The sequence below is a fragment of the Streptosporangium sp. NPDC001681 genome (assembly GCF_040298085.1).
Lineage (GTDB): Bacteria > Actinomycetota > Actinomycetes > Streptosporangiales > Streptosporangiaceae > Streptosporangium.
The window spans coordinates 1-55,676 of sequence record NZ_JBEOZN010000002.1 but is presented as its reverse complement, the minus strand read 5'-3'; the positions used below and the strand labels follow the sequence as shown (position 1 = coordinate 55,676).

The window sequence follows — 55,676 nt, the reverse complement described above, 5'->3', positions numbered from 1 at the left end:
CGGTGAGCTCGGCGGCACGTTCCAGAACCTCGACCTGCCGGACCACCTCTTTGGGAAGGTGGTCGATCTGGTAGAGGACGATGAGGTCGGCGGCCGCCTCCATGTAGTCCATCACGTCGTCGAGGTTCGAGGCGAGACGGTAGATGTCCTCGCGGTCGAAGGGGGTGATGAAGCTCTCGTTGAGCCGGTTCATGATCGCGTGAGTACGCTCGTCACCGGCGTGCTCACATGCGCGCATCTTCTCGGCCAGAGCTTCCCTGTCCGATCCGTCACTGATGATCTCTACCAGCAGACGGGACGCTGTGACGAGGTTGTTCGCCGAGTCTGCGAACAAGTCGTAGTAGCTGTCCTCACTTGGTGTGAGACGGAGGCGCACGTCGTTCTCCAGATGTGCGGGGATGGTCCGCAGAGAAGGGTACGGGTTACCAGCGGAAATGCGAACTTCACCCGCTAGACACGCACTCTTCCCGATGTCGCTACCCGGCGCATACCCGGCGACACACAGCTTGAGGCAGCCTTGAGGGCATCTTTCCGCTGACCGTTTTGCTGGTTTTCGGCCACAGTATGACGAAGACAGGCCAAGTATGGGACTTCTCTACCCCTGAACGCCATCCGGCACCTTCCTCGTACTTCCCTCGGAAACCCCCGCGTCCGGTGCCCTTCCCGCCCGGTTCACCAAGGTCGCCAGGGCTCGTCGGCCTCCCGCGAAAAGTCAGGGTGATTTCCATCACGATCGCCCGTCAACCCGTATTTTGCCTGCTCACGGCAGCCCTGCTCGCGGACCCGTTCCCGCGGCCTCTCGCCCCTCGGAGTCCCCGGGCGCCCCCCTTCTTCGGAGGGTTCACTCCGCCACGACAACCCGCCCCGGCGTGAAAGTTCACTTTGAATTCACCGTCAGTTCATCTTTGGCGGAGAATCCTCCTCCGGGACCTGATCCCGGACCTCAGATCGGCGTCCGGTGGAAGTTGAGGTACGAACGGCTCGGCGTCGGTCCCCGCTGCCCCTGGTAGCGGGATCCGTACTTCTCCGAACCGTAGGGATACTCGGCCGGCGAGCTGAGCCTGAACATGCAGAGCTGGCCGATCTTCATTCCGGGCCAGAGCTTGATCGGCAACGTCGCGACGTTGGAGAGCTCAAGCGTGACGTGCCCGCTGAAGCCCGGGTCGATGAACCCGGCCGTGGAGTGGGTCAGCAGACCGAGCCTGCCCAGCGAGCTCTTCCCCTCCAGCCGCGAGGCGATGTCGTCCGGCAGTGTGACGACCTCGTACGTGCTCGCCAGCACGAACTCCCCCGGGTGCAGGATGAACGGCTCGTCCTTGTCGGGCTCGACCATCCGCGTCAGGTCCGGCTGCTCGACAGCCGGATCGATGTGCGGGTACCGGTGGTTCTCGAAGACCCTGAAGTAGCGGTCCAGGCATACGTCGACACTGGACGGCTGGATCATCTCCGGCTGAAAGGGATCGATCCTCACCCTCCCCGCCTCGATCTCGGCAACGATGTCACGATCGGAAAGCAGCACGTGAGGCAACCTACCAACGCCACGCCTTCCCGGGAGCGTCGGCATAGACCCCGATCCCGCTTCCCACAGTGGACGAGAGCCACCCAACTTCCGCTACAGTGGTGGGGCGGCACACCGCTGCGGGTGTAGTTCAATGGCAGAACATCAGCTTCCCAAGCTGACAGCGCGGGTTCGATTCCCGTCACCCGCTCCACACACAAAGGCCCAGGTCAGGATGCGAATCCGAATCGGGGCCTTAGTTGTTTCCGGAGCGCTTTCGATCTTCCGTGCCCGTTACGTGCCCGATGCCGGTGGATCTTCTTTCCTGAGAGCGGCTTCGGCGAGCTTTCCCATGCCGTCGGCGATCATCTGATCCCGCCCGTTCTCGGTGTGCAGATAGATCAGCGCGGCCCGCGTGGTCGAGTGCCCCATCCGGTTCATCAACTCCCGCAGCGTCGCCCCCGACCGCGAGGCGAACGTGTTGCCCGTATGGCGAAGGTCGTGGAAGTGGACGCCGGAGAGGTTCGCCCCCTTCAGAGCCTTGGCCCAGATCCGGCTGAAGGCCGGCCGCCGCAGCATCGCGCCCTTCGCGCCGAGGAAGACGAACGCCTCGTCATGCTCGTCGGTGTACGTGTCGAGGTGCACGCGAAGCTCCGAGACCACCACCTCGGGAAGAGCGACCGTCCGCGTACCGGCCACGCACTTGGGCAGGCCGACGGTTACCGATCCGTCCTTGAGTTCGGTGGTGGAGGCCATGACCCGGACCGTCCGGGCATCCAGGTTAGAGACCTCACTTGATAGGTCAAGTGCCTAAGTAGACCTGGAGGGTGAGACGAAGGAGCCGATGTGGAAGATCCCGATTTGGCGTAGGCCTAGCTGCCGCTGGCCTTACGGTTCGACCTTGTGAGACGAAGTATGCGGATCCTCCTGGCGGCTGTGCTCGTGTTCACGCCGATTGCCCTGGTGTTCGTCTTGGTCATGAAGCCTGTCTGGCGGGACAACGCCCGTCTCGAAGCCTTCTACGAGCGTGTCCTCGACTACCCTCTTCCGCCACGTACTAGAGATGTCTTCCTGATGGATCGCGATGTGACCTTCGGGAAGAATCTGAGCGGGGGGAGCGGGTCTTACTGTGACTATCGCGTCAGGATCACGCTCCAAACAGCACTGACGCCACAGGAGATCCATCACCACTACGACAACGCATCAATCGCGGGAGCCGAGGCAAAGGCGAGGGTCTCCCTGTACTTCGAAGATGAGGGGTCCCTTGGCGGCCGTCGAGTCATCGTCGAGGCGTACGACTCCCATAACTGGGACGGGGATTGGCGCTGCTACTAGCGCGCAACAAATCGCTGCCCCGTGTACAGAGGCTGCTGGCTTCCCACACGATCGGGTAGGCGTCCTCCAACTCATGCCGGTCAGCCGGGAGCAGGACCTCTACTACGGCCAGAGCCGCGCCTGTGGCGTCCCGGACCGCGCCGTAGACGGCCAGCATCGGCGTGTTCTTCGGCATGCCGAGCCGCTTGGCCTCATCCGTCGTGGGCATGCGCGCGGTGATCTGCTCCACTACGTGGTCGAACCGCACGCCCTTGCGGGACTGGAAGTGCTCGCGAAGTCCCTGCGAGAGTGGTTCGGCGCTGGTCAAATCGGTGCCCTCGGACAGTTCCACTGGCACCCACAGCGAGACCATCTCGGTCGGCTCTCCATCCCGGCTGACCAGTCGCCGGCGCAGGAACGCCTTGCTTTTTGGTGTGAGGCCGAGAAGGGAGACAACACGGTTGGGGGCGGGAAGTGCCGCCGCCTCAATCACCTCGCCCTGCGATGCACTCTCCGGAGCGATCAGGTACGCCTGCCCGGGGCGAGGCTGTTCCATCGAGGTCATCGCCGGACGACCACGCACGAAGCGTCCCTTGCCCTGCTGAGAATCGATCCAGCCCTGTTCGCGCAGCACACGCAGTGCCGCGGCCACTGTGGGTCGGGAGACGCCGAACTCGTTGATGAGCTGGTTCTCACTGGGCAGGAGTGCGCCCGGAGGGTAGTCCCCCGACTCGATACGCCGTTGAAGTGCCTGCACAAGCTGGGCGTACTTCGGAGGCACGGACTCTAGTGACATTACGACCGTCCATCACCCGACAGGTTGTTTTACCAAGTCGGAGCGCAACCTGGCTTTCCCTCGCCTGCCACGTCACCGGCAGGCAAAGGGAACAAGGGCAAAGAAGATCCTGGCAGGCGGAGAGAGGGAAGAAGGACGCCGCGGTTGCATGGGGTGGGCCGCGCGCCGCTCTACTGCCTGCCGGGATGTTGAAGAGCGCGACGGAGCAGCGGTAACGCTCTCCAGCACCCTCCGCGCTGGAGGACACCGCCCCGCCGCGCCGCCTATCGACCGGCGTAGTCGGCCAGTACCTGGGCCGCGCCCATCACGTCGTTGATCGGGTGGCGCTTCTCGGCCGACTGCCAGGAGTAGAAGGCGCCGCCGTAGCCGACGAACACCCACACCGGCAGTCCCACCTGTGGACGGGGGATCATCAGCGCACTGTCGTTGTCGCGCAGTTCGGCCCGTACACCGAGCCGCAGCAACGCGTTCCGCAGCCGAGTGAGGGCAAGCGCCTCGTTCTGCTGGCGTTCCTGCTGTAAGCAGGCCGCAGCGGTCTGCATGATCGGATTCATCTCACGTTCCTTTCGACCCGGCCGGTTGCGAGGCAGTCGAGACATTCCTGTTCTCCCTGCGTCTGGAGATCACCACTGCTCTCGCCGACGAGAAGGGCACGGCGCGAGCTGCGCAGCTTGGTTCCACGTCCCCGGCACGCGGGGCAGGGGCGTGTCTCGCTGGTCTCGTCTGGCCGGGTCACCGTCGCCATCTCCTCGGATTGATCCGCGCTCCCTGCGGCGGAAGGCGGGCTGACGTACCGTGTTGCTTGATGGCAAGTCCACCGGCAATCCAAGATCGTCAGGACCCCCAAACACTCCCCTGAATTCCCCCCTCTTGAGCCCCCAGCCGGGAGGAAGGCCCCAGATGCCCGACAACATCCCAAACGTCCAGCTCCGCGCGTGGCGTAATGAGCACCGTCTGACGCGCGTCGAATTGGCCAACCGGATCAACGCGACCCCGATCGGCATCAAGGAGTCCCTGGCGTGCGATGAGGAGCGCATTCGGCGCTGGGAGGCCGGAGAGGTCAGATGGCCCCACCCTCCGTACCGGATCGCCATCACCCAGTTGACCGGACTTCAACCCGAAGACCTGGGATTCCGGCCGAACAGACGCGGGGCCGGCCAGCTCATCGAGGCCACCAGCATCATTCCCATGGACGCGTTGCGAGCCGAGGCCGACCTGTACGGCACCATGGAACTCGCCCAGCAGCTCCAAGCGTCCGACGTCGGAACCGGCACCCTCGAAGCCCTCGCCGAGGCCGTCGACCTCCTCTGCCGCGCCTACCCCGTCGTCTCAGCCGCCACCTTGCGCGATCGGACCCAGAAGCGCCTTGCCCAGGTGAATGGTCTACTCGGTGGACGGATCACCCTCGCCCAGCACCGCGAACTCCTCGTCATCACAGGATGGCTAACGGCCTTGCTCGGATGCGTTCACTACGACCTGGGAGAGCGCGAGGAGGCCGAAACCGCCCGCCGCGCCGCCTACGAGATGGGCCGCCAGGTCGGCCACGGCGAACTCATGGGCTGGGCCTACGAGATGTCGGCATGGTTCGCCCTGGTCGAAGGCCGCTACGAAGACGTGGTCACCGCCGCCCGCACGGGCCAGGCCGTCGCCGGCCAATCCAGCGCCCAGGTTCAACTCACCCTGCAAGAGGCCCGCGGACTGGCCCGAATCGGCGACCGCCGCGAAGCCGACAAGGCTCTCACTCGCGGAGCCGACGCTCTTGCCAAACTCCCACTTCCCGGAAATCCGGATCACCACTTCGTGTTCGACCACGCCAAATGGGTCTTCTACGCCGCCACCGCTTACACCTGGCTCGGCGACGACGACCGCGCCGAAGAGCACGCCCTGGAGACGATCCAGATACACACCCGCCCGGACGGCACGTCCAATGCCCCCATGCGCGTCGCCGACTCCCACATCGACCTCGGCATCGTTCATGCCCGGCGTGGCAACCTCGACGCCGCCGTAGAGCAGGGAATGACAGCGTTCGACATCGACCGCAAATCTCTCACCGACCTCGTCAACCGCGCCGCAGATTTGGACCGCGTCATCCGACAGCGCTACCGTCGTGAAGCTCTGGCCGAGGAGTTCCACGAACGTTATGTCATCGCTCGCCGCGCCCTAACCACTCGCCGCCCCGAACTTCTTGATTGACTGCTTTAGAGCGATCACCAGCGGCACCTGTCAAACATGTCTCAGGACTGATGTGTCAAGCATGTCCCGGAGCAGGACATATAGCGACACATCCCATTGATGAGAACCTTCTCCACGTTGTCAAGGGTGATCCGCTTACGGCGGCCTGCCGCGCGCCGGACGGTCGCCGGCCGCACTGCGGTTCTTCGGCCGGTCGCGGCCAGCACTGCCCACGCTACGAGGCATCTCCGTGGGCGGGATTTGCGACCCTCGACAGCAACCGTGTCCGCTAGCGGAGCGAACTTCGGTTTCGGATGACCCTGCCGCGCATCGAGACCATCCCGTAACTCCACTTTTGTCATCCAAACATAGGTCTCATGCGCCCAATAGGTCTAGAAACTTCAGCTTACAGATGTGGGTACGGAATTGGGCTGGCCAAATCCGATGAAATAGAGAGTCCGAAATTATTGGTTGATAGGGCTGTTTTGCAGGAAAATCAAGTCGTGTCTATCGCGTCGCAGTATGCGATCCTGCAGGCAGAAGCTGGGTAAAAGAGTAGATGTTCTCAGACAGGGGTGACCATCCAAACGATGCAAGTAAGCCTACAGGGTTCTGGACTCATTGACTTCAATTTCCTCGTGACTCGAGCCGGCTCAAAAGACGGGGCGCGAGCCACATTCGAGGAACTGATTCAGGATTTGGTCGGAGCCAAACACCCTGAAGTATCAACAGTTGAGGCTAACCCGGGAGACTGGGGAATCGATGCCTATGTCGGCAGTCTTGCCGAGGGGGAAGTCTCCGTATGGCAATCTAAGTTCTTTATCGATGGATTCGATAAGTCTCAGCAGAGCCAGGTTCGCGAGGCATATGATGGTGCCGTCTCTGCAGCTAAAGATGAGAACTACACCCTAACAAGTTGGACATTGTGTATGCCATGCAACTTTGATGGCCCCAATGAAAAATGGTGGGATGGCTGGAAAAAGCGAACAGAAAAGCGCGACAACATAGTTATTGATCTGTGGAATAAGGTGAGACTTCGACGCCTCCTGATGTCTGAGGATGCGAAATATATAGCAGATAATTACTTCAATCCCATTTTTTCAGTGAGTGTTGCTGCGACTAAACCTACCGTGCGGCTTGATGATCCATTTAAATATGAAGGGGCTCTCTTCGTTAAGCAAATGCATATAGCCAGAATGCTAGCTTGCGATGACGCGAAGGAGGAGTTCTTTAATGCGGAGATTTTGAGTCGCGAAATTCATGATAAAGCCTTAGAGGAAGAGGTGGCAGCGCTAAATGATACGCGCGCAGTCCTAGGTTCACTCTGGTCTCAGCGTTTTAATACAGCAGTTCAATTGAGCAACGACCAGCTGCTTCCTGGCCTATATGAAAAAGTGATGGATGCAGTTCGAGATCATCACCCATCCGTGCCGAAGGTTCTTCGATGTGGGCTCATACACGCGTTTGGACTGATGCACCAGCGAGTGAATGAAGGACGGGCGGGCTGGGTTCGCGATTATCGCAAACTGGTAGAAGAATATATGTCATCAGCTCAGCCTATAGAAGACAAACGAGATCACCGCCAACCCGGCGACAAAGCCGCCCAAGCGGAAGTCCTCAAAGATGCCTAGTCATCATTTGCATTCATCGCCCATGGAGGCATCCGACCGTACGGATTTCCGGCCGGAGGATGACATCACGTTTCGCCTGGCTCAACTCCTGCTCCTATTGGACGCGCTGGATGAGCAGGATTGGCTTCCAAGCCTTGAGCGTCTCGGTGTAATGGACTTCTTCGCTGCGCACCCTTTCCTCGTGATCAGCAAAGAAGATAATGACTATAAGCGGCTCATGCTGGCTGGATTTTCGGTTCGTTCTCTTACATATGCGTCACCCGGCCAGAGGTTTGTAACGCGACGTTCTCGGCTGCAGCATGACTTAAGTCTTCTAGTGGCTTATGGACTGACGGGAGTTGGTATTGATCAAGGTAGTATCGTTTATTCGATAACTTCGAAGGGGAAAGATCTAGCCGATCAGCTCGGCAGTATTTATGCGCAATCTTATAAAACTAGCGTTGAGATAGTCGGTGCGCGAATTAAACCGCTCACTGACGTGAAGTTGCAAGATCGCTGCAGGGAATGGCTTCGGGCAGATCCCTCCCTTTTGGACCTTCTTAATATTTAACGAGGAAAAATGGCTCCCCCACGCGACTTCGGTTTTCGGCTGGTAGCTCTGCGGCTAGTTGGTTACCGTAAGAACTATGAAATCCGATTTGTCGATGAGGGCGGGCGCATTAATCCGCTTTCGATCATCTCCGGAGAGATTAGTACTGGCAAGACGACAATACTAGAATTCGTTGACTATTGCCTTGGGGCGAGTCGGCATCCGGAGCATCCAGAGATTCTTACAAGCGTACGTTCTGCACAACTAGAAATTGTGGCCTATGAGCCCGTGCCGACAGATGCCATCACTAGCGAGACGCCAGATGACATCGATCTAAGTGATGATGCCGCCCGGTGGGCGGTCGAGGAGAACCACTACGTGATTCAGCGTAGTGTTGAGACGTCCAACCGGTCAGCGCTTGCTTATAAAGGGACCCTAGAATCTGTAAATGGGATGCCTCGCAAGCTATCTCCTGATCCTGGCGCGGAAGATAGCATATCAAAATTCTTTCTCCAGTTGTGTGGGCTAGATAGGATACGCCTACGGCAAGCGCCAACCCAACCGGATTCCGTCACGCATGCTTTGAGTTTCAGGGATCTGTCTTCGCTCTGGTTCCTCTCTAACACGCGCCTCGACAATAAGAATCTACTCCACGAGCATCAGCCACCTATCGCAATAAAGCTTCGACAAGTCATCGATATCTTGTTCGATGTCCATGATCAATCAGGTGCCGCTCTCGCTGCGCAGATAAGCGAACTCCGTTCTGAGCTTGCGGCAGAACGTACAGGAATGCACGCACTACGGCGCTTCCTAGAAGATCAAGGCGTGGCCGGCCACAATGAGCTCGATATTCGAGAAGAGGAGATATTACGACAGCACCGAAGTGTGCGCGTCGAGTTGCAGAGGCTAGATGAGCGGATGACGGAGAACACTGGCTTCGCCTCCCAACTGCGAAACGAATACCTCGAGCATGCACGTATGGCACGTGAAGCCGGAGGACGGGCGCGCGACAGAGAAACTCTTCATAGGCGCCTAATTCCCCTAAAAGCGCAATACGCCGAGGATATTAAGAAGCTGGCGCTTCTGGTAGAAGCTAAGCGTCTCTTCGACCCGTTGACTGTAACCGTCTGTCCTGCGTGTTTGGAAAATCTTAAGTCAACTGCGAAAGTCGTCAATGGAAGATGTGGCTTGTGTCACGTAACCCTGCCTCTCCAGCCACTTGAGGGAACTCCGGACTCTAATGGTGAGCTGGATGATAGCGAGCACAGCCCTGTACTCGAATCGGTCGATGTCTCAAAAGAGCTCCGCAGTGTACGGCGACGTTTGAGCGAGCTTAAAGGCTACATAGAAGTTGTTGAGGGTGAGATGAAGGAAGCCCGGAGAGTCTCAGATGCTGCTGATGCTACCGCCTCGACTCTTCAGCAGCAGCTCGATGCCATGACTCGCGATGTAGTTTCGCCCTTCATCGCGCAGCGCGACCATATCTATCAATCAATATCCGAAAGCGAAAGACTGCTGGCTGAAATCGGTCAACAACGTCGCATGCTAACATCAATGGATGTCAAGGCAGATTTGATTGAAAGGCTAGCTGGCAGACTCTCCGAGTCGGCGAAAAGGCTGCGTGAGATGCAAAGTAGTCAGAGGCAGCGTGATGCCGTTTTGGCTAATATATCGAATAGGTTCAGCTCCATACTCCGCGATTTTGGTTACCCCAAGCTTGCTGAAGCAGAGGTTAATCGGCAGCTCATTCCTCATGTAAGAGGAATGAGATATGATCGAGTAGGCTCTGCTGGTGCGATGACGCTTCTCGCGCTGGCTTGGGAGCTATCAATCTTCGAACTTGCCTTTGAGCATGACGGGAGGCATCCCGGGTTCCTGATGATAGATAGTCCTCAAAAGAACCTTGCTCCAGAGCAACGAAGCGGATCTGACGAGGAGTTCTCAGGAAACGCCGCAGGAGCTATCGTACGAAATGTATATAGTCACATCACCTCATGGCTTTCCGGCGGAGGACAGGGTGCGCAGATAGTTGTTGTAGACAATGCGCCGCCGACGCAGGCTACTGATGACGTTATTGTTCGGTATACGGGAGATCCTTCAATCGCGCCATATGGGCTTATTGATGATGCAATCTATGTCTAGGCGCTTGCAGCGGGGCATCCACTGTCTGCCGCTCAACCATTCAGCCAGGCCGACATGTCGAACGGGCAGTTCGGATACTTATGCGCGACTGCCTGCCATGCATCGTCACCGATCCGCAGGTCGCCACCAAGAAGGCACTGGTCCGCCTCGAACCAGCCGAATTGGTCCGGCGTCGACCTCTCGCAGGAAGGTCTGGGTCAGCTCGTGTGCGATCGCGGCGAGTGCGCGGTCATCCAGGGTGACTAGTTCATCGGCGGGAAATACGGAATCCATCATAATCCGGTCAATCAAGGGACTCATAGATCCGCATCCTTACGCTGAACAGTAGTCCGCGGCGACAAGCTGGGCGATAGGCGACACCGGCGTCCCAGACGCCGACCGGCATGTCACCAGACCCGGTGAACGTATGTGGACACCGCACTAGACAGTTGCCGAATTGTTCTTGTGAGTATCAAGGCGGCGGCGCAGCGCGCCGCCGCACGGCCCGCCGCCCGAACGCCGCCCGAGCGTGCGGCGTGGGCGCCGGTCTCGGCCGGCGGCGGGACCACGGGCCGCCCGCCGCACCACTCACACGCCGTACATGGCCATCGGCCGCCGCACCAGGGCCGCGCCGCCGCCCACAGGTCACTCCCAGGCAACACACCTCAGCGGACGACCGTCGTTGTCCACCCCGCGTCCGCCGTAGCGTTCACCTGACACCCACCCGGAAAGAAACTCCGTCATCGTCTCGGACACCGACTCCATCGCCACATCGTGGCGGTGCAGCACGATCACCGGCCAGTCCACGGGATCGCCCACGGTCAACCAGCCCATGTCCTCACCATCGATCGTGCTTCCCCACGGCAGGAACCCACCTGCCTCGGGCCACATCGCAAGTGGGTACGCCTCGGGATCGTCATCTCGCATATCCCGGTAGTCGTCTCCCCACTCGGCCGCCTGCCTCCGGTAGTCCTTGGGAAGACGTCTCGGATCGTAGATCGACAGCCAGCGCGCGAACTGGCACGCGCCGTACCGTTCAATGAAGGCCACATAATCCGCAGGCAGCTGTACCCCCATGTCAGAGAAGACTTCTTCCCAAGTCACAGCGCCGACGGACGGAACAGCCGGAGGAGGAACCAGCGCTACAAGGCGGTCCAGGGCAGTCAAATCACCGCTCATAGAGCGGACTGTAGCCGCATACCCGTTAAGAAGCCGTGACGCTCCCCGGTCCAGTCCTCAGTTGCCCACGAGTTGTCTCCGGAGACGGGTTCTCCCTCACGATCGCCTGATGACGGCTGATCTCCGTCCGGGGTCGGGGGCGATCGAAGGTTCGGGGTTTCGTGCCTCAACCCCGACCCACCGAGCACCAAAGCGACGAAGGTGCAGCCGTTCCTATGCCCCGCGCGTGCCCGTTGCGTGCCCGTCAGGAGAGGGATCAAGGGGGACTCACGGGGAGTCACGGTCACTCACCCCGCCCCCCCGCAGGTCAGTGTCTTCCCAGCTCAGCGCCCAGGCGCGATAGAGACTTCCCAAGCTGACAGCGCGGGTTCGATTCCCGTCACCCGCTCCAATCACCAAGGCCCAGGTCAGGAAGAGATTCCCGACCATGGGTCTTCATCAGCTTCTAAAGTAATCCTCTGGGCCAAGAGGCCTTCGGGCGCTTGCTCATTCGGGCCGGCGCCGCCTGGTGCGATAGTGATCGGCACGCTCTGCCGCCATACGTTCCCGTCGCTCCTGAGTCAGGATCTCTTGGGGACTCGGCACCCGCCGCTTCTCATGTCTGATCGCCAGGCGGATCGTCCAGTAAAGAAAGAAGAACACCAGCACGGCCGGAACGGCCCATATCACCAGCAAGAGCAGAATCTCGGTGAAACCGATCGCCATCTGATCCTCCGTATGGGGGAACCAGCATGCCTGATCTTGCAGACTGCGTCCATCGATGACTTCGCCCGGCCGTCGGCCTAAGGTCAGCTTTCACGTGCCATCGACGCTCACCGTCTATGAAGCGCCCTCCCGGTCCGATCGGGCGCGACAAAGGCCCCGGATCTGGGGAGGGGGCAGGGGCCTGTCGCGTGGTCGCCGTCCGCTGGTTCTGGTCAGTGCTGAGCGTTGGTCGCGGCGTCACGTTCGTCGGCGAAGTTGGGGAAGTGCTGGAGCATGCCGCCGTCGATGGGGATCGAGATGCCGGTGATGTAGCCGGCGGCGTCGGAGGCGAGGAAGGCGACGGTGTCGGCGATGTTCTCCGGCGCGCCGAGCCGCGGCAGCAGGTTGTGTCGGGTCAGGCGGTCGATGAAGTCTTGGGGCACTGAGTGCATGCCTTCGGTGAGGATGAGGCCGGGGGAGACGCTCACGGCACGGATGCCGGCTGCGCCGTACTGGGTCGCCGTGTCGCGCATGATCGACTCGATGGCGGCCTTGGAGGCCGAGTACATCGATCGGACGATCTCGCCGAGGACGGACTCCTGGGACGTGGTGAAGATGATGACGCCTCCGCCGTGGCCGGCCATGTGTGCCGCGGCGTACTTGGCTGTCAGGGCGCTGCCGATGACGTTGACGCCCAGCACCTTCGCGAACAGGGCGGCATCGATGTCGGCGATCCCGCCGTCTCGGGAGATCACGGCGGGGGAGGTGAGTGCCGCGTTGGCGTGGACGATGTCGAGACGGCCGAGTTCCCGGACGGTGGTGTCGACCATGGCCTTGATCTGGTCCTCCACGGCGATGTCGACGCCGACGGCGATGGCGCGGCCGCCATCGGCCATGATCGAGTCGGCGACCTGCTGGGCGCCGGTCAGGTTGAGGTCGGCGATGGCGACGGCGGCGCCGGCCCGGGCGAGGGTTGCCGCGGTGGTCCGGCCGATTCCGGAAGCGGCTCCGGTGACGATGGCGACCTTGCCGGAGAGGTTGGGTGACATCTGCGCTCCTGTTCCTGGGTGGATCAACATCGGCGGCGATCCACGTGATGACACAGTACGCCACAGTGGCAGGAACTGTCAGTTTGGCGTACTGTGTAAAATACGCGGTGTGGCTACAGGTGGTGATCGTGAGCCGGACCGTGGGCTGTCGCTGAACCAGCGACGGATCCGCGCGTCTCGGCTCGAGGCAGCCCAGAGCGCTCTGGTCCTGCTCGAGCGGGACGGGTGGGAGGCGATCGGCGTCGCCGAGCTCGCGGCGGCTGCCGGGTTGTCCACCCGTACCTTCCACCGCTACTTTCCGAGCAAGCGTGATGTCTTCCGCCCGCTGCTCGAGGCGGCGCGCATCGCGTCGTGCGCCCAGTTCGAGGCGGCGGAGGGGCTGCCGCTGCCGCGGCGGTGCGGCGAGGCCGTGATCACGGGTGTCGACGTCTTCCGCGGTGGACTCCTGGGAGGTCACCGCGCGTACCGGCTCCTGCTCACGACCACGGAGCTCTCACCCGTGTGGCTCGACGAGGCACTCCACTTCGAGCGTGCGCTCGTCGACCTCGTGCCCACCGATGTGTTCGCGCGGCGTCAGGGGTCGTTGAAGGGCGAGCGCGTCAACGAGGCCAGGCTCGCGGCGGCCGTCCTGTTCGCAGCGATGCGCGTCGCGATGCAGACCTGGGCCGAGGGAGAGGACCCCCGCGCCCTCCGATCACTCATCGAGCGTGCCGTCGAGCGCGTCGCCGGGACGCAGACCTGATCCGATCTGCCCGGAGAAGTTCCGCCGAGGCTCACGAGGGGACCAAGATCCCGGCTGAGCCCTCGTCGCTGCCGCTGATGTGCCGATCGATCGCATCCGTGATCGACTTATCGACGCCCCTCGACAACTGGCCCTCCGAGAGCACGACCCTGGAGAGACCCCCAACCACGTGCGCAAGTCCAGCCGCCGTACGCTTGTCCCCAACGACCCGGGCACCAGACCGTACGAATGGGCGGACAACGAGCCGGACCACCGGGTCGGAGTCGGCTCGTAGCCCACCGGCCGCATGAGTTTCCTCCGCGAGCGCCGGGGACACCACGATCGCCTCCCCTTCCGGGTCTTTCATCGCGGGACCCATGCTGGAAGTGCGGAGGGAAGGGCGCGGCCGAGTGCTGTGGTGATCCCTCCCCCACCTCCGCCGTCGCGCTCCTTGCATCGCCCGGTCCAGCGGCTGAGCCGGATCAACCGCGTTCCAGGTGATCGACACATCGTGAAACCTCTGATGAACGATCTCGACCTGCCGGGGAGGTGCGCCCAGATTCCTACATCGACCTCGACAGGTTCTCCGACCTGGACTCGCTGTTCGAGCTGCACGGCCATCTCCGGGCCGCCAACCCGGACAGCCCGGTGACGTTACGGTCGGACTGCGACCACGAACGAGCCCTGCACGTCCTGGCCGAGGGCTTCGGCGCGTTCGTACGTGGACTCACGCCTCTACGGAGTCGTCGGACCGGGTGAAGCGGACCCAGCCGTAAGCGGCTGCCGATCAATGATGGGTGTCAGAAAACATTGGACGGTTATCAGTGTGAGTCATAGCGGCGCCATCAGCATCGGTGGAACTACGCACCAGCGGCCTACGCCGCGTCGTGCACACACCGATGAGTCGTCCGTTGTCGACCGCAGCCCATAGCCACGCGCGGCAACCCCTGTGACGTAAGGTCCCAGGTGTGGACACAACAGCCCCGGTACCCCGCGTCCTCGTGATCGGCCTCGACCCGTATCGGGTTCCCGGGCCCTGGAACCCGAAGCCGGTAGCCGACGCAATCGAGGTCGGCATGGCTCGATTCGCCGAGCACGGCGTCGGCGTCGAGACCTGCCTGTTCGGCCTCGACGGCAGCGACGACGTGGAAACGATCGTCAGCCGTACCCTGCGCGCGCGGCCCTGGGAATGCGTCGTCATCGGCGGCGGCGTACGGAAACCCGAAGATCAGCTTGAGTTGTTCGAGCAGGTCGTCAACCTGGTACGACGACACGCTCCCAACGCGGCGATCGCGTTCAACAGCACCCCGACGGATACCTTCGACGCAGCCGCCCGCTGGATCGACACTCCCAGACCGACCGGTTCCGGCTGACCAGCGCGGCACCTGGCCAAAGCACACCCCGGCCGCCGGGCTTCGGGGCGAAGCACCACCGAACCGCCGGCTCTCACCGCGTCTGGATCACTTCTCGGGGTCCCGCCACGACAAGCACGACGTAGTACAAGCGGTAGTAGTACACCGCCGGCTGGATCAGGGCCGGATGTTGGGACAGGCATCCGGCACGGTCATCGCAGCCGGACCTCAGTGACCGGCCGCGGCGGCCAGCAGGTCGCCGGCACCGGCGGCAATGCCCAGGGCCCGGCCGCCGGGTAGCGCCGGCACCTCTGGTTGGACGGGGTTGACGCGCAGCAGGCGGCCGTGCGCGCGGCTGCGGGCGATGCGCTCCATGGGCAGGCGGACGACGGTGGGGGTGTTGTAGCCGCTGCCGATGTCCAGGACGAGCAGGCGTTCGTCGGCCGGGCCGTCGTCCAGCCATGCCTGCAGCCGCCGACCGGCGGGCAGGTAGGGATCGGGGATGTACTCCGGCCCTTTGTGCACGTTGAGGAACACCTCCCCGCCGCAGTTGGGGCAGGCCGGGATGGCAGCGGGGTCGGTGACGCGGCCGGTGGCCGGATCGTAGGCGGCCAGTGCGGCATCGATGATCGGTTTGCTGGGCCAGGTGTCGCGGGCGCAGGGCCGTTCGCACTGATAGCGGCCGTAGTCGCCCTGCGGGGTGAAGATCCGACCGGCGTCGAAGCCGTTACGGGAGAACAGCGCGTCGACGTTGGAGGTCATCACGAAGTGGTGCCGGTCGCCGACCAGGTCGCGCAGCCCCCGGTAGACGGGGTGCGGGCCGGGGCCGAAGCGGATGTCGGTCACGTGCACCGACCAGTATCCCCACAGCAGGTCGGGGGGCAGCCGCAGGCCGATGAGCTGGTAACGGGCCCGCAACCCGAGGCGGTGCAGGGCGGGGAACAGTTCGGCGAACCGCCGGGTGTCGGCGTAGTCGTAGCCTGCGGCGACGGACAGCCCGGCGCCGGCGCCGATGAGGACCCGGTCGGCCTCTCCGATCCAGGAACGCAGCGTGTCCGCGGCGGCGCGCAGGTCCGTCAGGGTGGGACCACCGTGCGTCATGATCGCCGGGTCCAGTCGGTGAGTGCCCGCAGGTAGGCGGTGTGGTCATCGGCGCCGTAGACGTTGAAGACCACTCGGTCCAGGCGGCCTGGATGCGCTTCCGTCCAATCGGCGACGGCGTCCAGGGCCACCCGTGCGGCCGCCGGCTTGGGATAGCCGAACACACCGGTGCTGATCCCGCAGAACGCCACCGTGCGGACACCGTCGACGGCGGCGGCCACCTCCAGGCAGGAACGGTAGGAACCGGCCAGATCGGCCGCGTGCCCGGCGCCCAGCGGGCCGTCAACGACGGGGCCGACGGTGTGCAGCACGTAGCGGGCGGGCAAGTGGTAGCCCCGAGTGATCTTCGCGGTGCCGATCGGCTCGGGACTGCCCTGCAGGGTCATGATGACCGCGCAGTCGTCGCGCATCCGAGGCCCGGCGGCGTTGTGGATGGCATTGTCGACGCACGGGTGCATGGGGCGGTAGCAGCCCAGCAGGGCGCTGTTGGCGGCGTTGGCGATGGCGTCGGCGGCCAGGGTGGTGATGTCGCCTCGCCATAGTTCGGTACACCTGGCCGCCGGATAGGCCGTCCGCGGTACCTGCTCGGCGATGACCGGCAGCGTCGAGGCGTCGACCGATCCCCGCATCGTGCGCTCACCGCCCAGCAGCGCGTCGAGTGGCGCCACGGCCGCTTCCGGCAGCGGGCCGGGGGCGCGGACGGTCAGCACCGCCCGCAGCAACCGGCGGCTGGTGCCATCATCCAGGTGCTCGGCCCGGCCGGGTGGCAGCCCGAGCCGCCCGGCTGCCGGATCGGTTTCCAGCAGCCCCAGCACGGTGCGGGCGAGCGCGCCGAGCCCTGCGGCCGGCGCGGGGACGGCGGCCGGGCGGAACGGCCGGTCGAGATCGATCGGCTGCCGGTAGCCGGCCAGGTCGAGCGGGCGACTGGTGGCCATGGGCGACTCCTGTGGAAGATGACGGGGCGGACGTACGCTGCCGTCCGCCCACGCACACCGCGGGGAAGGGACGGCAGGTTCGGGTCAGAACAGGCCGTTGCCGTGTGGCAGCTCGGCCGGAATGGGGGCGATGACGTCCCAGTGCTCGACGATCTTCCCGTTCTCGACCCGGAACAGGTCGTAGTAGGCGACCGGCACCCCGAACTCGCCCTCGGAGAGCACCAGCACGAACTCGCCCTCGGCGATGACCTTGTGGATCTTCTTGTAGACCAGGTTCTTGCCCTGCTCGGCCCAACCGGCCGCGGCCGCGCCGAACCCGTCCAGACCGTCCCCCGCCTCGGGGTTGTGCTGGTTGTAGGTGTCGGTGGAGATGTAGGCGGTCAGCACCGTGTAGTCGGCACCGACGAGAACCTTTTCGGCGAACTCGCAGACCAGAGCGCGGCTGGCCTCGGTCGTGCCCGGCGCGGTGACCTCTGCCGGGCCGTCGGTCTGGGACCGGCCGGAGACCGTGGCAGGCGCGACCGGGGCCAGGGCGTCCCAGTGCTCGGCGAGCCTGCCGTTCTCCACCCGGAAGATGTCGAAGGCGACCAGCGGCTGAGGTCCGAACCCATGGTAGATACCGTGAAGGGCGACCAGGTCACCGTCTGCGATGACACGAGCGCCCTCGTAGCGGAACTCCCGAGGCAGGTCCGCCACCAGCTGTCGCAGCGCCTCGGGGCCGTCGGCGATCAGAGCGCTGTGCTGGACATAGCCGGGGGCGACCCAGCGGTCTACGGCCGACGGGTCCTTGTCACCGAACAGCCGGCCGGCGGCCGCCAGCACGATGGCCTTGGCGTCGTTCGAGGTGGTCATGACATGTGCTCCCTGTCGATGGGGGATTGACGATCGTCGGTGGAGGCTCTTATCGGGGCTGCCGGATGCCCGAACAGCCGGGGACGGGAGCGGGTGCCGAGGCGGACGCCAACCGCGCGTGCCCCACCCGCTTGTCCTACGGTCTTGCCTATAACCGTCACCGGTTCATTTCCGATACGCGGCGACACCTTCAAAACTAGGGATTGATCTGAGGTGATAGTGAGTACGCTGGTGACTGATGATGGTGAAAAATGGACACGTCGCCAGGCGGAGGATCCCCGAGGTCGCCTTCGCCGCACCGGTCGGCACCCCTGCCACCATCGAGGTGATGTCGCTGGCCGATCTACGGACCCGTATCGACGGGCGACATCCGGGTCAGCCGCAGCGGCCCGCGTTCCACCACCTGCTGGCGCTCACCGGCGGCTCCTTGCGGCACATCGTCGACTTCACCGACTACGCCCTCACACCCGGGATGTGGCTCTGGCTCCGGCCCGGGCAGGTCCACCAGTGGGGTGACCTGACCCAGGCCGAGGGCACCTTGATCTTGTTCGAGCCGGACTTCCCCGATCCGGCCACCGCCGACATCGCTCGCCTGGACGACGTCCACACCTCGCCGGTGTGGACCGCGACCGGCGAGGACCTGCGGGCACTGACCGCCGCCACGGATCACCTGCGGCACGAGTTCAACGCCCTGGGACGGCTGCCCCTGGAGGCGCACATCGCCGTGCTCCGTCACCTGCTGGCCGTACTGCTGCTGCGTCTGACTCACCTGACCTCACCCGCCGGCGCCCTCGCCCCGGAGACGGAGGAGACCTACCTGCGCTTCCGCGACGCGGTGGAGCGCGGTTTCCCGCACAGCCACAAGGTGGAGGACTACGCCCGGGCACTGGGCTACTCACCGCGGACCCTCTCCCGCGCCACCTTGGCCACCGCCGGCATCGGCGCCAAGGAGTTCATCGACCGCCGCATCATCCTGGAGGCGAAACGTCTGCTGGCCCACGGCGACCAACCGGCCGCCCACATCGCTGCCCAACTCGGCTTTTCCAGCCCCACCAACTTCAGCAAGTACTTCCACCACCGCACCGGCACGACCCCGGTCACCTTCCGCACCGCCATACGCCGCCCGGCGCCCGAGCGCTGACTCGTCAGCGATGCCTGCGCTGGCGCCTCCCACGAAAAGTAGTCAAATCACCACAAATGACCTACTCGCGAGCCTCCCACATCGCCTCCAAACGGGCGGATACTCCTCCGCCGGAGGCCAGGCAGTGGCGCGGCACGCGGCCGGCCCGGGTCCAGCCGGCCGCGTGGTGGGGAGACCGTCAGAAGGGATAGCGCGCGGGCTCGCCGCGCATGGTGATCCAGCGGGTCTCGGTGAACGCCTCGATGTTCGCCGCGGCGCCCCCGAAGCGGGCCCCGGTGCCGGACGCCCGCACGCCGCCGAATGGCGCGTTGGCCTCGTCGTTCACGGTCTGGTCGTTGATGTGCACGATGCCGGTGGGGATGCGTTCCGCGACGGCAAGCCCGTGCATCACGTCACGTGTCACGATGCCCAGCGAGAGCCCGTACTCGCCCGCCGCGGCAAGCTCGGCGGCCTCCTCGGCCGAGGACACACGGGTGACCGGCGCGACGGGACCGAACACCTCCTCGGCGAAGGCGGGCGCGGTGAGGGGGACGTCGGCCAGCACGGTCGGCCGGTAGAAGAGGTCGTCGTACGTTCCGCCGGACGCCGGTTTCGCGCCCTGCTCCACGCTCGCCGTGACCATGCGGTGGATCTTGTCTCGCTGTCCCGCGTCGATGACCGGCCCCAGCGCGACCGCGCCGGACTTCGGGTCGCCCACCAGAAGCCTGCCGGCCTTCTCCGCGAGCCGTTCCACGAAGTCGTCGTACAGCCGCGCGGAGACCAGGTGACGCCCGGTCGTCATGCAGATCTGCCCCTGGTGGAAGAACGACCCCCAGGCGGCCAGGTTCACCGCCGCGTCCACGTCGGCGTCGTCGAGCACCAGCAGCGCGGAGTTCCCGCCGAGCTCCAGATGTGCCCGTTTCAGATGCCGCCCCGCCAGCTCGCCGATACGGCGGCCCACGGGGGTCGAGCCGGTGAACGAGATGACCCGGACGTTCGGGTCGGTGACCAGGGCCTCGCCGACATCGGCGCGGCCGGGCAGCATCTGCAGGACACCGGGCGGCAGGCCGGCCTCCTCGAAGACGCGCGCCATGAGCGTGCCGCCGGTGACTGCGGTGCGTGGGTCCGGCTTGAGGATGACGGCGTTGCCGAGGGCGAGCGCCGGGGCGACCGACCGGATGCCGAGAATGATCGGCACGTTGAACGGTGAGATCACCGCGACCACGCCCGCCGGCATCCGCCGCGCCATGGACAGCCGCGGCTGCTCCGACGGCAGGACCTCGCCGATCGCCCGGCTCGGCAGCGAGGCCGCCTCGTAGCACTCCTCCGCCGCCACGTGTAGCGCGAACCCGGCCATCCCCGGGACCGCGCCGACCTCACGGATGTTCCAGTCGCTGATCTCCTCGGCGTGGCGCTGCCACAGGTCTCCGGCTCTGCGCAGGACGGCCGCGCGCGCGGTGTGCGGCATCGCCGCCCACTCCCGCTGGGCCCTGGTGGCCGTCTCCCCCGCCTCGGCGACGTCCTCGGGGGTCGCCAGCCCCATCCGGCTGAGTTCCTCACCGGTGGCCGGTTCGACGACCGCGTAGTCGCCTCCCCGCCCGGTGGTCCACACGCCGTTCTTGAAGATGTTCCCCTGCCAGTCGACGTCGTCGAGAAGTCCCACAGCGGGTGTCCTTTCCTGTTGTCCTCAGTGGCTCATGCGCAGGACGGGCTTGAGCACGTCGCCCTGGCGGCTGTCTTGCAGTGCTGTGTCGATGTCGGCCAGGTCGTAGAACCGCACCAGCCGGTCGAACGGGAAGCGTCCCTGGCGATGCAGTTCGACGAGGGTGCCGATGAGCGTCTCGCTGCGGCCGCTGCCGCCCAGGGTGCCGACGACCCGCTTGCCCCACAGCGTCGACAGGTGGTCGAGACCGAACTCCGCGCCCGCCGGCGCGCCGCCGATGAGGACGCAGGTCCCGAGCATTCCCACGCTGTCGGCCGCTTGGCGTACAACGGGGATGACGCCGGTGCACTCCATGGCGTAGTCGGCCGGCCCGCCGCAGATCCGGTGCACCTCCGCCACCGGGTCGGCCTCGGAGACGTGAACGGTGTGGGTGGCGCCGAACTCCTCGGCCAGGGTGAGGCGGGCCGGGTGCCGGTCCACCGCGATGATCGTCGTGGCCGGGGAGAGCCGGGCGGCCATCACTGCGGCCAGCCCGACCGCGCCCACGCCGTACACCACGAGGCTCGACCCCGGACCGGGCTTCAGCGTGTTGAACACCGCCCCCGCGCCCGTCGAGATGCCGCAGGCGAGCGGGCCGAGCAGGTCCAGCGGCGCGTCCCGGGGGACCACGACCAGGGCGTCGGCCCAGGTGAGCGAGTAGGTCGAGAACGACGATTGGCCGAAGAAGTGGCTGTGCACCGGTGAGCCGTCGGGGCGGCGCAGGGCGGTCTGCCCGGCGCGCGGGCCGAGCAGCCGCCCGCCTCCGCACAGGGCCTCCCCGAGGCGGGCGCAGTAGCGCGGCTCGCCGTCGCGGCAGTTGCGGCAGGCGCCGCACGACGGCCAGCCGATTACCACGTGGTCGCCCGGCCGCACCCGGGTGACGCCGTCGCCCACGGCCACGACCTCCCCGGCTCCCTCATGGCCGAGCACGCCGGGGAACGGCATCGGCAGGTCCCCGTGCCGGGTGATCTCGTCGGTGTGGCAGATTCCCGAGGCGACGATCTTCACCAGCGCCTCGCCCGGCCCGGGCTCGTCGAGATCGAGTTCTTCGATGCGGAACGGTCCGTGGAGCTCGTCGACGACGGCGGCGGTCACCTTCATGGCGTTCTTTCCTCAAGACTCGGGGGGACGTTGGGAGAAGACAGCGGCGGGATCAGCCGCTCTACCGTGCGGACCGTCGGCGGCGAGCGCCGACACCCACGCCCGGGCCTCGCCGGCCGTCACCGTCGCGTACGCGTTGAGCCACGACTCGGCGGGCGACAGCTCACCGCGGGCGATGGCGGCCGAGGCGGCGATCGCCGTACGGGCGACCGTCTCAACCGGAGACGACATCGGTGTCCCGCTTCCGGACGAAGTAGCCGACGGGGAACAGGCTCAGACCGGTCCTGTCACGCACCAGCCCCCACAACCCCCGCGGGAGCCGGAGCGCCGCCGCGATGCCGATGGCGCCCAGGAGCACCAGGTACCAGGAGCCGTAGTCGGACAGCAGCTGCTGCAGCCCGAAGAAGACGATCGCCCCGATCAGGGGACCTTCGATGGAGCCGATGCCGCCGATGACGACAATGAAGATCATGTACGCCGACCACTGCACGCTGAAGACGGCGTCGGGATTGACGCTGAGCGAGCTCACCGTGATGACCCCGCCGGCCGCGCCGCAACCGATCGCCGAGACGAGGTAGACCACCTGCTTGGCCCGCCGTACGTCGATCCCGACGGAGCTCGCGGCGGTCTCCTCGTCGCGTACGGCCATGAGCGACAGGCCGAGCCTGCCCCGCAGCAACAGATAACATCCGGCGATCGTGGCCAGTGCCAGGACGAGCGCGGTCCAGTAGGTCAGCGCCCCGCGCAGGACCTGGTCGATGCCGGAGAGCCCGGTCAGGCCCTTGCCGCTACCGCCACCGAGGCTGTCCACCCGTACGACCAGGAGCCGGTAGACCTCGGCGATCACCCAGGTCCCGACGGCGAAGTAGTCGCCGCGCAGCCGGAAGGCCAGCCACGAGGTCGGCAGCGCGAAGACGGCGCAGGTGAGCGCGGCCAGCGGCACCGCGAGGTAGGGCTGCACGCCCAGGTCGGCGAGCGCGATGACGCTGTAGGCGCCGATGCCGATGTAGGCCTGCTGCCCCACCGAGACCAGCCCGCCGAACCCGGCGAGCAGGTTCCACATGCCGGCCAGCGCGACCAGCACGAACAGGTTGACGAGGGTGTCGGTGACCGTGCTGAACACCAGGAACGGGAGCGCCGCGAGCACCGCGACGGCGATCAGCATCGCGACGGCCGACAGGTGGGAGGAACGGGCGGCGCGGCTCACGTCCACCGCCACCGCCGCGCGTGCGGTCAGCATCTGGGAGATGGTCATGCGGTCCGTCCTGCGAGCAGGCCCTGCGGCCGGAAAGCCAGCACGGCGAGGAAGACGAGGTGGCCGGCGAGCAGGGTCAGCGCGGGGTCGATCTGCGCCCCCAGGGACTGGGTGACGCCGAGGACGATGCCGCCGAGCAGTGTCCCCCACAGCGACCCGAGACCGCCGATGACGACCGCCTCGAAGGCGAAGATCAGCCGCGAGGGGCCGATCGCGGGGTCGAACGAGGAGCGGATCGCGAACATCAGGCCGGCCAGTGCGACGGTGGCGAACGCGATGGCGGTCGCGATGCCGTAGACGTGCCGGCTGTCGGCGCCCACCAGGTTCGCGGTCTCCCGGTCGTCGGACGAGGCGCGCAGCATCCGGCCAAGACCGGTGCGCGACAGGAACAGCTGGATGCCGGCCAGGGCGAGGCAGGCCAGCAGGAAGGTCGTCAGCGAGAGGTAGCCGACGGAGATCGAGCCGCTGAGCTCGAACGAGCCCGTGGCGAAGGAGCCTCCGTCGAGGGTGCGGGTGTCCGCGGAGAAGATCTCCAGCAGGACGTTCTGGAGCACGATGGACAGGCCGAAGGTGACCAGCAGAGTCGCCAGCGGCCCCGCGGACAGGCTGCGTTGCAGCAGCACCCGCTGGGTGAGGTAGCCGAGCACGGCGAACAGCGGCACGGTCACGACCAGCACGAACCACAGGGGGAGCCCGGTTCCGCCGATCAGGGCCAGCGCCAGGAACGAGGCGACCACCGCGAGGTCGCCGTGTGCGAGGTTCACGATCCGCATGACGCCGAACATCACCGACAACCCGGTCGCGAACAGCGCGTAGAGCCCGCCGAGCAGCAGCCCTTGGATAACGGCGTTGAGCCAACCCATGTCAGTTTCGTCCCTTTCCTGCGGTCTCGGCCGGCGCCGCTCCGATCCCGAAATACGCGTGCTCGACCTGTTCCGAGGTCAGGTCCTGGGGACGTCCGTGCAGGACGGAGCGGCCTTCGAGCAGGCAGTGCACCCTGTCCGCCACCCGCAGGGCCTGGGAGACGTCCTGCTCGACGATCAGCGCGGTGGTGCCGCCGGCGACGATGTCCGGGAGCACCTGGTAGATGCGGCGTACGATCACCGGCGCCAGGCCCAGCGACAGCTCGTCGATGAGCAGGAGGTCGGGGTTGGACAGCAGCGCCCTGCCGATGGCCACCGACTGCTGCTCGCCGCCCGACAGCTGTGCGGCGTTCTGCCTGCGCCGGTCGGCCATCCAGGGGAACAGCTCGTAGACCCGGGCCACGGTCCAGGGGCCGGGACGCCTGCGGTACGCCCCGGTCAGCAGGTTCTCCTCTACCGTGAGGGAGCGGAACAGCCGCCGCCCCTCCGGCACCAGGGCGATCCCCTCCGGCACGCGCCTGTACACGGGGAAGCGGGTGATGTCGCGCCCCTTGAAGTGGATGCTCCCCGACGTCGGGGGATTGAGCCCGGCCAGGGCGCGCAGCAGCGTGGACTTGCCCGCGCCGTTGGCGCCGATGACCGCGAGCACCTCGCCCTTCTCCATGTCCAGGCTGAGGCCGTCCACGGCGCGGAGCCGGCCGTGGTGCACGGTGAGGTCGCGGATCGACAGCAGTGTCATGAGCCCTCCTCGTCGGTCAGGCCGGTCTCCGGGCCGCCGCCCAGGTAGAGCTCGCGTACCTTCGGATCGGCGAGCACCGCCATCGGCTCGCCGTCCGCGACCACGTCGCCGCCGGCCAGGCACACCATCCGGCCGACCGTCTTCACCAGCGCGTGCACGACGTGCTCGATCCAGACGATGCCGAGGCCCTCGGTGTGCAGCCGTTTCACCACCTCGACCAGTTCGACCACCTCCGGCTCGGTCAGCCCGCCGGCGACCTCGTCCAGCAGCAGCAGCCGGGGCGCGGTACCGATGGCGCGGGCCACCTCCAGGCGCTTGCGCTGAAGCAGGGTGAGCCGTCCCGCGGGGGTGTTGGCGAGGTCGGCCAGGCCGGTGCCGTCGAGCACGTCCATGCTGTGCGTCCAGGCCTGCCTGCCCTTGAGCCCGGCGCCCTGGTGGGCGCAGACCAGCACGTTCTCGAACACGGTCAGGTGCTCGAAGGGCCGGGGCACCTGGTAGGTGCGGCCGACGCCGGCCCGGGTGCGGGCGTGCGGCGGTACGGCGGTGACCTCCCGCCCCTCGAACCACACCGCGCCGCTGTCGGGGCGCAGGTCACCGGAGATCATGGCGAACAGGCTGGACTTTCCGGCTCCGTTCGGCCCCACGATCCCGAGCGCCTCACCCGGCTGGACGGAAAGCGTCAGCTCCCTGGCGACGGTCACCTTGCCGAAGCTCTTGGTGACGCCGTCGAGGTGCAGCAGTGGCGAGGCCATCAGGCGTTGGTGGGCATCAGGTCGCCGCCGACGGGGACGTCCTTGTTCGCCGAGTTGTCGACGATGACGACGTCCCAGGGGAAGCGCTCGCCCTTGCGCCACTGACCGCCGACCGGGTGTTGGATGGCGATGCCCGGCTGCGGGCCCGCGGTGAAGTCGAGGTTCCCGCTCATGCAGTTGATCTTCATACCACGCAGCTTGGCGGCCACCTCGTCGCGGTCCTTGGGGTCGCTCGCCTCCTTGAACGCCTGGACCGCGATCTCGAACAGGGAGTAGACCGAGCCGAGTGCCTGGGTCCACTGCTTGCCGGTGGCCGCGGCGAAGCCGTCGGCGAGCTGCCTGGCGCTCTTGCCGTCGATGGTGGAGGTGTACGGGTGGGCGGGGCTCCACCAGAAGTCGGTGGCGATGTTGTTCGCGAGCTCACCGAGGGCCTCGGCCTCCGAAGGGAACAGCATGACCTTCGCGACGGTGGCCAGCTTCGGCCGGAAGCCCTGCTGCCGGGCCTGCTTCCAGAAGGTCTGAAAGTCCGGGGGGATCGGGGTGCAGGTGAACAGCTCGGCGTCCGACTCCTTGAACTTCGCGATCTGCGCGGTGAAGTCAGTCGCGCCGCCCTGGTAGGCGCCGCCGTCGACCACGGTGTAGCCGGCCTTCTCCATCATCGGGCCGAGCCCCCGGCGGAACGCGTTGGCGTCGGTGTCGTTGGGCCACAGGGACGCCACGTTCTTGTTCGGGACGTCCATGCGCTCCCACATTGGGAAGAAACAGTCGGCGAACTCCTGCATGCCGAAGAAGAACAGCGTCGTGTATTTGAAACCCTCGCCCGGCTTGCCGCCCCGGCCGTGGAACCACGCCTCCCACGGAGCGATCGTGGTGACGTTCGGGATGCCGTTGGCCTCGCACTGATCGGCCACGGGGTTGGTGGTGTCGGGCGTGGAGGAGCCGACGATGAGGTCGACCTTGTCGCTGTTGATCAGCTGCCGGGTGACCTCGGTGGCGCGATTGGGGTTCGACTGCGTGTCCTTGACGACGATCTCGAGCGTGCGCTTCTTGCCGCCGGAGGTGAACCCGTTCCGCAACGCCTCCTGGATCTGCTTGACCACGAAGTTGTCGGCGGTGGCGAAGCCGGCCAGCGGGCCCGTCTGAGGGCTGACATATCCGATCTTGAGCACGTCGGACGAGGAACCGCCCGTGCCCTTCAGCCCGCCGCAGGCGCTCACCAGCGAGCCGCCGCCGAGGGCCGCGGCACCGAGACCGACCGCCCTGAGGAAGGAACGGCGGCCCAGGCCGCCCATGGAGATGTCGCTCACGCCAAACTCCTTCTTTGACGGTGTCCGAGCGGAGGCGCTCTTTGCGGGACACCGCGTTGCTCTGTGTTGCCTTGGGGGGAACTCGTTCGGCCACCTCGCGACTGGGAGACGGCACGGACATCCGGGTGGCGGAAAGTTGAGCCGACCGTACGGTCCCGTTAACACCAGAGCAACACTGTGTTCCGGAAGTTCGAACGTGATTTGCGTGTTTGGAACGCCTCAGGACTGCGGGCGGTATCCGAGGCGCTTGGAGATCTCGGCGGCGGCGCGCCGGAGCGGCGGTTCGACCCGTCCCGCCAGGGCCTCGACGGTGGTCGGCGCGACGGTGAGGTGAACGGCGACGTTGACCGCCGCGACGACCTCGCCCGAACGATCCCGCACCGGGGCCGCGAACGAGCGCAGCCCCGGGGCCAGTTCCTCGTCGTTCACCGCGACGCCGCTCTGCCGCACCTTGGCGAGGGCGGCGGTCAGCTGCTCCCGGTTGGTGATCGTCTTCGGCCCCCGGCGTGCCATGTCCGTGCGGTCGAGGATCTGCCTGAGCGCCGCCGGGTCCCGGTACGCCAGCAGCACCTTGCCCATCGCGGTGCAGTAGGCGGGCAGCCGGGAGCCCACGTGCAGGTTGAGGTCCATGGCCAGGGAACTGCGCCGGCCGCTTCGCCTGCGGTCCACGTAGACGACGTCGGGTCCGTCGCACAGCCCCATGCTGGCCGTGAACCCCGTCTCGTCGGCCAGGGTCTGGAGCAGGGGTCCGGCGACGCGGGTGAGCTCCATGGAGTCGATCGCCGCGAACCCGAGGTCGATCGCCCGCGGGCCGAGGAAGTACTTTTTGGTCTCCGGGTCCTGCTGGATGTACTCCAGCTTGGTCAGGGTGGCGACGTACCGGTGCGTCGTGCTCTTGTTGAGGCCGACGGCCCGTGCCAGGTCGGCGATCCCCAGCACCGAGCGGTTCCCGGTGAAGGCGGACAGGATGCTCAGCCCCCGCTCCAGGGACACGGAGAAGGAACCGGAGGGGTCGGATGTTGCGCGGCCGCGCGGGCGGGGGGACTCGTCATCGGTCACGGGGGTCAGCATATGGTGACTTCGTTCCACCTGTTCGAACCATTTTGACTACGGGCTCGATCGGGTGAACGCTGTTCGACCGGGTGGCACAGGTGGCCTCCCCGCGTCCGGCGGCGTGGCCGTACGAGACGAGGCGAAAGAGAGGATCGAGCCATATGGCCGGAGCGGGGGGCACCGGAAGCGGGGCGATCCGTGCTGCGAGCGGCTGCCGGAAGGCGCGCGTCGAGCACTTCGTCGGTGGCGACTGGGCGCCGGCCGGATCCGGACGCTGGTATCCGAACCGTTCCCCCTGGTCCGGCGAGGTACTCGGCGAGATCGCCGCCGGTGACGGTGAGGACGCGCACCGGGCGATCGAGGCCGCCTCCGCGGCGTTCGGCGGCTGGGCCGGGGAGTCGCCCTGGCGACGCCAGCAGATCTTCCTGCGCGCGGCCGACCTCCTGGAGGGGCGCCGCGCCGAGATCCTCGACGCCCTCGCGGTGGAGACCGGGTGCGGGTGCCACTTCGGCGGCGTCCAGGTCGACTTCGCCCTCAAGCTCCTCCGCCAGGCCGCGCAGCTGGCGTACCGGCCGACCGGGGAGCTGCTCCCGTCGGACATCGAGGGCACCCAGGCCATGGCCGTACGCCGCCCGGTGGGAGTGGTCGGCGCGATCGCCCCCTGGAACGCCTCACTCGCCCTGGCGGGACGGGCGGCCATCGGGCCGCTCGCGCTCGGCAACACCGTGGTGCTGAAACCCTCGGAGGAGTCCCCCTACACCGGCGGCGCGCTCTGGGCGGAGCTCCTCCAGGAGGCCGGCCTGCCCCCCGGCGCGTTCAACGTCGTCACCCACGCCCCGGGCGAGGCCGGCGACATCGGCGACGCGATGCTCACCAACCCCCTGGTCAAGCGGATCAACTTCACCGGGTCGACGCCGACGGGACGGCGCCTCGCCGAGAAGGCGGGCAGGCACCTCAAGCGCGTCGTGCTCCAGCTCAGCGGCCAGAACCCGCTCATCGTCGCGGGCGACGCCGAGGTCGGTTACGCGGTGGACGCCGCGGCCTACGGCGCCTTCGTCCACCAAGGACAGGTGTGCATGTGCGCACGGCGAATCTACGTCGAACACCCGCTGGCCGAGGAGTTCGCCGAGCGGTTCGCGGCCAAGGTGGCGGCGCTGCCGACGGGCGACCCGCGCGATCCGGCGACGGTCGTCGGGCCGGTCATCAACGAGTGGGCCCTGGCCCTCCTCGACCGCCGCGTCAACGAGGCCGTCGAACTCGGCGCCCGCATCCTGGCCGGCGGAGTCCCCCGGCCGCCCTGCTATCCGGCCACCGTGCTCACCGACGTCCCCGACGAGGCCGAGATCGCCCACGGCGAGACCTTCGGGCCGGTCGTGATCCTGGAGGCCGTCGCCTCGGCCGAGGAGGCGGTCGTCCGGGCCAACCGGTCGGATCTGGGCCTGGCCGCCTCGATCATCACGGGTGACAGCCGCCGCGGCCTGCGACTGGCGGCGAAACTGGACGTCGGCATCGTCCACGTGAACGACCAGCCGGTCAACGACGAGCCGCACATGCCGTTCGGCGGCGTCAAGGACAGCGGCTGGGGACGTTTCGGGCTCGGTTTCGCCGCCGAGGAGTTCTGCGAGCTCCAGTGGGTCACCGTACGCGACCAGGACCGGACCTTCCCCTTCTGACCTACCACCGCCGACGGCGGCCTGGATAGTGATCCGGGCTCCCAGGCCGGCCACTTCCGGCCGGCAACTCACGGTGGCCCCCACCGACGAGACCCTCTGACCTGCGTTTCATCGCGTCCGGGTCGGCTCGGTGTGGGCCGGCCCGGACGTGATCAGGTCGAACGGCGAACGTTTTCGCGTGTCATCGCAGGGGGCGGAAGAAGGTCCGGATGTCCTGGATGAGCAGGTCGGGGGTTTCCATGGCGGCGAAGTGGCCGCCCCGGTCGTATTCCGACCAGTGCACGACGTTGTGGTCGCGTTCGGCGATGCTCCGGACTCCGGCGTCGCCGGGGAACACGGCGACGCCGTGGGGCACTGCCGAGTATCCGGACGCGGCGCCCCATGATTCCTGTGTCTCCTTGTAGAGGCGGGCTGATGAGGCGGCGGTCCCGGTGAACCAGTAGATGCTGATGTCGGTGAGCATCTGGTCGACGTCCACGGCGTCTTCGGGGAGCTCGTGGGCCGGGTCGGTCCACTCCTTGAACTTCTCGGCGATCCACGTGAGTTGGGCCGCGGGTGAGTCGTGCAGGCCGAACGCCAGGGTCTGCGGCCGGGTCGCCTGGATGATCGCATAGCCGCTGCGGTCGGAGTCCTGGTATTGGCCGAGCCGGGCGAGTTCGGCCGGGGTGAGTCCCTCGAACTCGGCCGGGTCGCCGGTCGGGAACCCGAGGGCGCCGTTGACGTGCACGCCCGCGACGTGCGCGGAGTCGGCGCGGCCCAGCATCGGTGAGATGACCGCGCCGCTGTCGCCGCCGTGGGCGCCGTAGCGCCGGTAGCCGAGGCGGCTCATCAGCTGCGCCCACGCTCGCGCAACGCGGTTCAGGTCCCAGCCGGGCTCGGTGGTCGGCCCGCTGAAGCCGAATCCGGGAATCGACGGTGCGACGACATGGAAGGCATCGGCCGGCTCGCCACCGTGCGCGACCGGGTCACTCAGCGGCTCGATCACCTTCATGAACTCGGCGATCGAGCCGGGCCAGCCGTGTGTGATGATCAGCGGCAACGCGTCCGGCTCGGGCGAGCGGACGTGCAGGAAGTGGATGTCCTGCCCGTCGATCCGCGTCGTGAACTGCGGAAAAGTGTTCAGCCGCGTCTCAGCGGCACGCCAGTCGAAACCGGTCCGCCAGTACTCGGCCAGTTGCTGCGCGTAGCCCACCGGAACCCCGTAGGACCAGCCCGCTCCGGGCAGTTCGTCCGGCCAGCGTGTCGCCGCCAGCCGGGCGCGCAGGTCCTCCAGCCGCTCCTGCGGGATGTCGATCCGGAACCGGTGTATCTGCGTGTCGCCGTTCATGTCTGCCACGATAGGAGCCGGTTAGGCCAGGTCCTGTCCTAGGATGGTCGTCATGTTGGAGACATCGGCCCGGCTACTGCGGCTGCTGTCGCTGTTGCAGACGCCGAAGGACTGGCCGGGCACGGAGCTCGCGGAGCGCCTCGGCGTCTCGGCCCGCACCATCCGCCGCGACGTGGACCGGCTGCGCGCGCTGGGGTACGTCGTGCACGCCACCGCGGGAACGCCCGGATACCGTCTCGGCGCCGGCACGGGTGTTCCACCGCTGCTGCTCGACGATGACGAGGCGGTCGCGGTCGCCCTCGGACTCGGCACCGCCGCCGTCTCCGGCGTGGCCGGGATCGAGGACACCTCGGTCCGTGCACTCGTCAAACTAGAGCAGGTGCTCCCGCCCCGGCTCCGGCACCGCGTCGGCGCCCTGCGCACAGCCACCCTCCCGCTGGCGAACACGGCCGATGCCGTGGACCCGACGGTGCTCACCGCGATCGCCGCGGCCATCCGTGACCGAGACAGCCTGCGGTTCGACTACCGCGCCCACGATGGGACCGAGGCCCGCCGCACCGCCGAGCCGCACCGGCTGGTGAGCTCGGGCCGCCGCTGGTACCTGGTCGCCTGGGACACCACCCGGTCCGACTGGCGCACCTTCCGCGTCGACCGGATGCGCCTGTGCTCGCCGAACGGGCCACGCTTCACTCCCCGGCAGCCACCCGGCGGCGACCTGGCCCGCTACGTCGCCGAGCGGATCTCGGTCAGCCCATACCGCTACCGCGCCCGGTTCACGATGCACGCCCCCGCCGACGTCATCGCCGCGCGGATGCCGCCGACGGTCGCGACCGTCGAACCCGACGGCGACGATGCGTGCGTGCTCAACGCCGGCTCGAACTCCCTCGACGAACTCGCAATATGGGTCGCGCAGATCGGCGTCGCCTTCGAGGTGCACGAACCACCCGAACTCATCGAACACCTGCGCACACTCGGCACCCGCCTCCTCGACGCCACCCGGTGGCCTCCGGAGGCCGGCGCAAATCGGTGATGCGCGGGTTCCGGCTTCATAGGTGGCGGCGTACCGTTCGGCGAACTCTCAGCCGGTGGTCGATCAATTCGACCGCGGCGGTGGCGCCGCGCGGCTTGGGCCGCTCCAGCGTCACATCCGCCTGAGGGTCTCTCGTCCTCGGCAGGTGGTACGCCAGGATCCTGGGTTGCGTTCGACCCCGGGGATGGTGTTACCGTGTAAATGGCTCGTCGATGTGATCGATCTGATCCCTTTTCCGATTCAGAGCCCTTCTCCAGCCGCCGCTGAGCGTCGGTATTCCGCTTTCGCCCACTGCTGAGGGCGTCACTTCCCGTTCGGCAACCGGACGGCGTCATCACGCACCTCTCTTTGTGCGCGTGAACCGCCCGCCGCCTGCCAGAACTTCATCGCGCCATGCCCGCCATCGGGCCGAATAGGCGCGCATCCCCCTTTCCATCATCCATTTCCGGTCTTAAGGACACGCCCATGACCATCACCACCGACAAGCCCTCGAAAAGAAACACCACGACCACCGCCCCGGTAGCCCGGAACAGCACACGCCCACCCGCCGAAGAACGGGAGGTGACCGGGTTGCTCGACGTCCGCGACGGGAGGGCCTACCTCAGGGCGAGCGGCTACCTCCCGGGCGAGGACGACGCCTGCCTGCCCGCCGCACGAGTGAAAGCACTCGGCCTGCGCCCGGGCGACCTGATCACGGCACTCCTGCGCAAGCCGTACGGCAAGCCGGCCGAGGTGGTGTCGATCGACGGCGCGGAGCCGGGCGGCGCACGGCCGCACTTCGCCGATATGACGCCCGTCCACCCCCGCCGCCGCCTGCTTCTGGAGACGGGATCACCCATCACCCGCCTGATCGACCTCATCACCCCGGTCGGCCTGGGGCAGCGCGGCCTGATCGCCGCGCCGCCGAAGACCGGGAAGACCATGGCGCTCAAGGCGATCGCCGACGCCATCGCGGCGAACCATCCCACTGTCCACCTCATGGTGGTACTTGTGGGTGAGCGCCCCGAGGAGGTCACCGACTTCCGCCGGCAGGTGCGCGGCGAGGTGATCGCCTCGACGTTCGACCAGCCCGAACGCGACCATACGGCGCTCGCCGAACTCGCGATCGAGCGGGCCAAACGGCTCGTCGAGCGTGGCCGGGACGTCGTCGTCCTCATGGACTCCCTGACCCGGCTCGGCCGGGCGTACAACGTCATCGCCCCGAAAGGCGGCAGGACGCTGACGGGCGGGGTCGACGCGTACGCCGTCCACCAGCCGAAACGGCTGTTCGGCGCGGCCCGCGCGACCGAGGAGGGCGGCTCGCTCTCCATCCTCGCGACCGCGCTCGTCGAGACGGGCTCGCGGATGGACGACTACCTCTTCGAGGAGTTCAAGAGCACCGGCAACATGGAGCTGCGGCTTGACCGGACTCTCGCCGAGCAGCGCCTGTTCCCCGCCGTGGACGTGACCTCCTCCAGCACACGGCGGGAGGAACTGCTCCTCGCCGACGACGAGCGAGAGATCATCTGGAAGCTCCGGCAGGTGCTCGCGGGCCTGAACCACGAGCAGGCGCTCACCGGGATACTCGACGGTCTGCGCACGTCACCGTCCAACGCCGTCTTCCTCCGGCAGCTCGCGCTCTCACAGGCTCCCCGCTGAGGCCGGCGTTGCGGCAATCCGGCGGTGGTGCAGACGCCCGAGCCGGAAGATCCATGGAGGCGATGCGATCACGGGGGCGCGCGACATGTGCACAATGACCTTCGGGGAGCATGACGATCAGGAGGGCACATCGCCGGCTCCCGGTGAAATCCGCACCACGACTCCCGGCAGGATCTTCTATGAAGATGATCAGCAAGTGGTCGTCGTCCCTCGCGCCGGCTCCGGCGGCACCGGAACGGTCCTCGTCGATGGGACCTAAGGACCGGCCAACGAAGGACGTAAGTCCCTGTGCCGCGAGTATCGGCCCCGGCAAGGGTGAGAAGGAGAACACTTCCTGGGAGGTGGATCTGATGTCTCAGTCCAAACCCAGTACGGTTCCGGCGTCCGGGGAAACGCACTCGCTCGAGGTCGAGCTGAACCTTCTCAAGGCCCGGGTCAGCAGGATCGAGAAGCAGATCCAGGTGCTGGCCGAGGCCAATCTGGCCCTCGCGCGGGGCATGGAGGCCGGCCCCATGCAGGAGCCCGGGCAGATGCACCCCGAGCAGGCCGCGCGGCTCGCTCACGAACTGTTGCTCGCCGCCGGCCTCGTCAGGGGCGGGGGTTGACACGGCATGAGCCGTCGGCACGCCTCCACATCCCCCCAGCAGGTGATCGGCCGCGGTTCCGTCGCAGGCACCGGCCGGTGACGCGGATCGGCGACGGACTCGCGGCGGCCACCCCGATGCGCCGGGTCGAGATATGACGCGATACGACACCTCCACGAGACTCATCCAGGAGACGCCCTTCCGGTTCCGGATCGACCGGCACGACCACATGCCGGTCCCCGGGATCGTGTTCGCCTCCGGTGACCTGCTTCCCGAAGAGCAGGCCTTGCGGCAGGTCGTCAACGTGGCCATGCTGCCCGGCATCGTGCGCGCCTCCTACGCCATGCCCGACATCCACTGGGGGTACGGCTTCCCGATAGGCGGCGTGGCGGCCACCGACATCGCCGCGGGCGGAGTGGTCTCACCCGGCGGAGTCGGGTTCGACATCTCCTGTGGAGTACGGCTGCTCACCGTCGCTCTCCAGCGCGACCAACTCGCCACCACGCTGAATCGGCTCATGGACGAGTTGGACAGGACCACACCCCGCGGAATCGGCCAAGGCGGGCTATGGCGGCTTTCCGAGGGGCAACTCGAAGGGGTGCTGTACGGCGGTGCGGGCTACGCCGTACAGCACGGCCATGGCCTGCCCCGCGATCTGGACCGCTGCGAGGACTTCGGGGCGGTCGCCGACGCCGACCCGGCACAGGTCAGCCCCCGCGCGGTCGAACGAGGCCTGGTCCAGGTCGGCAGCCTCGGCTCCGGAAATCACTTCCTGGAGGTCCAGGCGGTCGAGAAGATCTACGACCCGGCGGTGGCGGCCGCGTTCGGTCTCCGGCTCGGCCAGGTATGCGTGATGATCCACTGCGGGTCGCGGGGCCTGGGACACCAGATCTGCACCGATCATGTCCGCGTCATGGAAAAGGCCATGCCGGGTTACGGCATCAGCGTCCCGGACCGGCAGCTCGCCTGCGCCCCGGTCGAATCCCGCGAGGGCCGTGCCTACCTGGGCGCGATGGCCGCCGCGGCCAACTACGGCAGGGCCAACCGGCAACTGCTCACCGAGGCCACCCGCACAGCGTTCCGCCACGTGACCGGCGCCACCGTGGACCTGGTCTACGACGTGTCGCACAACCTCGCCAAGATCGAGGTACACGAGGGGATGCGGTTGTGCGTACACCGCAAGGGCGCCACCCGGGCACTCCCGCCGCACCACCCCGACCTACCGGCCGATCTGGCACCCTACGGCCAACCGGTGCTCATTCCCGGCACCATGGGCACCGCCTCCCACGTACTCACCGGCGTGACCGGCGCAGATGCCTTCCACTCCACCTGCCACGGTGCCGGCCGCACCCGTAGCCGCCACCAAGCCGCCCGCTCCATCGACGGACGCCGGCTTCGCGACCTGCTGGAGGCGCAGGGCATCGCCGTGCGCGGCTCGTCCTGGCGCGGCTTGGCGGAGGAGGCTCCGAGCGCCTACAAGGACGTCGACGCCGTGGTGGCCGCCGGCGTCGGAGCCGGCCTGTGCCGCAGGGTCGCCCGGCTGGTCCCGCTCGGCGTGGTGAAGGGCTGATCCCGGTGAAAGGCCACCGTGCCCTGCCCCACACCGCCGACGCCCGCATCGAGGCGTGGGCGCCCACCGCCGCCGAGTGCATCGCCGAAGCGATCCGCGCCATGATCGAAGGCTTCGCCGATCTCGGCCACGCCGAAAGCGACGCCGTCCAGACGGTACGCATCGGCCCCGGCTTCCCCGAGGACCAGCTCGTGACAGCGCTCGACGAGGTGATCTACCGCATGGACACCACCGCGAGGATCCCCTGCGGCGTCGAAGCGGGTGAGGATCAGAGCGGGCTGTGGCTGCGGCTGGACATGGCCGATGTCGCCACCATCTCCCAGATCGGCGCTCTCCCCAAAGCAGTCGCCCTGCACGACCTGCGCTTCCTTCGTGAACCCCGCGGCTGGACCTGCGCGGTGACCCTGGACGTGTGAGTGAGCGGGGAGTCCGCGATGCCTGCCGGAACGGGCTGATCGGAACTGTCGGCGGTGTGGTCACACGGTGCGCAGGAAGTCTTCGAGGATCTCGTTGAAGATGTCCGGGCGCTCCATGTTGGGGTAGTGGGCGCTCCCGTCGACCGAGATCGCGCGGCCGTCGGCAACGGTGCGGACGAGGCGTTCGGCCATGCCGATGTGGTCGGGCGAGTCGATGGCGCCGTTGACGGCCAGCACGGGAACGTCGATCCTGGCGACGCGGTCCCAGGTGTCGCGCACCGGGACGAGCAGGTTGGGTTCGTCGCCGGTGTGCTTGGACATGGTGCCCCGGGCCATCCGGCGCAGGCGGCTCACGACCTCGGGGTCGAGATCGTCGAGGGTGCGGTGCGGGCCCGCGGCGAAGAGCATGAACCCCTCGACCGAGGCATCAAGATCACCAGCGGCCATCGCCGAGTGCCACACGGCCATGGCCTGGGTGGTCCAGGGGTCGGTGAAATACGGTTCGCTGGTCCCGGCGCCGCTGACGACCACGGCGCTGACCAGCTCCGGGTGCTCCAGCGCGGTGTCGACCGCGACGCTCGCCCCCATGGAGACTCCCACCAGGATCGCGGGGCCGGTGCCCAGGTGGCGCAGCAGCTCGGCGAGGTCGTCGGTGAGCCGGAACGACTCGGTGGCGTTGGCGGACCGGCCGTGGCCGCGGGCGTCGGGCGCGATGACGCGGTACCGCGAGGCGAAGACCGGAATCTGGTCACCCCACATGCCGTGGTCCACGAAGCCGCCGTGCAGCAGGACGAGGGGTCGGCCAGTGCCGGTGTCGAGCCAGAACAGATCATTCATGACAACCAGGGTGTCATTATTGGCCAAAGATGACAACCCAGGTGTCATCATGGTGAGGTGAGCGAAACAGACCGCGGCCTGGCGTCCGAAGAGTTGGCCGACCGGCTCATCGAGGTGTTCGACCTGGTGGGGCCGCTGTACCGGCGCGCCCAGCGCAAGGTGGAACAGGACGCGCCCATCGAGGGGCTGTCAGTCGGGGTGCGAGCCGTGCTTAACATGCTCCGCGAGCACGGGCTCATGACCGTCCCCCAGATGGGTCGGGCCCAGGCGCTGAGCCGCCAGTTCGTGCAGCGCATGATCAACGATGCTGCCGCGCGACGCCTGGTCGAGTTCGTCCCCAACCCGGCGCACAAGAGGTCCTCCCTCATCCGATTGACCGAGGAGGGCCAGGCCGCCATCACCGCCGTGATCGACCGCGAGCGCACGGTGCTGCGCCAGGTCGGCGGCGACCTGACCGACGCCGAGGTCACCGCCTGCGTCCAAGTGCTCTCGCGCCTCCTTCGACTCCTCGACAACGTCGACATGGATTAAGCCCGGCCGATGCGAACATTCACCGGGAGTCCGGCCGTAGGCGGGGAGTTCGAGCCGGCCGTCGCCACGGCTACCCCCGGACGTGCCGGGCCGGCACGTAACCGGCCCGGCGGCGGTCAGCGGGTGGGAGTGATCCCGCGTGGACGGGTCACATCTCGGTGGTCTGGGCGGCCTGCTCGGCGGTCTGGCGGATTCGTTCGATCTGCGCCTCGGTGACGTTGAGGGTGCCGAATTCCCTGACCGCCTGGTAATAGGTCCAGGCGAGGCCGTTGCAGGTGTTCCTGGGGATGGTGGAATATCCCGCGCAAACCTGCTTCATATCGAAGTAGAACGCGTCGTCGATGCGTGCCTTGTTCGCCGGGAACTGGCTCACCGCCTTGTAGTTGCGGTAGCCGAAGTCGTGACGTCGGCACGGCATTCTGAAGTCGAAGCCGAGTGGCTGGTCAGGGCTGCTCGAACAGAGGTCGGTCGACCAGTCGAAGGCGTAGTCCGCCCAGCCCGCCTGGTTCTGCCAGGCAGAGCGCCAACTGGCGGCGCTGGACGCCGTGGGCTGGCTGAAACCGGAAAGTGCGGCGAGCTTTTGCTCCAGTGTCACCGCGTAGGCGGGCAGTGTTAATCCGAGTAATGTGACGAGGGAGAGGGCGACGGCTGCGAGGGCTCGTTTGACCATGGGCTCTGCCTTTGTCTGGGGGATGCCTCTCATGGCAGGTTTCTGCCATCGCCTAACAATGAAACGAAATAACCTGATATGCCGGAACGGATCTTCGTCAAGATCGGCATGGGTGTTCGTAAACGATCGCTCTTTACAAGAATTACAACATCCTGTAATGGCACGTTTCGAAAGGCCGAATCACAGGGGTGTGCCCCTGTTCGCGGCGGCCCGGGGGGTAACGGCGGCACTGCGCGCCTGCGTCCTCCCCCCGGCCACCACCGAGGACGATCTCGTGGTCCTGCTGGACGAGATCCGTGCCGCCGCGAAGGAACTCGCCGCATGAGGATCCGCCGGTTTGCTCGGCGGCCGGGGCGACCTCCTCGACGGTGGCGGGCGGGAACGGAAACCCCACGGCGCCACCGGCATCGCCGACATCGCCGACATCGACCCAGCAGTCGATCAGCTCGCCGGCGCACCCCTGAGCGGACGCAGGGCGGAGCCCCAGGTGAGGATCTGGTCGAGGACGAGGTTCAGCCGGTCCTCGTGAGCGGCGGCGGGCTTGGAGCCGTCCGCGAAGTCGCTGTGGATCGACAGCCCGACCTGGTTCGACACGGTGGCCACACTGAGCAGGCCCAGGACGTGCCGCAGGTGCGAGATCGCCCGGGGCGCGCCGTCTACGCCGTAGCCGACGAAACCGGCCGCCTTGTTGTTCCATTCCGCGTACAGGAAGTCGAGGGCGTTCTTGAGCGCGCCGGGGTACGAGTTGTTGTACTCGGGGGTCACGATCACGAACGCGTCCAGGGACGAGACCTTGGCCGACCAGCGCTTGGTGTGCTCGTGCTGGTAGTTGCCCATGGCGGGGTGCTCGGGCTCGTCCAGGTTGCCCAGGTCGTAGTCCTTCAGATCGACGAGCTCGTACTCGGCGTCGTCTCGTTTGACCGCCAGGTCGCGGACCCAGTGCGCCACCGCCTCGCCGTTGCGGCCGGGACGGGTGCTGCCCAGGATGATGCCTACCTTCAGCATGTCAGTGCTCCCTCAATCGGTTACGTGAACCACCGTAGGGAGACCTGCTGAGATACTGAATGCGCTGCTGTCCAACATTTATACGCCAGCGTCTCAGGCCATAGACTGGCCGCATGGATGCGCTGAGCGACGTGGCGGCCTTCATCCGGTGCGGGCGCCCCACCTCCGCCCGCGTCTCCTGGCGGGCGCCCTGGGGTGTGTCGTTCCGCGCGACGCCCGGGTCCGCGGGTTTCCAGGTGGTGCTGCGCGGGTCCTGCTGGCTCATTCCCTCGGATGGCGAGCCCGTTCCGCTGAGCATGGGCGACCTGGTGTTCCTGCCGCACGGCGACCTGTTCGGGCTGGCCGACGATCCCGCGAGGCCGCTGGTCGAGTCGGACTGCGACCCGCATTCCGAGCTGTTCACCTCGGCCGGTTTCGGTGGCGCCGGGGCCGAGACGGTGATCCTGTCCTGCGGCTACCGGCTCGCCCCCGACAGGACTCACCCGATCCTGAGCTCGCTGCCCGGCGTGATCCACCTGCCCGCGACGCTCGGCAGCCATCCGGAGCTGCGGGCCGCCGTCGAGCTGCTGGCCGCTGAGATCGACAACCCGCGCCCCGGCACGGACACCGTTGTGTCGTCCCTGCTCGACATGTTGCAGCTGTACGTCCTGCGGGCCTACTTCGAGACCCAGGACGAGCCCTGCACGCTGTCCGGCTGGGCCGCCGCGCTGGCCGACCCGGCCATCGGCCGCGCGCTCGACGCCATCCACCGCGACCCGGCCCGCCGCTGGACGGTCGAGTCGCTCGGCGCCCACGCGGGCCTGTCGCGCGCCGGCTTCGCCCGCCGCTTCACGGGGCTGGTCGGGCAGCCGCCGCTGGCGTACCTGACCTGGTGGCGGCTGATGAGCGGGGCGCGCATGCTGCGCGAATCCGACGCGTCGGTGGCGGAGGTGGCCGAGCGAGTGGGGTACGGGTCGGAGTTCGCCTTCGGCAACGCCTTCAAGCGGGAGTTCGGCGTGGCGCCCGGCCGGTACCGCCGCCGAGTCGCGGTGGCCTAGGCCCGACGGAGGCGGCCCCGCCCCCGGCCTCCGGCCCAGGCCCGGACGCGCCCGCCACGGCTCTGTACACGGACTTCTCAGCACCGACCGGAATCGCCTTCGACCGCGCCGGTGCCGTGTACGTGTCCAACTGGTCGGGCGGAACGGTCGAGCGCATCACACCCGACGGGAACCGGTCAACCGTCGCCGAGGTGGAATCCCCCGCGGGTCTGGCCATCGACGAGGCGGGGAACCTGTACGTGTCCGGAGCGAAACAGCTCCGACAGCCGCACCTGTCCGTGTGGCCGGCACCGGGCGTCACCGATCCCGGCCTCCTGTGATCACCGAAGCCGGTCCCAGGTGGTAGGGGCCGCAGGCGTGCCAGAGCCGTCAAGTCGACACTCCCCGCCCTAGCGGAGGCCGACGATCTCGGCGTAGCGGGTCATGTCGCGCTCGTAGTTCTCGTCGCCGATGCGCGGGGAGACCACGACCTCGTCGAGCCCCAGCTCGGCGCAGCGGCGGATGTAGACGGCGTCGTCCTCCCAGTCCTTCTCCGTCTTCCCCTTGGCCCGCCGGCCGACGCGCAGGGAGACCTCGGCACGGCTGCGCCCCGCGGCCGTCAGGCGCTTCTCCAGTTCCTCGGTGAAGCGGGCGATGTCGTCGTAGCTCTGGCTGTAGCCGGCCCATCCGTCGCCCAGCTCCACGATGCGGCGCAGCGTGGCCGGGCTGTTGCCGCCGACGATGATCGGGGGGTGCGGGCGCTGTACCGGCTTGGGGAAGGCGTAGAGCGGCGGGAAGTCAACGAACTCGCCGTGGAACTCGGTCAGCTCGTCCTCGGCCCAGGTCGCCTTCATCACGCGCAGGTACTCGTCCATGCGCGCGCCGCGGCGCTCGAACGGCACGTCCAGCACCGCGTACTCCTCGGCCGACCAGCCGACACCGACGCCGACGCTGAACCGGCCGCCTGAGAGCTGGTCGACGCTGGCGATCTGCCGGGCGGTGACGATCGGGTTGCGCTGCGGGATCACCATCACGTACGTGCCGATGCGGACGCGCTCGGTGGCGGCGGCGATCGCGCCGGCCAGGACGAGCGGGTCGTGCACCCCCCGGGTGGCGTTGACCTCGGTCGCGCCCGACTCCTCGTACGGGTACCTGGAGTCGTAGCGCGGCATGAAGACGACGTGCTCGGGAAGCCAGACCGAGTTGAAACCGAGCTCCTCGATGAGCTGGGCCGACTCGATGGACCAGCGTCCGGCGCGGTGGCCGGCTCCCGGGTACCACTCACTGATGCCGATCTTCACGATGCGATCCCTTCGCTGTTCAAGAACGAGTCGCGCAGCACATGCTTCATGATCTTCATGCTGGAGTTGCGGGGCAGCTCGTCCACGAAGAAGATCTTCTGCGGCTTCTTGTATCCGGCGAGTCGCTCCCGGACGTACTCGACGACCTGCGACTCGGTGAGGGTGTGCCCCTTCCGGACCACGATGGCGACCGAGACGGCCTCGCCCCACCGCTCGTCGGGCAGGCCGAACACCGCCGAGTCCGCGACCTCGTCCATGGACAGCAGAACCCGCTCGACCTCCGCCGGGTACACGTTCGCGCCGCCACTGATGATCAGCTCCTGGGAACGCCCGGTGACGTAGAAATATCCGGCCTCGTCCTGGTAGCCCAGGTCGCCGGTGAAGTACTCGCCGTTCACGAGCGCCTCCGCGGTCTTCTCCGGCCGCCCGTGATACCCGGAGAACATGGTGTCGCACTCGATGGCGAGCTCACCGACCTGGCCCACGGGGACGGGTTTGCGATCGCCGTCCACCACCCGGACCGTGGCCGTCGGCAGCGGACGGCCCACCGAGGCGAAGATGTCCTTGGCCTGGGTTCGGCCGGTCCAGTCCTGGCGGTTGGTGATGGTGATCGGGCCGACGACCTCGGTCATGCCCCACGTCTCCACCAGCCGGTCGCCGATCACGTCCACCAGTTCACCGGCCAGCTCCGGCGGGAGCGGGCCACCGGAGTGGAGCACGGTCTGCAGGGTGTCGAGCACCTCGGGGTACAGGCGCAGCGCTTCGAGCAGGCCGGGGATCAGTGGCGTGAGGCCCAGGGTGAAGGTCGAGCCGCGCTCCACCATGTGCCTGCCCCACTCCTCGGGGGTGGCACCCGGGATGAAGGACACCGTGCCACCCGTGTAGAAGTGCGGGAAGATGACGCCCCAGATGCCCGACACGAAGGACCAGGCGCCGGGAAACGCGCAGTGCCCGTGCAGCGGGAGCCGATAGGCGTAGGGCACCAGCTTGGTGCAGCCCACCACGGCGCGGTGCGAGGCGAGCGCCCCCTTGGGGAAACCCGTGGTACCGCTGGTGTAGCCGATGATGGCGATGTCCTCCGGGGCGGCGGTGTGCGGCAGCGGCGCGTCGCTCGCCCGCCGCAACGCCTCGGAGTAGGACTCGGCGCCGTCGGGGAGGGGGGAGCCGACGGCGAACCACGCCTTGAGCCTCGATGCCGACCGGGTCCGCCGCACCGTGGCGGCGACCCCGTCGGTGTGCACGAGGGCCTGCGCCCCGGAGTCGGTGAGCACGTAGTCGATCTCGTCGGCGGTCAGCCGGTCGTTGACGTGCACCACGGGGTAGCCGCCGAGGGCCAGCCCGACGTAGATCTCAAGGGACTCGATCCGGTTCTCCAGGAGCGCGGCCACGTGGGTCCCCGGTTCCAGCCCGCGGTCGCGCAGCGCGTTGGCCAGCCGTCTGCCCGCCTCCAGAACCTCGGCGAAGGTCCGGCTGACGCCCTGCGACTCGACCGCGACGCGTGCGGCGAAGCGCCTGCCGGCCTTCTCGAAGACCTCTCCCATCGTGTCGCTCATGAAAGCTCCCTGAGATCGAAAACACGGACCGCGTTAGCGGCCAAAAACAGAGCCAGCTCCTCCGCGGACAGCACCGGCGGCTCTCCCCCGAACGGCTCCGCGAGGCTGATGACCCTATCGATCCAGGTCACGAGCTCCTCGCCCCGGGGGTCCTCCTTGGTGCCGCGGATGATGTCGGAGCCGAAGACAAGCCGGTGCGCCCCCAGCTGGGACCGCATCCTGGCGACCCGCCTGCGGAACTCGGCGTAGTCGGCGAACGCGCACCGCTGCCACAGCGACAGCTCCAGATAGGCCCGCTGCCACCCGGTGGCCGAGTCGAGCGCCTCCGCCCACCATGCCTCGATGCCCGCGTGCGCGAAGACGACGGTCAGCGTGGGGTACCTGGCCAGCAGCGCGGCCACCTCGGCGGGCCGCGAGCGTACGGTCTGCAGCGGGTCACCGCCCAGTGGCGAGGTGTGGACGACGGCGGGCAGGCCCATCTCGACGAGCCGCTCGAACAGCCAGGAATGGGCCGGGTCGGCCAGCGCCCAGCCCGCCGCCGGGTAGAGCTTCACGCCGCGGCAGTTCCCCATCCCGGCCGCGTGCTCCAGGATCTGCGCGGCGTCGGGGTGTCGCGGGTCGATGCCCGCGCAGAAGAAGAGCCTGCCGGGCGCCGCGTCGGCCAGAGACTGGCAGCGGGCGTGCAGGTCGCGGATGGGCAGGTGCTCCCCCGCGGGGCGGCCCACGATCGTCCAGTCCACGACCGGCATGACCCCGGCGGCCACCCCGGCGGTGTCGAAGGCGGCGATGGTCAGCGAGCCGTCCGGGTCGCTCTGCCCCTTCCCGACGCGGCAGAGGATGTCCGCGGGGTCCCGCTCGGGGTGGGTGCGCCCCGCGGCCTGCCGCGCCCACGCCCTGCGGAGCCCTTCGGGCAGCCAGGACGCGTCCAGGATGTGCATGTGGCCGTCGACCACGAGGGGGGTGCCGGGCAACGGGTCACGCCCCGGCGAGGATGTGCACGGAGGAGACGGCGGTCTCCCAGTCGATGACACCGCCGCCGATCTGGGCCAGGCCCACCCGGGCCCGGGGCAGCTGACGGTCGCCCGCCTCGCCGCGGATCTGCTGGGTGAGCTCGAAGACCTGGGCGAGCCCGCTGGCGCCCAGGGCGTGTCCCCGGCCGACGAGGCCGCCGGAGGCGTTCACCGGCATGGCCCCGGAGCGCTCGGTACCGCCCTTCATCGCCCATTCCTGCTCCTGGCCGGGCTCGCAGAGCCCCAGCTCGCTCCAGGTGAGCAGTTCGTACGCGACGGACGCGTCGTGCACCTCGACGAAGTCGATGTCACCGGGACCGAGCCCCGCCTGCTCGTACGCCGCCAGGCCCGCGGCCTTCGCCGCGCCGGGGGCGCCCGCCAGGCCCTTGGGCGGGCGGGTGGCGATCCGGGAGGCGAGGATCCTGACGTCGCGGCCCGAGCGCTCGGGGTCCGGGCGCCGGGTGACCACGACGGCCGCGGCGCCGTCGCTGATCGGGGAGCTCATCAGCACGGTGATCGGGTCGACCACGACACGGGCCTGCAGCACGTCCTGGGGCGATCCACCGAACCTGCGGTGGGCCATCGGGTTGAGCCGGGCGTTCTCCAGCGACCGCGAAGCCACCCGGGCGAGGCCCTCCATGGTCACGCCGCGGTCTTCGAAGAGTGTCCGCGCGAGGCGCGCCTGGCGGTCGACGAACGGGCTGCGATCCTGCCCGGCGTCGTCGCCCACCGCGAAGCCGTCCTCGACGTCCATACCCGAGCCGAACGCGCTGAAGGTGCGGACGCGGTCCTCGTGGTTGGCCTTCTCCACACCCAGCGCGAGCACGGTGTCGTACATCCCCGAGGCGACCGCCAGCCACGCGAGGTGCAGGGCGTTGCCTCCGGAGGCGCACGCGTTCTCCACGTTGTGCACCGGGATCGTGCCGAACCCCAGGGGGTAGGTGACGGTCTCGCCTCTGATGCACTCCTGACCGGTGATGAGGCCGGCGAGCGCGTTGGCGAAGAACACGGCCTGGATGTCGCCGACCCGGACACCGGCGTCGTCCAGCGCGGCGTTGACCGCCGCCCTGCCCAGGTCCTTCATCGAGGAGCCGAGGAACTTGCCGAACGGGGTCATGCCGACCCCGCGGATTACTGCGTCGCTCTGCATGAGAGTCGTCTATCCCCTCTGTAGGGCGGACGGTGGGGTGGGCCAGGCCGCGCTGACGCCGCCGTCGACGATCAGGCTCTGGCCGGTGACATAGCCGGCGTCGTCGGAGGCGAGGAAGGCGACGGCGGCGGCGGCCTCCTCGGGACGGCCCTCGCGGCCCATGGGGACCACGGCGGCGCGTGCGGAGGTGGGGTCCTCGCCGAACTCGCGCCGGACCAGCGCCGAGTCGATGTTGCCGAGCACGACCGCGTTGGAGCGGATGCCGCGCGCGGCGTACCGGACGGCGATGTGCCGCATGACGGCGAGCTGTGCCGCCTTGGTGGCCTCGTAGGACAGGGAGCGGCGGCTGCTCAGCAGGCCGGCGGTGGAGCCGACGAAGACGAACGAGCCCTGCGATCGATCGAGCATCGGCTGCAGCGCCGCCTGGGCGGTGAGCCAGTGCGACCGGACGTTGACCGTCTCGGAGCGTTCCCACTCCGGAACGCTCTGTGCCTTGATCGGTTCCCGGCCCGAGACGCCGACGTTGCACACGACGACGTCGAGCCGGTGATAGGTGTCGAGCGCCGCCGCCACGGCCGCCGTGCAGGACTCCGCGTCGGCGGCGTCCACCTCGACCGCGAGGCCGGGGACGGCCAGCGCGTCCACGGTCGCCTGGGCCCGGCCGAGGTCGATGTCACCGACCACGACGGTGGCGCCCTCGGCGGCCAGGCGCAGGGCGATCGCCCTGCCGTTGCCCATCGGGAACGACTCCCCGGGACGCGCCGGCCCGTGGCTGCCGCCGCCGAGCACGTACGCGACCCGGCCGGCCAGCCGGCCCTGGATCGACACCTTCCCCCCTGTTCCAGCCATCACGGCTCAGTAGCTGCGCGGCAGACCGAGGACCTGCTGCGCGATGAAGTTGAGGGACATCTCCTGGCTGACCGGAGCCAGCCGCATGATCCGTGCCTCGCGCCAGTAGCGCTCGACGTGGAACTCGTGCGCGTACCCCAGCCCGCCGTGGGTCTGTACGGCCCGGTCGGCGGCGTCGTACCCGGCCTGCGCGGCCAGATATTTGGCGATGTTCGCCTCGGCGCCGCAGGAAAGGTCCGCGTCATAGCGGCCCGCCGCCACCATGGTCATCTGCCAGGCGGCCTCAAGGCGCGCGTAGGCGTCGGCGAGCGGGTGGCTGATGGCCTGGTTGCTGCCGATCGGCCGGTCGAAGACCTCGCGCACCTTGGCGTATTCGGTGGCGCGGCGCAGTGCCGCGTAGCCGATCCCGATGGCCTCGGCGGCGATCAGGATCCGCTCGGGGTTCATGCCGGACAGGATGTGTTTGAAACCCTTGCCCTCCTCGCCGACCAGGCGCCAGCCCTCCACCGGTAGCCGGTCGTAGAAGGTCTCGCAGCTGGCGACGGCATTCCTGCCCACCTTGGGAATGGGCCGGATGTCGACGTGGTCGCGGTCCAGGTCGATCAGGAACAGGCTGAGGCCCTCGAACCGGCGCCGCCCTTCGTCGGGCGCGGGGGAGGTGCGGGCCAGGATCAGCGCGACGTCGGACTCCAGCGCCTTGCTCGTCCAGATCTTCTGGCCGGAGATCACCCAGCCGTCGCCGTCGCGCTCGGCCATCGTCTTGATCCGGGAGGTGTCGGTGCCGGCGTCCGGCTCGGTGACCGCGAAGGCGACGTGCAGCCTGCCCTCGGCCGACGGGGGCAGGAACGTCTTCTTGAGCCGCTCGTTGCCGAACTTGAGCACCGGCTGCAGCCCGAAGAGGTTCATGTGCAGCGCCGTGCAGCCGTTCATGGCCGCCCCGGACGCGGCGACCTCGCGCAGCAGGATCGCCGCCTCGGTGACGCCCCGGCCCGCGCCGCCGTACTCCTCCGGCAGCGCGATCCCGAGCCAGCCGCCCTCCGCCATGGCGTTGAAGAACTCCCACGGGAACCGGTGTTCCTGGTCGCAGGAGGCCCAGTACTCATCGGTGAACTCGGCGCACCGGTCGCGGATCGCGGAGGCGATCAGCTCGTGGTCGGGGTCGGCGTACTCACGCCTCATGCCGACCTGGCCGACGGGTTCGCGGCGCCGGTGAACTCCAGGATGAGCTTGCGCGCGTCGGCGGACTCGTAGGGGAGCATGTGCGCGGCGTCCTGGATGACCACGCTGCGCGCGTGCGGCAGGTGCTCGGTCCACTGGCCGGCGAGGGAGGCCGGCACCACGCCGTCCTGCGCGCCCCAGAGCAGCAGCACCGGTACGTCGGCGAGCCGGTAGAGCCGTTCGGCGATCCCGGTGTCCGGGATGGGGAACAGGTAGTTGCTCGCGGCGCCCAGCACCTGGACCCGGCGGATGACGGCCAGCCCGGCCTCGTGGGCGTCGGCGGGCTTCGGCAGGTGCGCGGCGGCGACCGGGCCGTTCGGGTCGGTGTAGACCAGCGGGGCGAGGTCCCGGGGCAGCAGCGCGAACATGTCGGCTCCGGGGTCGGCCTCGTCGAACATGCCCCACGGCGCCATCAGCGCGAGGGACTCGACGCGGCCGGGCTGGGCCGCGGCCATCTCGGCGGCCAGCGTGGCCCCGATGCCGTGCCCGACCAGGCGAACGGTACCGGTCTCCAGCCGGTCCAGCGCCCACCAGACGGCCAGGGCCATGTCGGCGAGGCTGGAGGCGGGGCGGACCGAGGTGGAGGCGCCCCAGCCTGGCAGGTGGACGACGAGGACCCGGCCGGTCTCCAGCAGCTCGCCGGAGAGCGGGGGCTCCTCGAACGCCCCCCACTCGCTGTGCAGGTAGACCAGAACGGGGCCGTCGGCCGTGCCGTACTCGTCGACGATCGTGAGGTCGCCCTGGTGCGGGCCCTCGAAGTCGTGCCGGATGCTCACTTCGCCACCGCCTTCACGGGAGCCACCTGCGCCGGCTCGAAGCCGGGGATCGGCTTGGGCCACCATCTGTGCTCGTAATCGGAAAAGACCCCGGACAGGCCGGGCGCCACCTTGGTGGCGAACAGCTCGATGTTGTTCATCGCCTTGTCACGCGGCATGTCGCCGATGTGCATCAGGGCGATCCAGTTGCCGATGCGCATCGTGGTCGACAGGTGCTCCAGCTTTTCCCTGACCGTGCTGGGGCTGCCCGCGATGATGATGCCGAGGTCGACGAAGTCCTCCCACTCGTACTCCTTCGCCGCCCGGAAGCTGTCCGGCCTGGCGGTCGACTTCGCACCCGGGGGCGGGAGCACCGCGGCGAGGGACTCGACGCTCTTGTAGCCGGGGGCCTCGGCGAAGCCCGGGTAGGTGTGGGTGCACCGGCGGTAGAAGTACTTCACGTGGTCGGCGTAGAGGCGCTTGGCCTCCTCGTCGGTGTCGGCGACCAGGATCGGCTGGAACATGCCCACCCGGTACGGGTTGTCGTCGACGCCGGCGGCCTCGGCGCGGTCCCAGAAACGGCGCAGCATCGAGCTGGAGAACTCGGTGCCGAAGTAGGAGAGGAAGAAGAACGGGAACTCGCGCCTGATGGCGAAGTCCATGGTCTCCAGGGAGCCGCTGCCGGGCACCCAGATGGGCGGGTGCGGCTGCTGGAGCGGCTTGGGCCAGGGGTTGACGTAGCGCAGCTTGGTGAACCGGCCGTTGTGGCTGAACACCTCCTGGGACTGCCATGCCTTGAGGATCAGCTCGAAGCCCTCGTAGTACCGCTCGCGCACGGTGGCGGGCTTGATGCCGTAGGCGTAGTTGGTGTCCTGACTGCTGCCGAGCGGGAACCCGGTGATGAGCCGGCCGCCGCTGATCACGTCGAGCATGGCGAGCTCTTCGGCGATCCGGATGGGCGGGTTGTACAGCGGCACCGCGTCACCCATGACCAGGATCTTCGCGTCGGTGTCGGCGGTGCGGCGGGCCAGCGAGGCGGCCATCATGTTCGGGCTCGACATCAGGCCGTAGGCGTTGCTGTGGTGCTCGTTGACGCCGATCGCGTCGAAGCCCATTCGCGCCGCGTGCTCAAGCTCGTCCAGGTAGTCGTTGTAGAGATGGTGGATCCGCTGCACATCCATGAGGCGCGGGTCGATGTCCACCCAGACGCTCCGGTGTTTCTGAGCGAAGTCCTCAGGAAGCCCGTCAAAGGGCATCAGGTGAAAGTAAGTGAACTTCACGCTTGTCCTTCTGCAGTGAGTTGGCCGGAGAGTTCAGCCCGCCCGGAGCTTATCAAACGCTTGCTTGATAAATCAAACGCTTGCTTTACTATTTGGACGCGGCCGCCTGCCCCGGCGGGGTCGGGTGGGTCAGGAAAGCCGCCGTACCAGCAGGTCGAGCTCCTGTTTGAAGTCCTCGATGACGGACAGATCCGCCAGATCGTTGACCTGGTCCCAGTTGTCGCGGATCTCCTCGGGCGACACCGAGCGGGAGAAGTAGCCCGGCGCCTGGGCGACGACCACCCGCGCCACGCGCCCGCCGCCGACGTTGTACACCTCACCGCTCACCGTGCACTCCCGGTCGGCGAGCCAGACCACCAGGGGCGAGACCAGCGCGGGGTCGAGGCTGTCGGCCAGATCGCCGAGCAGGTCCTCGGTCATCCGGGTGCGCGCGCCCGGCTCGATGGCGTTGACCTGGATGCCGTGGCGGGCACCCTCCAGGGCCAGCGTCTTGGTGACGCCGATGATGCCCGCCTTGGCCGCCGCGTAGGCCGTCTGGCCGAAGTTGCCGAACAGGCCGGCGGCGGAGGTGGTGTTGATGATCCGCCCGTACCGCTGCTCGGTGAAGAGCGGCCAGGCGGCCTTCGTCATCCACACGGTCCCGCCCAGGTGGACCGCGAGCACCGGGTCCACCTCGGCCGGACTCAGCTTGGCCATCGTCCTGTCGCGCAGGATCCCGGCGTTGTTGACCAGGATGTCCAGCCGGCCGAAGGTCTCGACCGCGCGGGCGACCACCTGCGCGGCGCCCTCAGGGGTGCTGATGTCGGTGGCGTCGGCCACCGCGCGCCCGCCCGCCTCGGTGATCTCCTTGATCACCTGCTCGGCGGGGGTCAGCTCCGCGCCGGCGCCGTCCAGTGCCGCGCCGACGTCGTTCACCACGACGGCCGCTCCGCGCTCCGCGAGGAGGAGCGCGTGCGCGCGGCCGAGCCCGCGGCCCGCACCGGTGACGACGGCGACCTGCCCGTCCAATCTGATTTCGCTCACTGAGTTGGCTCCTTGGCTCCTTGGCTCCAGGTGGAATGGGGGCGCTGATCCGGCCGGGTCATGTCCTAACCGAACAGGGCGGTCATGACCTCGGGGCGCGACCTGAGCGAGTCCGGGTCCCCCTCGGCGACGATCGCGCCGCGGTGCATGACGTAGAGGTAGTCGCTGACGGCGAGCGCCAACTCCGCGTTCTGCTCGACCAGCAGGATGGTCGAGCCCGTCTCGTGCAGCGTGGAGATGGTGGTGAACAGGACGTCGACGATCGAAGGGGCGAGCCCCATCGACGGCTCATCCAGGAGCAGCACATCGGGCCGGGTCATCAGGGCCCTGCCCACCGCCAGCATCTGCTGCTCCCCACCGCTCATCAGCCCGGCGTACTGGGTCCGCCGGGCGGCGAGGACGGGGAACAGGTCGTAGACCCGATCGATCTGCTGCTGGAAGTCGGCCTTGTCCCTACGCTTGGCGTACGTCGCGAGCTCCAGGTTCTCCAGCACGGTGAGCGAGGGTGCGATCCTGCGCCCCTCGGCCACCAGGGCGACGCCCGCCCGGACGAGCCGGTGGCAGGGCCAGCCGGTGACGTCCTTGCCACCGACCAGGACCGTGCCCGACGCCGGCCGGTGCAGCCCGGCGATGGAGTTCAAGGTCGTCGTCTTGCCGGCCCCGTTGGCCCCGACCAGCGCGACGAGCGCACCCTTCGGCACCTGGATGTCGACGTTCCGGACGGCCTCAACCACGCCGTGCGCGGCGCAGAGTCTCGATACGCCGAGCATCGGATCGCTTGCCAAAGTAGGCCTCCCTGACATCGGGTTGTTCCAGGCACCACGCGAGGGTGCCCACGGCGAGCACGGCGCCGGAGTTCATGACGGTCACCTCGTCGCAGAACTCCTCGACGAGCCGCATATTGTGTTCGATCAGGACCAGGGTCAGGCCCTCGCTCCTGAGCCGCAGCAGCAGCTCGCCGATCTGCTGCGACTCCGCGTCGTTCATGCCGGCGGTCGGCTCGTCGAGCAGGAGCACCCTCGGCTCGGTGGCGAGCGCCCTGGCGATCTCCACCCGCCGCTGCTCGCCGTACGAGAGGGTCTCGGCCAGCGCGTCGGGGGATGCCTCGACACCCACCTGCTCGAGCAGGCCGAGCGCCTTCTCCTTGACCTCGGCCCGCTCCCTGCGCTCGGTGCGGCTCAGCGTGATCGCGCCCAGGATGGTGGAGCGCCGCCGGGTGTACGCGCCGGTGGCGACCGTCTCCAGGACGGTCATGCCGGGGAAGAGCCGGATGTTCTGGTAGGTGCGCGCCACACCCTCGCGGGCGATCCGGTAGGGGACCAGGCCGTGCGTCTCTTTGCCGTGCACCCGGATCGCGCCGCTGTCGGGCGACAGGAAACCGCTGATCATGTTCAGGACGGTCGTCTTGCCTGCCCCGTTCGGGCCGAGCAGGCCGTAGATGCTCCGCTGCGGAACCCGCATGTTCACGTCGGACACCGCGCGCAGGCCGCCGAACGTCTTGACGAGGCCCTCGATCTCGACCGCGAGAACGTCACCGGGGCTGTCCTGGACCGGCATGGTGCTCATTCGGGGACCACCGCCTCCTTGCCGATTGTCTTCTCGTGCGCGGTCTCGGATGTGGCGCCCGGACTCCTCCGCAGCATGCGGAACCTCCGTAGGTCGACCAGCCCGCGGGGCAGGTAGACGATGATGAGGATGAGCAGCAGGCCGGTGACGATGTCGTCGAACTCACCGAGCGGGCCGCGCAGCAGCTCGGGCAGAGCGGTGAAGACCACGGCGCCGATGACCGGGCCGAACCAGTGATAGGCCCCGCCGAGGACCACCGCGGCCAGGGTGACGAAGCCCATGTGCGTGTAGAACGTGTCCGGCCCGATGTACTGCAGGAAGCTCGACTGGAGCACGCCCGCGACACCGCCGAACACCCCGGACAGCACGAAGCCCACCAGTTGCACGGTACGCGGAGCGATCCCCAGGGACTGCGCCACGGCCGGGTCCTCCCGTACCGCGGACGCCGCCAGCCCGAAGCGCGAGCCGCGCAGCCGGGCCAGCACGAAGGTGGCGAGCGCCAGGCAACCGAGGCACCAGAACCAGGTGCCCAGGTCGCCGGGGACCAGCATGCCGGCCGCGCCCCCGGTGAAGCCCTCCAGGTTGATCACCAGGACGCGGCCGATGAGGACCAGCGCGATCGTGGCCATCGCCAGGTAGTGGCTGTCCAGCCGCAGGACCAGGAACGCGGTGAGGATCCCCAGCAGCCCTCCGCCCACGGCGCCGATGGCGATCCCCGCCACCGGGGGCAGCCCGAAGGTCAGCACCGCCCATCCGAAGGTGAACGAGCTGACCGCGCCGAAGAAGACCGGCGCCAGGCTGAGTACGCCGGTCCACAGGGAGGCGTAGATGCTGAGCGCGAAGAGCGCGCTGACTCCCGCGAACTGCAGAGTCGTGCTCCAGGCAGCGATGTTCATGTGCTCTCGACCTCTTCAGCCATGAAGCGTGGACTAGGCGCGGCTCAGTCGGCGTTCGCCGAACATCCCCTGTGGGCGAACCACGAGGATGACGAGCAGCACGCCGAATGTGATCGCGTCGCGGAAGCCCGAGGAGATGTACTGGGCGCTGACCACCTCAAGGATGCCGATCATGAAACCGGCCAGGGTGGCTCCCCGGATGTCCCCGTAGCCCCCGACGACCACCGCGGCGAAGCCCTTGAGCAGCAGCGCCTCGCCCAGGTCGAACGAGACGTTGTTCGAGGACAGACCGGCCAGGACACCCGCGAGCCCGGCGATGGCGGCCGCGGTGAAGGCGACGAGCCGGAGCGTGCGGGCCGAGTTGACCCCCACGATGGTGGCCGACCTCGGGTCGACGGAGACCGCGCGGACCGCGGCGCCGAACCGGGTGCGGGTGAGCACCTGGTGCAGCCCGATGGCCACGAGCAGCGCGGCGACGATGTTGAGCAACTGCGCCGGGAGGATCACCAGGTCCCCCAGCCGGATCGGGCTCGCCTGGACCGCGCGGTCGGGGAAGCTGGTCGCGGAGTCCTTGCTCACCGCCTGCGCGGCGGTGAGCAATATGATCCACACACCGATGCTGGCGATGATCGGCGCGAAATGGCCCGCATTGCGACGACGCAGCGGTTCAAAGGCCACGATGTCCGCCAGAACTCCGATGAGCCCGGCGGCCATCGCCCCCGCCAGCAGGGCCAGGGGGAAGGGCAGACCCAGGTCCACCACGGCGAGGTAGGCCACCAGGGCACCCCAGGTGGCGAAGGTGCCGTGGGCGACGTTCAGCACGCCCATCTTTGTGAGGATCAGTGCGAACCCCACGCCGAACAGCGCATAGACAGCTCCGAGGGCGAGGCCGTTCACGAGTTGTTGGATGACGAGTGTCACGGCCGCTTCCTCCAGGAGAAACGTAAATCAAGCGCTCGCTTTACTTGACGCTATCGGCCTCCCGCCTGCCATGTCAACGTTAATCAAGCACTTGCTTCACAGTCTCGGCGGCATTACGGTTAAGCGTTGCGCGAGTGCCCTCGCGGGTTCGGCGCGCGTTCTGTGCCGGCCTCCCCGCACGACGATTGGCTGCGCTTCCATGCCACCTCCCAGCACGCTCCCACCGGAAAAGGCCGTCCGCCTGCTCCCGGAGAACGCCCACATCGTGGGCGCCCCAGGCTGCGGCACACCGGAGACCCTGCTCCGCGCCCTGGGCGAGACCGCGGACCTGCTCCACGCCCCCACCCTCTACTCAGGACTCCAACTGGGCGGCTACCCGTTCCTCGACGCCGTACGGCAGGGCCACCTGCGCTACCTCACCTGGCACCCCTACGGCCCGGCCAGGCGCTCGGTCGCCGCCGGGTTCGGCGAGTACGTGCCGACCCGCGCCTCCGCCGTCCCCGGCCTGTTCGACCACTGGAACACCGACGCCGCGCTGGTGCGGGTGTCGCCGCCGGACCGGAACGGATACTGCAGCCTGGGCCCGTCCGCCAGCTATGTCAGGGCCGCCGTCACGCGGGCGCGGGTCGTGCTCGCGGAGGTCGACCCGCTGGTCCCCCGCACGTACGGCGACACCACCCTGCACGTCTCGGAGATCACCGCGCTGGTCGAGGCCGACACCCCGATGTGCGAGTTCCACGAGGCGGCCCGCGACGAGGTCAGCGACCGCATCGCGGCGCACGTCCTGGACCTGCTGCCGGAGCGGCCCGTGCTGCAGTTCGGCCTCGGCTCGATCCCGGAGTCCCTCATCCACGGCCTGGCACACAGTGACCTGCGCGGCGCCCAGGTCATCGGGATGGCGACCGACGCCATGGTGGCGCTCTTCGAGCGCGGCGTGCTCAGCCCGCTGAGCGTGATGCCCTCCCCCGCGATCTCGGCGGTGGAGCTCATGGGCACCCGGATCCTGATGGACTTCGCCGACCGCAACCCCGCGATCGGCGTCTTCGACAGCCGCACCGGCCACACACCCCGGCACCTGGGCGGCCTGCCCGGCGTGGTGTCGGTCAACTCGGCCGTCGAGGTCGACCTGTTCGGCCAGGTCAACTCCGAGACCGTACGCGGAATCCAGGTCTCGGGGATCGGCGGCAGCATCGACTTCGTCGAGGGCGCCTACGGGTCGCCCGGCGGCCTGTCCGTCATCGCGATCGGCTCCAGGACCGCCGACGGCCGGCACAGCAGGATCGTCCCCGCGCTGGCGTCCGACGCGGTGGTGACCGTCCCCCGGCACACGCCCGACGTGGTCGTGACCGAATACGGCGTCGCCTGGCTGCGCGGCAGGACCCGGGCCGAGCGCGCGGAGTCACTCGCCTCCGTCGCCCACCCCGACCACCGGGCCGGACTGATGTCCGCGTCCGGAGCAGTGACCACAGCGAAATGAGGGATCAACGGTGACCGTACACACCCGGCGCGGGCTCTACTTCGAGGAGATGCACGTCGGTGACGTCTTCAAGCACGAGCCCGGCCGCACCATCACCGAGGCCGACAACGTGCTGTTCTGCAGCATCACCCTGAACGCCCAGTCCCTGCACCTGGACGCGGTCCGCTCGGCCGAGAGCGAGTTCGGCCAGCGGCTGGTGAACAGCCTGCTCACGCTGGGCATCGTGTGCGGGATCGGCGTCGGCGACCTCACCCAGAAGACGACGGTGGCCAACCTCGGCTTCGGCGAGATCTCCTTCCCCGCGCCGGTGTTCATCGGTGACACCCTCTACTGTGAGAGCGAGATCATCGACAAGCGGGCCTCCGCCTCACGCCCCCGCCAGGGCATCGTGACGCTGGAGCACCGGGGCCTCAACCAGGACGGCACCGTCGTCTGCCGCGCCCGGCGGACCGCGCTGGTCAATTTCGCTCCCGAGGACGAGACCGCGCGGGCCTGAGCGGAAACGGCGGGGGCGGGCACCGTTCGGGATCACCACGCCGCCTGCGCATATCGCC

58 protein-coding genes and 1 tRNA gene (1 of these 59 running past the window's edge) are annotated in these 55,676 nt (G+C 67.8%); 22 read left to right on the top strand and 37 right to left on the bottom strand.

Annotation, left to right across the window (positions count from 1 at the left end):
* On the bottom strand, nt 1-376 hold the 5' portion of the coding sequence (locus ABT130_RS01145; protein ID WP_030924556.1) for a DUF47 domain-containing protein. Its footprint begins 242 nt before the window's first position; only the first 376 of its 618 coding nucleotides appear in the window; the start codon lies at nt 374-376; its stop codon lies beyond the left edge, outside the window.
* Nucleotides 377-943: 567 nt separating this feature from the next.
* Entirely contained in the window at nt 944-1,519 is a 576-nt protein-coding gene (gene dcd, locus ABT130_RS01140; RefSeq protein WP_350911147.1) for a dCTP deaminase, read from the bottom strand.
* 119 nt (nt 1,520-1,638) lie between these two features.
* Between dcd and ABT130_RS01135 the strand changes: the two genes are divergently transcribed.
* Nucleotides 1,639-1,712 (top strand) — tRNA-Gly (locus ABT130_RS01135).
* Nucleotides 1,713-1,792: 80 nt separating this feature from the next.
* Here ABT130_RS01135 and ABT130_RS01130 read toward each other — a convergent pair.
* Nucleotides 1,793-2,254: a tyrosine-type recombinase/integrase gene (locus tag ABT130_RS01130; protein ID WP_451935100.1), complete on the bottom strand. Its 462-nt coding sequence runs from the start codon at nt 2,252-2,254 to the stop codon at nt 1,793-1,795.
* Nucleotides 2,255-2,413: 159 nt separating this feature from the next.
* Here ABT130_RS01130 and ABT130_RS01125 point away from each other — a divergent pair, with 159 nt between their 5' ends.
* Nucleotides 2,414-2,833 (top strand): hypothetical protein, encoded by a 420-nt coding sequence (locus tag ABT130_RS01125; RefSeq protein WP_350951821.1) that lies wholly within the window; start codon nt 2,414-2,416, stop codon nt 2,831-2,833.
* Here ABT130_RS01125 and ABT130_RS01120 read toward each other — a convergent pair.
* On the bottom strand, nt 2,778-3,593 hold the full coding sequence (locus ABT130_RS01120) for a GntR family transcriptional regulator (protein ID WP_350951819.1): 816 nt from the start codon (nt 3,591-3,593) through the stop codon (nt 2,778-2,780). The genes ABT130_RS01125 and ABT130_RS01120 overlap by 56 nt on opposite strands.
* 278 nt (nt 3,594-3,871) lie before the next feature.
* Nucleotides 3,872-4,162: a hypothetical protein gene (locus ABT130_RS01115; RefSeq protein WP_350951817.1), complete on the bottom strand. Its 291-nt coding sequence runs from the start codon at nt 4,160-4,162 to the stop codon at nt 3,872-3,874.
* 346 nt (nt 4,163-4,508) lie between these two features.
* On the opposite strand from ABT130_RS01115, the gene ABT130_RS01110 reads away from it, so the two are divergent.
* The 4 genes from ABT130_RS01110 to ABT130_RS01095 all read left to right on the top strand — a co-directional run bounded on the left by ABT130_RS01110 (nt 4,509) and on the right by ABT130_RS01095 (nt 10,082).
* Nucleotides 4,509-5,801, top strand: a complete 1,293-nt coding sequence (locus tag ABT130_RS01110) for a tetratricopeptide repeat protein (protein ID WP_350951816.1) — start codon at nt 4,509-4,511, stop codon at nt 5,799-5,801.
* Nucleotides 5,802-6,355: 554 nt separating this feature from the next.
* A complete protein-coding gene (locus ABT130_RS01105) occupies nt 6,356-7,411 on the top strand; it encodes an SWIB-MDM2 domain-containing protein (RefSeq protein ID WP_350951814.1) in 1,056 nt (351 codons plus the stop codon).
* A 22-nt stretch (nt 7,412-7,433) separates the two neighbouring features.
* On the top strand, nt 7,434-7,961 hold the full coding sequence (locus ABT130_RS01100) for an ABC-three component system middle component 2 (protein ID WP_350951812.1): 528 nt from the start codon (nt 7,434-7,436) through the stop codon (nt 7,959-7,961).
* A 9-nt stretch (nt 7,962-7,970) separates the two neighbouring features.
* Nucleotides 7,971-10,082 carry a hypothetical protein gene (locus ABT130_RS01095; protein ID WP_350951810.1) on the top strand — a complete coding sequence of 704 codons (2,112 nt, stop codon included), beginning with the start codon at nt 7,971-7,973 and terminating at the stop codon, nt 10,080-10,082.
* A 624-nt stretch (nt 10,083-10,706) separates the two neighbouring features.
* Here ABT130_RS01095 and ABT130_RS01090 read toward each other — a convergent pair.
* From ABT130_RS01090 to ABT130_RS01080, 3 genes are all read right to left on the bottom strand, one after another.
* A complete protein-coding gene (locus ABT130_RS01090) occupies nt 10,707-11,240 on the bottom strand; it encodes an SMI1/KNR4 family protein (RefSeq protein ID WP_350951808.1) in 534 nt (177 codons plus the stop codon).
* 486 nt (nt 11,241-11,726) lie between these two features.
* On the bottom strand, nt 11,727-11,945 hold the full coding sequence (locus ABT130_RS01085) for a hypothetical protein (protein WP_350951806.1): 219 nt from the start codon (nt 11,943-11,945) through the stop codon (nt 11,727-11,729).
* A 212-nt stretch (nt 11,946-12,157) separates the two neighbouring features.
* Nucleotides 12,158-12,973 carry an SDR family NAD(P)-dependent oxidoreductase gene (locus tag ABT130_RS01080; protein WP_350951804.1) on the bottom strand — a complete coding sequence of 272 codons (816 nt, stop codon included), beginning with the start codon at nt 12,971-12,973 and terminating at the stop codon, nt 12,158-12,160.
* A 109-nt stretch (nt 12,974-13,082) separates the two neighbouring features.
* Between ABT130_RS01080 and ABT130_RS01075 the strand changes: the two genes are divergently transcribed.
* From ABT130_RS01075 to ABT130_RS01065, 3 genes are all read left to right on the top strand, one after another.
* Entirely contained in the window at nt 13,083-13,715 is a 633-nt protein-coding gene (locus ABT130_RS01075) for a TetR/AcrR family transcriptional regulator (RefSeq protein ID WP_350951803.1), read from the top strand.
* Nucleotides 13,716-14,243: 528 nt separating this feature from the next.
* Nucleotides 14,244-14,453, top strand: a complete 210-nt coding sequence (locus ABT130_RS01070; protein ID WP_350951801.1) for a hypothetical protein — start codon at nt 14,244-14,246, stop codon at nt 14,451-14,453.
* Nucleotides 14,454-14,695: 242 nt separating this feature from the next.
* Entirely contained in the window at nt 14,696-15,067 is a 372-nt protein-coding gene (locus tag ABT130_RS01065; protein WP_350951799.1) for a hypothetical protein, read from the top strand.
* A gap of 207 nt (nt 15,068-15,274) precedes the next feature.
* Here ABT130_RS01065 and ABT130_RS01060 read toward each other — a convergent pair whose 3' ends face one another.
* The 3 genes from ABT130_RS01060 to ABT130_RS01050 all read right to left on the bottom strand — a co-directional run bounded on the left by ABT130_RS01060 (nt 15,275) and on the right by ABT130_RS01050 (nt 17,934).
* Nucleotides 15,275-16,147: an SIR2 family NAD-dependent protein deacylase gene (locus ABT130_RS01060; RefSeq protein WP_350951798.1), complete on the bottom strand. Its 873-nt coding sequence runs from the start codon at nt 16,145-16,147 to the stop codon at nt 15,275-15,277.
* Nucleotides 16,144-17,082: a macro domain-containing protein gene (locus ABT130_RS01055; protein WP_350951796.1), complete on the bottom strand. Its 939-nt coding sequence runs from the start codon at nt 17,080-17,082 to the stop codon at nt 16,144-16,146. Before ABT130_RS01055 ends, ABT130_RS01060 begins: the two co-directional genes overlap by 4 nt.
* An 84-nt stretch (nt 17,083-17,166) precedes the next feature.
* A complete protein-coding gene (locus ABT130_RS01050) occupies nt 17,167-17,934 on the bottom strand; it encodes a nuclear transport factor 2 family protein (RefSeq protein ID WP_350951794.1) in 768 nt (255 codons plus the stop codon).
* A 238-nt stretch (nt 17,935-18,172) separates the two neighbouring features.
* Between ABT130_RS01050 and ABT130_RS01045 the strand changes: the two genes are divergently transcribed.
* Nucleotides 18,173-19,075 carry a helix-turn-helix domain-containing protein gene (locus ABT130_RS01045; RefSeq protein ID WP_350951792.1) on the top strand — a complete coding sequence of 301 codons (903 nt, stop codon included), beginning with the start codon at nt 18,173-18,175 and terminating at the stop codon, nt 19,073-19,075.
* A gap of 178 nt (nt 19,076-19,253) precedes the next feature.
* Here ABT130_RS01045 and ABT130_RS01040 read toward each other — a convergent pair whose 3' ends face one another.
* The 9 genes from ABT130_RS01040 to ABT130_RS01000 form a co-directional block, all read right to left on the bottom strand.
* Nucleotides 19,254-20,717 carry a benzaldehyde dehydrogenase gene (locus tag ABT130_RS01040; protein ID WP_350911070.1) on the bottom strand — a complete coding sequence of 488 codons (1,464 nt, stop codon included), beginning with the start codon at nt 20,715-20,717 and terminating at the stop codon, nt 19,254-19,256.
* A gap of 24 nt (nt 20,718-20,741) precedes the next feature.
* Nucleotides 20,742-21,857 carry an NAD(P)-dependent alcohol dehydrogenase gene (locus ABT130_RS01035; RefSeq protein WP_350911068.1) on the bottom strand — a complete coding sequence of 372 codons (1,116 nt, stop codon included), beginning with the start codon at nt 21,855-21,857 and terminating at the stop codon, nt 20,742-20,744.
* Between the two features lie 12 nt (nt 21,858-21,869).
* Nucleotides 21,870-22,088, bottom strand: coding sequence for a hypothetical protein (locus tag ABT130_RS01030; RefSeq protein WP_350951791.1), 219 nt, complete (start codon nt 22,086-22,088; stop codon nt 21,870-21,872).
* Nucleotides 22,072-23,112, bottom strand: coding sequence for a branched-chain amino acid ABC transporter permease (locus tag ABT130_RS01025; RefSeq protein ID WP_350951789.1), 1,041 nt, complete (start codon nt 23,110-23,112; stop codon nt 22,072-22,074). Before ABT130_RS01025 ends, ABT130_RS01030 begins: the two co-directional genes overlap by 17 nt.
* The gene (locus ABT130_RS01020) at nt 23,109-23,975 is read right to left on the bottom strand and encodes a branched-chain amino acid ABC transporter permease (protein ID WP_350911063.1); all 867 of its coding nucleotides are present in this window, start codon (nt 23,973-23,975) and stop codon (nt 23,109-23,111) included. Before ABT130_RS01020 ends, ABT130_RS01025 begins: the two co-directional genes overlap by 4 nt.
* A 1-nt stretch (nt 23,976) precedes the next feature.
* Nucleotides 23,977-24,714, bottom strand: a complete 738-nt coding sequence (locus tag ABT130_RS01015) for an ABC transporter ATP-binding protein (RefSeq protein ID WP_350951787.1) — start codon at nt 24,712-24,714, stop codon at nt 23,977-23,979.
* Nucleotides 24,711-25,466 carry an ABC transporter ATP-binding protein gene (locus ABT130_RS01010; protein WP_350951785.1) on the bottom strand — a complete coding sequence of 252 codons (756 nt, stop codon included), beginning with the start codon at nt 25,464-25,466 and terminating at the stop codon, nt 24,711-24,713. The genes ABT130_RS01015 and ABT130_RS01010 overlap by 4 nt, the downstream gene beginning before the upstream one ends.
* On the bottom strand, nt 25,466-26,773 hold the full coding sequence (locus ABT130_RS01005; protein ID WP_350951783.1) for an ABC transporter substrate-binding protein: 1,308 nt from the start codon (nt 26,771-26,773) through the stop codon (nt 25,466-25,468). Before ABT130_RS01005 ends, ABT130_RS01010 begins: the two co-directional genes overlap by 1 nt.
* Before the next feature lie 219 nt (nt 26,774-26,992).
* On the bottom strand, nt 26,993-27,832 hold the full coding sequence (locus tag ABT130_RS01000; protein WP_350911055.1) for an IclR family transcriptional regulator: 840 nt from the start codon (nt 27,830-27,832) through the stop codon (nt 26,993-26,995).
* A 155-nt stretch (nt 27,833-27,987) separates the two neighbouring features.
* Here ABT130_RS01000 and ABT130_RS00995 point away from each other — a divergent pair, with 155 nt between their 5' ends.
* Nucleotides 27,988-29,499, top strand: a complete 1,512-nt coding sequence (locus ABT130_RS00995) for an aldehyde dehydrogenase family protein (protein ID WP_350911053.1) — start codon at nt 27,988-27,990, stop codon at nt 29,497-29,499.
* A gap of 181 nt (nt 29,500-29,680) precedes the next feature.
* Here the strand turns inward: ABT130_RS00995 and ABT130_RS00990 are convergent, their stop codons facing one another.
* Entirely contained in the window at nt 29,681-30,826 is a 1,146-nt protein-coding gene (locus ABT130_RS00990) for an epoxide hydrolase family protein (RefSeq protein WP_350951781.1), read from the bottom strand.
* A 52-nt stretch (nt 30,827-30,878) separates the two neighbouring features.
* On the opposite strand from ABT130_RS00990, the gene ABT130_RS00985 reads away from it, so the two are divergent.
* From ABT130_RS00985 to ABT130_RS00965, 5 genes are all read left to right on the top strand, one after another.
* Nucleotides 30,879-31,856 (top strand): helix-turn-helix transcriptional regulator, encoded by a 978-nt coding sequence (locus tag ABT130_RS00985; protein ID WP_350951779.1) that lies wholly within the window; start codon nt 30,879-30,881, stop codon nt 31,854-31,856.
* A 465-nt stretch (nt 31,857-32,321) separates the two neighbouring features.
* A complete protein-coding gene (rho, locus tag ABT130_RS00980) occupies nt 32,322-33,494 on the top strand; it encodes a transcription termination factor Rho (protein ID WP_350951777.1) in 1,173 nt (390 codons plus the stop codon).
* A 350-nt stretch (nt 33,495-33,844) separates the two neighbouring features.
* Complete coding sequence (locus ABT130_RS00975; RefSeq protein ID WP_350951775.1) at nt 33,845-34,099, top strand: hypothetical protein; 255 nt, start codon at nt 33,845-33,847, stop codon at nt 34,097-34,099.
* A gap of 133 nt (nt 34,100-34,232) precedes the next feature.
* The gene (locus ABT130_RS00970; protein ID WP_350951773.1) at nt 34,233-35,648 is read left to right on the top strand and encodes an RtcB family protein; all 1,416 of its coding nucleotides are present in this window, start codon (nt 34,233-34,235) and stop codon (nt 35,646-35,648) included.
* A 5-nt stretch (nt 35,649-35,653) separates the two neighbouring features.
* Nucleotides 35,654-36,064: an archease gene (locus ABT130_RS00965; RefSeq protein WP_350911041.1), complete on the top strand. Its 411-nt coding sequence runs from the start codon at nt 35,654-35,656 to the stop codon at nt 36,062-36,064.
* A 60-nt stretch (nt 36,065-36,124) separates the two neighbouring features.
* Here ABT130_RS00965 and ABT130_RS00960 read toward each other — a convergent pair whose 3' ends face one another.
* Nucleotides 36,125-36,901 carry an alpha/beta fold hydrolase gene (locus ABT130_RS00960; protein ID WP_350911037.1) on the bottom strand — a complete coding sequence of 259 codons (777 nt, stop codon included), beginning with the start codon at nt 36,899-36,901 and terminating at the stop codon, nt 36,125-36,127.
* A gap of 57 nt (nt 36,902-36,958) precedes the next feature.
* Here ABT130_RS00960 and ABT130_RS00955 point away from each other — a divergent pair, with 57 nt between their 5' ends.
* Nucleotides 36,959-37,432, top strand: coding sequence for a MarR family winged helix-turn-helix transcriptional regulator (locus ABT130_RS00955; protein ID WP_350951771.1), 474 nt, complete (start codon nt 36,959-36,961; stop codon nt 37,430-37,432).
* A 148-nt stretch (nt 37,433-37,580) separates the two neighbouring features.
* On the opposite strand, the gene ABT130_RS00950 is transcribed toward ABT130_RS00955, so the two are convergent.
* Nucleotides 37,581-38,102 (bottom strand): phospholipase, encoded by a 522-nt coding sequence (locus tag ABT130_RS00950; protein WP_350951769.1) that lies wholly within the window; start codon nt 38,100-38,102, stop codon nt 37,581-37,583.
* 157 nt (nt 38,103-38,259) lie between these two features.
* Here ABT130_RS00950 and ABT130_RS00945 point away from each other — a divergent pair, with 157 nt between their 5' ends.
* Nucleotides 38,260-38,427, top strand: a complete 168-nt coding sequence (locus ABT130_RS00945) for a hypothetical protein (protein ID WP_350951767.1) — start codon at nt 38,260-38,262, stop codon at nt 38,425-38,427.
* Between the two features lie 116 nt (nt 38,428-38,543).
* Here ABT130_RS00945 and ABT130_RS00940 read toward each other — a convergent pair whose 3' ends face one another.
* Entirely contained in the window at nt 38,544-39,107 is a 564-nt protein-coding gene (locus ABT130_RS00940; protein ID WP_350951765.1) for an NADPH-dependent FMN reductase, read from the bottom strand.
* 113 nt (nt 39,108-39,220) lie between these two features.
* Here ABT130_RS00940 and ABT130_RS00935 point away from each other — a divergent pair, with 113 nt between their 5' ends.
* Both ABT130_RS00935 and ABT130_RS00930 read left to right on the top strand, forming a co-directional pair.
* On the top strand, nt 39,221-40,144 hold the full coding sequence (locus ABT130_RS00935) for an AraC family transcriptional regulator (RefSeq protein WP_350951762.1): 924 nt from the start codon (nt 39,221-39,223) through the stop codon (nt 40,142-40,144).
* Nucleotides 40,145-40,266: 122 nt separating this feature from the next.
* Nucleotides 40,267-40,464, top strand: a complete 198-nt coding sequence (locus ABT130_RS00930; RefSeq protein WP_350951760.1) for a hypothetical protein — start codon at nt 40,267-40,269, stop codon at nt 40,462-40,464.
* Nucleotides 40,465-40,533: 69 nt separating this feature from the next.
* On the opposite strand, the gene ABT130_RS00925 is transcribed toward ABT130_RS00930, so the two are convergent.
* From ABT130_RS00925 to ABT130_RS00865, 13 genes are all read right to left on the bottom strand, one after another.
* Nucleotides 40,534-41,424, bottom strand: coding sequence for an LLM class F420-dependent oxidoreductase (locus tag ABT130_RS00925; protein WP_350951758.1), 891 nt, complete (start codon nt 41,422-41,424; stop codon nt 40,534-40,536).
* Nucleotides 41,421-42,977 carry a class I adenylate-forming enzyme family protein gene (locus ABT130_RS00920; protein ID WP_350951756.1) on the bottom strand — a complete coding sequence of 519 codons (1,557 nt, stop codon included), beginning with the start codon at nt 42,975-42,977 and terminating at the stop codon, nt 41,421-41,423. The genes ABT130_RS00925 and ABT130_RS00920 overlap by 4 nt, the downstream gene beginning before the upstream one ends.
* A complete protein-coding gene (locus ABT130_RS00915; protein ID WP_350951755.1) occupies nt 42,974-43,948 on the bottom strand; it encodes an amidohydrolase family protein in 975 nt (324 codons plus the stop codon). Before ABT130_RS00915 ends, ABT130_RS00920 begins: the two co-directional genes overlap by 4 nt.
* A gap of 4 nt (nt 43,949-43,952) precedes the next feature.
* Nucleotides 43,953-45,137: a thiolase family protein gene (locus ABT130_RS00910; RefSeq protein WP_350911019.1), complete on the bottom strand. Its 1,185-nt coding sequence runs from the start codon at nt 45,135-45,137 to the stop codon at nt 43,953-43,955.
* A gap of 9 nt (nt 45,138-45,146) precedes the next feature.
* Nucleotides 45,147-45,986, bottom strand: a complete 840-nt coding sequence (locus tag ABT130_RS00905; RefSeq protein ID WP_350911017.1) for an SDR family NAD(P)-dependent oxidoreductase — start codon at nt 45,984-45,986, stop codon at nt 45,147-45,149.
* A 6-nt stretch (nt 45,987-45,992) separates the two neighbouring features.
* Nucleotides 45,993-47,165, bottom strand: coding sequence for an acyl-CoA dehydrogenase family protein (locus ABT130_RS00900; protein WP_350951753.1), 1,173 nt, complete (start codon nt 47,163-47,165; stop codon nt 45,993-45,995).
* The gene (locus ABT130_RS00895; protein ID WP_350951750.1) at nt 47,162-47,980 is read right to left on the bottom strand and encodes an alpha/beta fold hydrolase; all 819 of its coding nucleotides are present in this window, start codon (nt 47,978-47,980) and stop codon (nt 47,162-47,164) included. The genes ABT130_RS00900 and ABT130_RS00895 overlap by 4 nt, the downstream gene beginning before the upstream one ends.
* Entirely contained in the window at nt 47,977-49,239 is a 1,263-nt protein-coding gene (locus ABT130_RS00890) for an LLM class flavin-dependent oxidoreductase (protein ID WP_350911011.1), read from the bottom strand. Before ABT130_RS00890 ends, ABT130_RS00895 begins: the two co-directional genes overlap by 4 nt.
* Before the next feature lie 129 nt (nt 49,240-49,368).
* A complete protein-coding gene (locus ABT130_RS00885) occupies nt 49,369-50,262 on the bottom strand; it encodes an SDR family NAD(P)-dependent oxidoreductase (RefSeq protein ID WP_350911009.1) in 894 nt (297 codons plus the stop codon).
* A 65-nt stretch (nt 50,263-50,327) separates the two neighbouring features.
* The gene (locus tag ABT130_RS00880) at nt 50,328-51,047 is read right to left on the bottom strand and encodes an ABC transporter ATP-binding protein (RefSeq protein WP_350911007.1); all 720 of its coding nucleotides are present in this window, start codon (nt 51,045-51,047) and stop codon (nt 50,328-50,330) included.
* The gene (locus ABT130_RS00875; RefSeq protein ID WP_350951748.1) at nt 50,989-51,828 is read right to left on the bottom strand and encodes an ABC transporter ATP-binding protein; all 840 of its coding nucleotides are present in this window, start codon (nt 51,826-51,828) and stop codon (nt 50,989-50,991) included. The genes ABT130_RS00880 and ABT130_RS00875 overlap by 59 nt, the downstream gene beginning before the upstream one ends.
* Nucleotides 51,825-52,724, bottom strand: a complete 900-nt coding sequence (locus ABT130_RS00870; RefSeq protein ID WP_350951746.1) for a branched-chain amino acid ABC transporter permease — start codon at nt 52,722-52,724, stop codon at nt 51,825-51,827. The genes ABT130_RS00875 and ABT130_RS00870 overlap by 4 nt, the downstream gene beginning before the upstream one ends.
* A 33-nt stretch (nt 52,725-52,757) precedes the next feature.
* Nucleotides 52,758-53,645 carry a branched-chain amino acid ABC transporter permease gene (locus ABT130_RS00865; RefSeq protein WP_350951744.1) on the bottom strand — a complete coding sequence of 296 codons (888 nt, stop codon included), beginning with the start codon at nt 53,643-53,645 and terminating at the stop codon, nt 52,758-52,760.
* A gap of 199 nt (nt 53,646-53,844) precedes the next feature.
* Between ABT130_RS00865 and ABT130_RS00860 the strand changes: the two genes are divergently transcribed.
* A complete protein-coding gene (locus ABT130_RS00860; RefSeq protein WP_350951742.1) occupies nt 53,845-55,122 on the top strand; it encodes an acetyl-CoA hydrolase/transferase family protein in 1,278 nt (425 codons plus the stop codon).
* A 10-nt stretch (nt 55,123-55,132) separates the two neighbouring features.
* Complete coding sequence (locus tag ABT130_RS00855; protein WP_350951740.1) at nt 55,133-55,618, top strand: MaoC family dehydratase; 486 nt, start codon at nt 55,133-55,135, stop codon at nt 55,616-55,618.
* Nucleotides 55,619-55,676: the final 58 nt, after the last annotated feature.

Bases quoted from the DNA above. Each gene is read 5' to 3' on its own strand.
- ABT130_RS01130 (WP_451935100.1), bottom strand. From the start codon at position 2,254: ATGGCCTCCACCACCGAACTCAAGGACGGATCGGTAACCGTCGGCCTG.
- ABT130_RS01125 (WP_350951821.1), top strand. From the start codon at position 2,414: ATGCGGATCCTCCTGGCGGCTGTGCTCGTGTTCACGCCGATTGCCCTG.
- ABT130_RS01115 (WP_350951817.1), bottom strand. From the start codon at position 4,162: ATGAATCCGATCATGCAGACCGCTGCGGCCTGCTTACAGCAGGAACGC.
- ABT130_RS01110 (WP_350951816.1), top strand. From the start codon at position 4,509: ATGCCCGACAACATCCCAAACGTCCAGCTCCGCGCGTGGCGTAATGAG.
- ABT130_RS01100 (WP_350951812.1), top strand. From the start codon at position 7,434: ATGGAGGCATCCGACCGTACGGATTTCCGGCCGGAGGATGACATCACG.
- ABT130_RS01095 (WP_350951810.1), top strand. From the start codon at position 7,971: ATGGCTCCCCCACGCGACTTCGGTTTTCGGCTGGTAGCTCTGCGGCTA.
- ABT130_RS01090 (WP_350951808.1), bottom strand. From the start codon at position 11,240: ATGAGCGGTGATTTGACTGCCCTGGACCGCCTTGTAGCGCTGGTTCCT.
- ABT130_RS01085 (WP_350951806.1), bottom strand. From the start codon at position 11,945: ATGGCGATCGGTTTCACCGAGATTCTGCTCTTGCTGGTGATATGGGCC.
- ABT130_RS01080 (WP_350951804.1), bottom strand. From the start codon at position 12,973: ATGTCACCCAACCTCTCCGGCAAGGTCGCCATCGTCACCGGAGCCGCT.
- ABT130_RS01060 (WP_350951798.1), bottom strand. From the start codon at position 16,147: ATGACGCACGGTGGTCCCACCCTGACGGACCTGCGCGCCGCCGCGGAC.
- ABT130_RS01055 (WP_350951796.1), bottom strand. From the start codon at position 17,082: ATGGCCACCAGTCGCCCGCTCGACCTGGCCGGCTACCGGCAGCCGATC.
- ABT130_RS01050 (WP_350951794.1), bottom strand. From the start codon at position 17,934: ATGACCACCTCGAACGACGCCAAGGCCATCGTGCTGGCGGCCGCCGGC.
- ABT130_RS01045 (WP_350951792.1), top strand. From the start codon at position 18,173: ATGATGGTGAAAAATGGACACGTCGCCAGGCGGAGGATCCCCGAGGTC.
- ABT130_RS01035 (WP_350911068.1), bottom strand. From the start codon at position 21,857: ATGAAGGTGACCGCCGCCGTCGTCGACGAGCTCCACGGACCGTTCCGC.
- ABT130_RS01030 (WP_350951791.1), bottom strand. From the start codon at position 22,088: ATGTCGTCTCCGGTTGAGACGGTCGCCCGTACGGCGATCGCCGCCTCG.
- ABT130_RS01025 (WP_350951789.1), bottom strand. From the start codon at position 23,112: ATGACCATCTCCCAGATGCTGACCGCACGCGCGGCGGTGGCGGTGGAC.
- ABT130_RS01020 (WP_350911063.1), bottom strand. From the start codon at position 23,975: ATGGGTTGGCTCAACGCCGTTATCCAAGGGCTGCTGCTCGGCGGGCTC.
- ABT130_RS01015 (WP_350951787.1), bottom strand. From the start codon at position 24,714: ATGACACTGCTGTCGATCCGCGACCTCACCGTGCACCACGGCCGGCTC.
- ABT130_RS01010 (WP_350951785.1), bottom strand. From the start codon at position 25,466: ATGGCCTCGCCACTGCTGCACCTCGACGGCGTCACCAAGAGCTTCGGC.
- ABT130_RS00995 (WP_350911053.1), top strand. From the start codon at position 27,988: ATGGCCGGAGCGGGGGGCACCGGAAGCGGGGCGATCCGTGCTGCGAGC.
- ABT130_RS00990 (WP_350951781.1), bottom strand. From the start codon at position 30,826: ATGAACGGCGACACGCAGATACACCGGTTCCGGATCGACATCCCGCAG.
- ABT130_RS00985 (WP_350951779.1), top strand. From the start codon at position 30,879: ATGTTGGAGACATCGGCCCGGCTACTGCGGCTGCTGTCGCTGTTGCAG.
- rho (WP_350951777.1), top strand. From the start codon at position 32,322: ATGACCATCACCACCGACAAGCCCTCGAAAAGAAACACCACGACCACC.
- ABT130_RS00975 (WP_350951775.1), top strand. From the start codon at position 33,845: ATGTCTCAGTCCAAACCCAGTACGGTTCCGGCGTCCGGGGAAACGCAC.
- ABT130_RS00970 (WP_350951773.1), top strand. From the start codon at position 34,233: ATGACGCGATACGACACCTCCACGAGACTCATCCAGGAGACGCCCTTC.
- ABT130_RS00960 (WP_350911037.1), bottom strand. From the start codon at position 36,901: ATGAATGATCTGTTCTGGCTCGACACCGGCACTGGCCGACCCCTCGTC.
- ABT130_RS00950 (WP_350951769.1), bottom strand. From the start codon at position 38,102: ATGGTCAAACGAGCCCTCGCAGCCGTCGCCCTCTCCCTCGTCACATTA.
- ABT130_RS00945 (WP_350951767.1), top strand. From the start codon at position 38,260: ATGGCACGTTTCGAAAGGCCGAATCACAGGGGTGTGCCCCTGTTCGCG.
- ABT130_RS00940 (WP_350951765.1), bottom strand. From the start codon at position 39,107: ATGCTGAAGGTAGGCATCATCCTGGGCAGCACCCGTCCCGGCCGCAAC.
- ABT130_RS00935 (WP_350951762.1), top strand. From the start codon at position 39,221: ATGGATGCGCTGAGCGACGTGGCGGCCTTCATCCGGTGCGGGCGCCCC.
- ABT130_RS00920 (WP_350951756.1), bottom strand. From the start codon at position 42,977: ATGAGCGACACGATGGGAGAGGTCTTCGAGAAGGCCGGCAGGCGCTTC.
- ABT130_RS00910 (WP_350911019.1), bottom strand. From the start codon at position 45,137: ATGCAGAGCGACGCAGTAATCCGCGGGGTCGGCATGACCCCGTTCGGC.
- ABT130_RS00905 (WP_350911017.1), bottom strand. From the start codon at position 45,986: ATGGCTGGAACAGGGGGGAAGGTGTCGATCCAGGGCCGGCTGGCCGGC.
- ABT130_RS00900 (WP_350951753.1), bottom strand. From the start codon at position 47,165: ATGAGGCGTGAGTACGCCGACCCCGACCACGAGCTGATCGCCTCCGCG.
- ABT130_RS00875 (WP_350951748.1), bottom strand. From the start codon at position 51,828: ATGAGCACCATGCCGGTCCAGGACAGCCCCGGTGACGTTCTCGCGGTC.
- ABT130_RS00870 (WP_350951746.1), bottom strand. From the start codon at position 52,724: ATGAACATCGCTGCCTGGAGCACGACTCTGCAGTTCGCGGGAGTCAGC.
- ABT130_RS00860 (WP_350951742.1), top strand. From the start codon at position 53,845: ATGCCACCTCCCAGCACGCTCCCACCGGAAAAGGCCGTCCGCCTGCTC.